We start from the raw sequence: 57,671 nt of genomic DNA, 5'->3' as shown, positions 1-57,671 counted from the left end.
ATCTTGAACGCTTACTTCTAGACCTAATTGTGATAAGGTGGTTGTTGCTTTTTCAGCAAGTGTTTTATCTACTTTATGCAATAATACCGAAGGCGCTCCATAAATAAGTTTTGTTATAAGTTCTTGCGGAATTTCAAAGGCATCTGAGAGTATTTTTGAAGCTACGGGTTTTGCAGTACCTATAGAGTCAATAATTACTGAACTGGTCATCATATTCTTTTTGTTTTAGAAATCAGAATCCCAAAATTCACATAATTATTATGGACTTATAAGGGGTAATAGATGTTATTAATAAAGTCAAATACCCCTTTTTTTTATAGGTAAAGTACTTGTACTTTTTAAATATTTATGTGTATAGGCTTTAACGCTTCACTCTTCCTATGGTTTTGAGTCTCACAGGTTCGCTTTCGCGAAAGCGTATAAAAAAGAATAAGAATTCGCTCATAGTATATTTTAGTAAAGCAAAGACTATTCAAATATTTTGTCTCTGATCTTTTTAAAACAGAAGTTCTAATTTGAGCTCAGGAACAAAAGGTGTTAAACCAAGATCTCGCTTTTTCAGCAGGATTTGTTCAACTATCTATTTTATATGCGCCTTACAGACTTTACAGAATAGTGTTTTACTAATACATGTTCAGATGAATCCAATAGATAAGAAGTGTAGCCTTCCCCTTAAAAACTATTATATTTGCTCATATGATAAAATCTATGACAGGTTTCGGGAAAAGTGTTATACAACTGCCCGGAAAGAAAATTACCATTGAGGTTAAATCTCTGAATAGTAAGAGCCTTGATTTAAATGCACGTATCCCATCTACGTATAGAGAAAAAGAACTTGCAATGCGTAATCGTGTAGCAAAATCATTAGAACGTGGAAAAGTAGATTTTGCTTTATATGTAGAAAGCACAGGCGAAAACACAAACACCAAGGTGAATGAAGGGATCGTAAAAGAATATATGCGACAGTTAAGTAATGTGGCTAATAGTGATGAGGTGGAGTTGCTAAAGATGGCAGTACGTCTTCCAGATGCTTTAAAGACAGAGCGTGAAGAGATGGATGAAAATGAGTACAAAAGTATCTTAACTACATTAGATAAAGCACTAGAAGAAATCAATGTGTATCGATCTGATGAAGGTGCTTCTCTAAAAAGTGAATTTGAATTACGTGTTAAAAATTTACAAGAATTATTAGAGAAGGTCATTGTTATGGATGTAGACCGTCTAGATACTGTAAAAGTACGCTTGGAAAGAGCGGTAGCAGATCTTAAAGTAGAACTTGATGAAAATCGTTTTGAACAAGAACTTGTCTACTATCTAGAAAAATATGATATCACAGAAGAAAAAGTACGTCTTAAAAACCATTTAGAATATTTTACGGAGGCGCTAAATTCTGACAATTCTAATGGAAAAAAATTAGGTTTTATCAGTCAGGAGATAGGTCGTGAGATCAATACCATTGGCTCTAAGTCTAATTATGCACCTATGCAACAGCTCGTGGTACAGATGAAAGACGAGTTAGAGAAAATAAAAGAACAAATGCTTAACGTACTTTAAGAAATAAGACGTGACAGAAATAAAAGAACACTCCGGTAAACTTATTGTTTTTTCAGCTCCTTCAGGAAGTGGAAAAACCACTATTGTACGTCATTTATTGGCTCAAGAAGCGTTTAGTCTAGAATTTAGTATCTCTGCAACAAGCCGTGAGGCTAGAGGAGAAGAGCAAGATGGGAAGGATTACTATTTTATTTCTTTAAAGGAATTTAAGCAGCATATCAAAGACGAAAACTTTCTAGAATGGGAAGAAGTGTATAGAGATAACTTTTACGGAACACTGAAAGAAGAAGTGCATCGTATTTGGGCTATGGGCAAACATGTGATTTTTGATATTGATGTGGTAGGAGGATTACGTATTAAAAAGAAATTTCCAGAACGAACACTTGCTGTCTTTGTAAAGCCTCCTAGTGTAGACGAGCTTAAAATACGTCTTAAGAAACGTAAAACAGAAAGTGAAGACAAGATCAATATGCGTATTGCAAAAGCTTCTGTAGAACTTGCAACAGCACCTCAGTTTGACCATATCATTCTTAATGATAATTTAGATAAAGCTTTGGAGGAAGCTGATAAACTTGTTGAAGAGTTTATAAAGATTCCATTACCTAGAGACGAAGAGGAAGAAGAATAAATAAGCCTATAATTAATTATGAAAATAGGACTGTACTTTGGCACATTTAATCCTATACACGTAGGACATCTAGCCATTGCAAATCATATGGCAGAGTATAGTGATTTGGATAAAATCTGGATGGTCATTACTCCACATAATCCTTTTAAAAAGAAAAGTAGCTTGCTAGACAACCATCATAGATATCAAATGGTGCAACTGGCTTTAGATACGTATTCAAAAATTGAAGCTAGCAAGATAGAATTTACACTTCCGCAACCTAACTATACAGTAAATACACTTGCGTACTTACAAGAAAAATATCCAGACTATGAGTTTTGTCTTATTATGGGAGAAGACAATTTAAAAAGCTTTCATAAATGGAAAAACTATGAAGTAATCTTAGAAAATCATGAGTTGTACGTATACCCTCGTATCTCTGAAGGTGTTATAGAAACGCGATTTGATAATCATCCTAAAATACATCGCGTAGCAGCTCCTATTATGGAAGTCTCGTCTACAGCGATACGTAATGGGATTAAGGAAAAGAAGAATGTGCGACCACTACTTCCTTATGAGGTGTTTCAATATCTTGACGAAATGAATTTTTATAAGTCTTAGCTATATGCCTAAACTTGATCCAGAACAGAGATATACCAAAAGAGCGTATTACTTCGGGGTTCTTGCGTTGATTTCCTTTTTAGTGACACGAGGACTCATTAGTGTGCAAAGGCTCACAGCAACATCATTACCTGCTATTTTAATTGTACTTATAATAATCGTTTGTATTTTTTGTGGTATTGCGTGTGTATATAGTATTTATATGGGAAGGAAAGAACAGGGTTCTCCTAAGAAAGCAATCTCCACTTTTTTAGGTCTTGGATCTGTTATTTATATTATACTCTTGATTAAAGATTTATTCTCAGTTAGTTATTAAAAATAAAGGCCAATTATAAAATAATTAGCCTTTATGTAGAATGTCATTTTGTTGTTTAGAAAATAATTGGAGGAGTGCCTCCATCGTCAGTATCACAATCTGATAACAATGCACTTACGTACATTGCCCAGTTATTGCCTTCAAACTCTTGACCTTCTGCCCAAGCAGTTTCTCCACCTGTAGGACCAGAAACTTCTGCGTGTGCAGCAAAACAATAGTTGTCATCTAAAACAGATGTGTCGAGTATGTAAACTACTTGATTTGTTCCATCACTATGTGTTGAAGAATGTTCAAAATGCCCTACTTTAGGGTTTCCAGAACCTGTAGTAGGAATTGTTTGTTCAGCACAATTACCAATACTTAAATGTGTAGCTCCTATGGTCCAGTCTTCATTTGTAGTATACGTAATGATAATATCACTACCATCTACATCTACTGTAACACTACCAGCTATATGATGCTGACCAGCAATAAGATTTGTAGATAAGCAAGGTTCATTTCCTCCATCTGGTAAGGAAATCCTGTTGTTGTGCTGGGTTACATCATTAATAATAGCTTCAGTAACTCTAAAATTAGGGTCTAATGAAAGATTTAAAGAATCGTCTTCAATTTGTTCGGGGGAACAACTTTGCATTAGCAGTGTAACTAATGCAAATAGTTGCAAGGTAATTTTCTTCATAATTATATTGATTTGGGGTTAATCGGGCTAAATCTAAAAATTAAGAACCACATAATCGATAAAAAACATAACTATTCGATATAATACACAAAAACTTATTAAATCTATGGGAAAAATGTTAAAATATTACGGATAAACAGTACTGTTTCTACTATTTGTTATGAATAATATTTTACACAAAAAGAAACCGCCCACACTATAAATTAACACTAGGTGAGCGGTTTCAAACTAAATAACCAACCAAAATTTTTATAGCGCTGTTAGCTTTTGAAGCTTTTTTGTTTTAAGCGCTTGTATGTCTTTTTTAATGTCCTCCGTTTTCTTTCTATATTTTGGAGTACTCTTATCTTTATTTTCTTCAGAAGTTCTATACTGTATGTATCCTCTTCCTTTAAATTCATAGGTTGTTCCAGAACTTACTTGAAACAATTCTATGGTTTCGTCATCTATAACGATGAGTTCAAAAAATTCATTGTCTGGAAAGTTATAATCTAATGTTAAAGTTTTTTGATACAAATTTCCAGGTACATCATCTACATCATAGATGCCGTCATAATCCCAAAATATAGTATCAATAGCCGTGCCATTTATATCTTCTGAACTTCTAAAATTACCATTTTGTCCAGCTGGAAGGAATTGTAAGAAATTTTCATTATCAAAAGGGTTTACGTTTCCTTCTTCACTTGTATAGGTTTTTTCCCAAGCTTCAAACTCTTGTAAGAAATAATGAATATTTTCATAAAACACAAGGTCATAATCAAAAGTACTTCTCTGATATCCTTCTAAAATATAGGTTGCTCCAGTATTAGGATGAAATAATTCTATTTCATTTACAGACAGCTGGCGCACATCAAAACTATACGATCCATCTAAATCATGAAATGCATCTAATTCAAAATTTACCGTATTATAGTATCCTACATCTATTCCAAAACCACCACCGTTACTACCAATACCAGAAAGATTATTATTTGCAAAGATATTTCCGTTTCTAAAAGAGACTGTAAACGCTTTTTGTAAAAAAGGAATCACTGTATTACCTGATGAACGATTAATATCTACATACCAGATTTCATAATCATTTAATACATCATGTAATGTAATAACTGGTGCGTCTACTACTACAATATCATCTTCTACAATTACTTCTGTATAACACGAAGTACATAAAATTGCTACTAGTGCAAATGCCGAAAGGAGTTTGATCGTCTTCATAATCTTACCGTTTTTTGATTTGCTTATATAAAACCAAATGGCGTGCCAAAAATATAAATAACTAATAATCATTAATTTAAGTGTTGTTTGTGCGCTTTCGCGAAAGCGTACTCAGCCTTACATCTATAGGAGAAATGATAAAAAATGTCTTATTTTTACAAAAAGCGTATACTCATAAGTGCATGAAACGAACATTCATAAATTTTAAAAGTAAGTTCATAGAATACAACTTGTAAAATTTTTAATGTGAGAACGTAATGATGACACACGTTCTTAATTTTATGAATACATTATTGAGTGATTATTAAAATGTAAACGTGTGAAAGAAAAACCAACATTTGGGGTTATTGGCGGAGGAAGTTGGGCAACAGCTATTGTAAAAATGCTCTGCGAAAACTTAGACCAAGTAGGGTGGTATATGCGAAGTGTGTATGCTATAGAACATCTAAAAAGAGAACAACACAACCCGAGTTATTTAAGCGCTGTAGAGTTTGATCCTAATCAGTTATTATTAAGTAATGAGATTAATGAGATTATAAACTATGCAGATATTATTGTTTTTGCTGTACCATCTGCTTTTATAGGTGGTGAGCTTAAAAATATGACAGCTTCTTTAGAAGGGAAAATTATATTTTCTGCTATTAAGGGAATCATGCCTGAAAGTGGAAAATTAGTGGGGGCCCATTTTCATGATATTTATAACATTCCTTTTGAAAATATAGGAGTTATCTCTGGGCCTTGTCATGCAGAAGAAGTAGCGCTTGAGCGATTATCCTATTTAACGATTGCTTGTGCAAATAATGAGATTGCTCAAACGGTAGCAGATCACGTGTCTTGTCATTATATAAAATGTACTACGAGTGATGATATTATCGGAATAGAATATGCAGCAACACTTAAAAATATTTATGCTATTGCTGCTGGAATTGCTCATGGTTTAGGGTATGGAGATAATTTTCAGAGTGTTTTGATGAGTAATGCTATACGAGAGATTAAACGTTATGTAAAACGTGCTCATAAGATGAAACGTGATATCAATGGATCTGCTTATCTAGGAGATTTATTAGTGACTGGATATTCTGTTTTTAGTAGAAATAGAATGTTTGGAAATATGATAGGTAAGGGGTATACGGTGAAGAGTGCACAAATGGAAATGTCTATGGTTGCTGAAGGGTATTATGCTGCAAAAAGTGCTTTAGATCTTAATAATACACGAGATAAAAAAGCACGTATTCCTATTATAGAAGCGGTGCATAGTATTTTATATAAAGGGAAAGAGCCTAAAAAAGTTTTTAAGAAGCTCGCAGATAGATTGGATTAAAAATAATAATGGGTAAGAATTTATAGATTTTAGAACTACTTACAAATAGTACTATAAATTTCTAATAAAATATACCACATTATGCATAAGTTCAATAAAAATAACCTTTGTTTCATACTATTTCTATGCTCATTTTTCTGTTATTCTCAGGATAAAATAGATTGGCAAAATGCGCTTGGAGGAGAGGTGTTTGAGACATTAGAAGACATTGTACAGACAGAAAATGGATACTTTCTTGCTGGATGTACTCTTCTTTCAGGAATGACAGGCGATATCACAGAACCTCCAATTGGAGATGAAGGATCTGATTTTTGGTTTGTCAGATTAGACAATCAAGGAGAAATTATATGGGATCGTGTTATTGGAACGAGCGATTTTGATTTTGTCAAGAGTGTAGATTACACTAATGATGATGGATTTATAGTCATTGCCAATAATGTAGCTACTTCATTATCCGGCGATCTAACAGAAGTGACGAATGGGTCTACAGACGCTTGGGTTTTTAAATTAGATGCTCAGGGAATTATAGAATGGCAAAATAGTTTTGGAGGAACAGACCTTGATGCACCTGTATATATCGAACAAACAACAGATGGCGGTTATATAACGCTCATCAGATCTCGATCTAATATATCTGGAGATAAAACCGAAAATTCGCAAGGAGGCTTTGATTACTGGGTTGTAAAACTAGATGAATCAGGGGTTATAGACTGGCAAAATACGATCGGAGGAAATGGGTTTGATAATCCTAATACAATATTGCAAACTCCAGATGGTGGTTATGTTGTAGGAGGAACATCAGGATCAAGTGTTTCAGGTGATAAAACAGAACCTAATGTTGGATCCATAGATTTATGGGTATTAAAATTAGATAATCAAGGTGCTATAGAATGGCAAAATACTATTGGAGGACCTGATTCTGATTCTCTCAATTCTTTAACATTAACTCAAGATGGAGGTTATATTCTAAACTCAACCTCTCTTTCTGGAATAGGTGGGGATAAAACAGAAGATTCAAGAGGAGAACAAGATTATTGGGTCGTTAAACTAAGTGAATCTGGAGAAATTGAATGGGATAAAACATTAGGTGGTAGTGATGGAGATTTTGGACAATCTGCTGTTGAATTTACGAATGGTAATTTTGTTATAGGAGGGTTTAGTGAATCTGATATTTCAGGAGATAAAATTGACGCTACAAATGGAGGTAGAGATTATTGGGTGTTAACGTTAAGTCCTGGTGGTGAATTGCTTAGGCAAGTGGCTGTTGGAGGAGATGATACGGACCAATTTATAGAGCTTTTAGAAGAAACAGATGGTACTGCTGTCTTAGCTGGATATTCTAGATCATCACTGTCTGGTGATAAGGATGAAGAACAAGAAGGTTATTGGATAGTAAAGCTCACAGAAGAAGCTTTAGGTATAGAAGATACCCAAGAAACAATTTCATTAAACATATATCCAAACCCTGCAGAAGCGTTTCTTTCTGTAGCTACTCCTAAAAAGATTTTGAAGTATGAAATCACAAATAATGTAGGACAAATACTTATTACAAAAGAATTTGATAATACCACAATAAATGTAGATGAATTATCTAGAGGGATCTACTATATAAGGCTATATATGGATAATAATGAGCAAGAGGTAAAACGTTTTGTAAAAAGTTAATCTCATTTAGCTAAAACACCCTTTTTATTTATTACAGGTACTGTTACAAGATTTGATTCCTTAATACTATTTGCTGGAAACTCCCAACGTTTTTCATACATCTTATTGTTAAGGAAGTAGGTAACTGAGTAAAAATTATCTAGTTTAAAGACGCTTTCTTCCATAAATTCAATTTTGGCAAATCCTTTAGCAGGTAAGATCTCAATTTTATGACGCATATGCGTTGTCATTTGCGTGTCATTATAGCCTTGAACTGTGATAAGAACAATTTCTAGAGGTTCATTACCGTCATTAACGATATATGCATTCCAATCTTCTGTTTTAAACTCTTCATGAAGCTCTTTTACAGCAGTGATGTATACATCTTTTACTTCAGGAATCTCAATATCTTTACGCATGATTTATGGCATTAGAATAAAACAATAAGGGTTGGAGGTCATCGGGCAGTGTGATGGTTTTAATATACTTGAGGCCTAATTTTTCTAGTAATCGTTGTGAGCCTACATTTTCTTTTACAGTAATTCCGTTTACGTGGGTAATTCCGTGTGCTTCTTTCCCGTATTCCATGAGTTTAGAAGTACTTTCATACCCATACCCTTTTCGTTCATAGGAGGGTAAAAAGGCAAAACCAACATCAATTCCCTCTAAGCTTTCTCTATCATAAAGACCACAACACCCTATTTTATGATGATCTTCTTTTCGTATGACGGTATAATTGCCAAACTGCTTTGCTTCAAATTGAGGAAGCATTTTTACTTTGATATAATTTATGGCATCTTCTTCAGTACGTACTTTTCGATCTCCTATATACAGGAGCCATTTAGGAGTATTGAGTAATTCTAATACAAAAGAAGCGTCTTCTATAGACGTAGGTCGCATATATAGACGTTCAGTTTCAAAAGTATACTCTTTCATAACTCTTAACTCTGGATATTAGGCTTTCTTATTTTGCTTTAACGCTTCGCTCTTCCTTAGGTCTTGAATCTGCCTGCCTGCCGGTCTCAAAAATTCGATTTCACGAAAGCAAAAACTTATAATGCACTTTTAAATTGCTCCAAGAAACGAATATCATTTTCACTGAGCATGCGAATATCAGAAATTTGATGGAGTAATAGTGCGATACGGTCTATTCCCATACCAAATGCAAAACCACTATATTCTTTACTATCAATACCACAATTTTCAAGTACGTTAGGATCTACCATTCCGCAACCCATAATTTCTAACCAACCTGTTCCTTTGGTCATCTTATAATCGGTTTCTGTTTCTAGGCCCCAATACACATCAACCTCAGCACTAGGCTCTGTAAATGGAAAATAAGAAGGGCGTAATCTAATTTTACTCTTTCCAAACATTTCTGTTGTAAAGTATTGAAGTGTTTGTTTTAAATCAGCAAAAGAAACATCCTTGTCTATATAAAGTCCTTCTACTTGGTGGAAGAAACAATGAGAGCGACCACTTATAGCTTCATTACGATATACACGTCCTGGAGATATCGTACGTATAGGAGGCTTATTATTTTCCATATAACGTACCTGTACAGATGAGGTATGCGTACGTAATAACACATCTGGATCTGTCTGAATAAAGAATGTATCTTGCATATCACGAGCTGGGTGATATTCAGGTAAATTTAATGCCGTAAAGTTATGCCAGTCGTCTTCAATTTCTGGACCTTCAGATACATTAAATCCAATACGAGAAAATATATCGATGATTTGATTTTTTACAATAGATATAGGATGACGCGCTCCTATCTCTATCGCCTCACCTGGTCTAGAAGTATCATTAATACTACTTGAAGTAGCATCATTTGTATCTTCTAAAGCTTCTTTAAGAGTGTTTACTTTTTCTAAAGCTACAGTTTTGAGCTTATTAACAACCTGACCGTAGTCTTTTTTAAGTTCATTAGGAACATTACGAAACTCAGCCATAAAATCATTTACAAGCCCGTTTCTTCCGGAATATTTAATTCTGAAAGCTTCTACCTCTTCTATTGTAGATGCTTTAAATGCTTCTACTTTTTCTATATGTTCTTTGATCTTGTCTAGCATAGCTATTGTTTTGCTCCTTTAAAAAAAGGGAAGTGCAAATTTAGTAAAAAACGTGTATTTGTGACTGATATCTAAAGAATAATACTTTTTAGTACTTGATTAAAAATAAAAGGGTTGATTCTTCTATAGCAGATCAATGTTTTTATTGTAAATAAGTCTCCGTGTAGAAGTAGTTAGAGTGTTGTTTTTATCTGAAAAACAAATAGTTAAAAAAATAAATTAACAGTATTGAGCCCCATTTTTAATTATCTTTATAAGGAATCAAAAATTTATATTATGTTAAAAAAAATGTTAGAATTTAAGGGAGCTAAGGAGATTAGTTCAAATGATCAAAAAGCGGTAAGTGGAGGTTATGTACCTTATCCATGTAGTGGGCCAAATGGTTCAAATTGTTACAGAGGAGGTAAGCATTGTCCAGGTTCATGCTTAAATGGAGAGTGTATTCCTTGGTAGATAAGGATTAAAACAGATTATATACTAAAATACACCTTTATTTCTAAGAACTTGTTTATTCTGATCTCTCTATAGAATAAAGTCCCTCAAGTAGAAATAAATTCCCATAAAATAATAGTGTGTTTTAGTGTATTAAAAATTAACCACCTTTAAGGATATTCTCCTTAACTTTTATCAGGTCAACTCTATTGAAGTAATCGTCTATATCCTTCATCCCTTCTATAGACACTGAGATAAGACTTTCGTTTACTTCTCCATCACTTAATAAATATTCTTCTATAATTATTTTTTTATCGATTCCTAAAATGAGCAATATTGCTGCTATGACAATACCTGTTCTATCTTTTCCTGAAAGACAGTGCACTAATACAGGATACTTTAAATTTGGATTTTCAAAAGCACCTATAATTTTATTTAACCAAACGCGAACTTCTTTTTGTGAGGTATCATACTTTTCAACTTTATTTGACATAGGGAAGTGTAGATAATCTATATCAAAATCATGAGGGTCTGAGCCATTTCTAAGATTAATAACTGACTTTACATGATCAATTTCTTCATGCGCAGTTACATAATCAACACTACCTCCTCTATAGATGCGATTTTCAGGGAGTGTTTGTTTTCCAGAAATTAGATGTACAAAAACGCCAACATCTCTAAAATTTACACAGCCATCTGTATAATCTAAGCCCATATTATTTTAAGAAATTAACTCCTTTTCCATAAAATATTGGACAATAGCTTCTTTCATTAAAATTTGTTGCTCTCCAGCTTTTAATGGAGGTAGGGGTTCTATAATTTTATAATGAGGCCACCCGTCAGGATCTTCAAAATCAAACTGATAATACCCAAAAGGTTCCAGTAGTCTACATATTGCAATATGCATTAGATTGACTTTGTCATCTTTTTTAAAGGTAGTTCCTAGTTGTCCTAATTCTTGAATGCCTATTAAGTATATAATACTATCAAGATCTAGTGTGTCTCCTTCAGCAAAACGTTCTGAAAGTAGATTTACAACAGTTTCCCATCGTTCTTTTAATTGTGTGTCTCTTGCCATAGATAGTCGCAAAGATAACTTTACAAAGGTTAAATTACTATATTTATGCTATGAATACGATCGATATTGTTTTTGGGATTATTCTCATTTTGGGAGCTATACAAGGTTATAAAAAAGGCTTATTTGTAGAGTTAGCATCACTTATTGGACTTATAGCAGGTATTTTTGGAGCTATTTATTTCTCGCATTTTGTGGGAGATTGGCTTGCGGAAAAAACATCTTGGAGTGAGCAAGTGATTAACCTCACAGCCTTTGCTATTACATTTATTATTATTGTTATTGCCATTTCTATGGCTGGAAAACTCCTCACTAAAATAGCAGACTTTGCTATGCTTGGGATTGTTAACAAACTTGCAGGAGCTGCTTTTTCAATACTTAAATATGCTTTTTTATTAAGCGTAGTGATTATGTTTTTAAATGCGGCAAATGATCGGATAGGATTTGTAAGTGAAGAGGCAATGGAAGAATCTGTTCTTTTTAACCCTGTAAAGTCAGTGGCACCGCTTATCCTTCCTTCTATTTTAGCCAAAGCCAAAGAAGAAAACATCTATAATCCTGATAAAGAAGAAGAGGAACCCGAATAGATTCCCCTTTTAATTTTTTCTGGGTACGCTTTCGCGAAAGCGAATTTTTGAGACCTGCCTGCCGGTTCACGACCTAAAGCGTATAAAGATTAATTTTTATCTTTTACAAAAGTCTGTAAGTGATCCATACATTCATCAAATGTTTTAAAAATATATTCCTTTGGAATTAAATCAGGAATAATATCAATACGTTCCATCATGTATAGCGGTTGTTTTTGAACACCTACGATGTATACACTTATTCCTTTTAACTGTAATGCCAATACAGTATCTTCTACAGCATATACCCCTGATTGGTCCATATATGGTACTTTATCCATACGTAAAATCACGTGAGAGGCAGTGTCAGAAATTTGTTGTGATAGCTCTTGAAACTCATTGGTATATCCAAAAAATAACGGCCCACTTAGGTGTTTTATAAAAATCTCTTCTTTTAATGTTTCTGGGAAAGAGGTTTCATCACTCCATAGAATTTCATTTTCCCGAGTATCTATATAATTTAAGACCTTAGATTGTCTAGCAGTAAAGTCTCCCATCTTTTTCATAAACATTAATGAAGAAAGAACAAGTCCAATACCTACTGCATTAATTAAATTCCAAAAAACAGAAAGAATTAAAACAATAAACATAATAAGTACTTCAGAGCTTAATTTTAATCCAAATAGATTAATGTCTCTAGGAAGGTTAGGTATAGCTTTTAATCCTTTGTAATCCATCACACCAATGCCTACGGTTAATAAAATTCCTGCAAGAACTGCTGCTGGAATTTTTGATGCTACAGGGCCTAATGCTAATAGAACAACTAATAGAAGCACTGCAGCAATCATCCCAGAAAGTTTTGTTTTACCACCTGCATTAATATTTACTACGGTACGTATGGTAGCACCAGCACCTGGAATTCCTCCAAATATAGAAGCTATAGCGTTTCCAATTCCTTGACCGACTAATTCTCTATTAGGTTTATGTTTGGTTTTGGTCATATTGTCTGCAATCACAGAGGTAAGCAATGAATCTATAGTTCCTAAAAAAGCTAGCGAAACAGAAGCTAGTATATAAGGTGTAATAGCACTCAGGCTAAAACTAGTAAAGATATCTGTATTAGGTAACGGAAAACCAAAAGGGATTTCTTGAATAGAACGATACTCTAGTTTTGCAAAATAAGCAATACCAGAAACAACAATTAATGCAACCAACGTACTAGGAACTGCTTTAGTAATCCTTTTAAAACCATAAATGATTAGAATAGTTGCTAATGCTAGAATGAGTTCTAGGAAGTCAATATTTTTTAAAGCTTTAGGCATTAATTTTACAGCACCAACCACTCCAGAAGCATTAGAAGCAGCAAGTGATTGAGCTTCTGTATTAACTTGGTCTGGAGTTATATTTTTAGCTGTTTTAATAGCGTCTTCAAAATCGGCAATTGCTAGAATATCTTCTCCTTTTTCTTCTTTAAGAATATTGTCCAGTATGACTTCTTTAGCTTGTGGCTTAAAAGTATCTACATAAGTTGTATCTTCTTTAGGGTAGTATCCTATAGCTGGTAAAATTTGTGTAATGATGATCATAACTCCAATAGCAGTCATAAATCCTGATACGACTGGATAGGGGATATATTTAATATATTTTCCAATGCCCAAAAGACCAAGCCCTATTTGTATAAGTCCCGCTAAAAGGAAAACAGTTAGTATAATAGGCAATGCTTTAGATACGTCTCCATCATTAGTAGAGACAATACTTCCTATTACAACCATACTTACAGCTGTCATAGGAGCTGTAGGTCCTGATATTTGTGTTGAAGTACCTCCAAAAAGCGCAGCAAAAAAAGCAATAAATATAGCACCATAAAGTCCGGCACTGGGTCCTAAACCAGAAGATACTCCAAAAGCTAATGCCAAAGGCAATGCAACAATACCTGCTGTGATACCCCCAAAGGCATCTCCTTTTAAATGTTTAAAAAAATCTTTCACTGAATTACTGATTATGGTTAGTTAATTAGATAAAGAGATAAAAAATAAAAGGCTGATTATTTTAATTTTAAAAAATCAGCCTTTTAAAAATACTACATTTTATGAAATTAATCCATAAAAGTTACCTTTCCATCGCTTACACTATACACAGCGCCTACGATTTTTATCTCTTTATTGTCTTCCATTTCTTTTAATACTGGAGAATCATTTCTGAGATTATCTATAGTAAGAGCAACATTTTTATAGACAACTGCGTCAAAAAAATCCTTATTCTCGTACGTGCGTTCACTAATTTTATCTGGAGTTTGCACTGCATGTACAGAAGGTTTGATACCATCTAATAAAGACCTAATGCTTCCTAATTGTAATGGACTTGCTGAATTAGCATCTTGAATAGCAGTTTTTACAGCGCCACAACCTGTATGACCAAGTACAACAACTGTTCTTGATCCAGCAACTTTACATCCATATTCGATACTTGCTGTAATATCAGGACTGACTACATTACCGGCAACTCGTGCACTAAAAACATCTCCAATACCTTGATCAAAAATAGTTTCTACAGGGACACGAGAATCTATACAGCTTAAAACAACTGCATGAGGCCACTGACCTCCAGAAGTATCACTTACTTGTTGTAGAAGATCGCGTTGCGCTGGAGACGTTGATGTAAATCTTGTATTACCATCCTTTAGTCTTTGTAATGAATCTAAAGGTGTAATGGCTGCTTGTGTATCTTTGTTTAATGCTTTCATAATTATATGTTTATGATGTTTTTGGTCTAAGTTTAAAAAATTCAATATAACTAGGTGGATTCTCTACAACGCCACGTTCTGAAACGAGTTTAATATCTATATTACGTTGTTTTGCCTTATCTGCAAAGTCTTCTAGAATTTCAATAATATCATTGTCAAGATATCTGGTTTTACGCACGTCTAGTTCAAGATGTGAGTTCTCAGGAAGAGCGTCTAGTTCTTTAAGGATAGCTCCCTTATTAAAAAACGTTACTTCCTCAGCTAAGGTCATTTTAATTTTTCCATCTGTAGGATCATTGTTCTCTTTGTGTAAAAAATGAGAATTTTGGAAACTCTTGAAAAGCACAATAATGATACCTACTACAAGACCAATACCAATACCCCAAAGTAAATCTTTAAATACAATAATGAGTACTGTCACAATAAAAGGTATAAATTGCATCCAACCTGCATTCCACATAGCTTTAAATGTTGAAGGTTTAGCTAGTTTATATCCTACTATAAATAAGATTGCTGCAAGTACGGAAAGTGGGATGTAATTAAGTATCTGAGGAATTGTATATACGGATATCAGGAGTAAGAAACCATGGATAATAGCCGATGCTTTTGTTTTTCCTCCCGATTGAATGTTTGCAGAACTACGAACAATCACTTGCGTGATTGGCAGACCACCTATAAGACCTGATATCATGTTTCCAATACCTTGAGCAAAGAGTTCACGATTCGTTGGTGTGACACGTTTTTCTGGATCTAATTTGTCTGTGGCTTCTACACAAAGTAATGTTTCTAATGATGCTACTAGTGCAATAGTGAATGCGGTAATCCAAATTTCAGATTTATTTATTGCAGAAAAATTCGGAGTACTAAACTGCCCAATAAAACTTTGGAAATCATCAGGTACTGGTACCGAAACAAGATGCTTTTGAGCAAGTTCAAAAGAAGAACCTTGAGTTACAAAGTAAAACAGAATTCCTATAGCAACTACAACTAATGGTCCTTGGATAAGTTGGAATATTCTACCTTTTTTGCTCAAAACACTGCTCCAAAATATTAAAAGAGCAATGGCAATGAGGGCAATTAGTGTTGCTCCAGAATCAAAATTTCCACTTATCAGAGCATTGATTGCTTTTAACAATTCAGAAAAAGTATTTTCTCCATCTATTTGAAGAAAAGCAAAGTCACCTTCAGGATTCTTGTCCAATCCAAAGAAATACGGTATTTGCTTGAGAATAATGATTATTCCTATACCTGTAAGCATTCCCTTGATAACAGAAGAGGGGAAGAAATATCCTATGATTCCAAGTCGTAATAAACCAAAGATAATTTGAATAGCACCGGCAAGAACTACAGCAACTAAAAAATCTTGAAAACCTAATGAAGCAACAGCTGCCGCAACAATGGCTGCAAGCCCTGCTGCTGGGCCACTCACACCTATGTGAGAACCACTAATTAGCCCGACTATTATTCCTCCAATAATTCCGGCAATAAGACCTGCAAACAAATTGGCAGCGCCTACACCACTGGCAAGAGCAATTCCTAAACATAGCGGAAGTGCTACAAAAAATACAACGACACTAGCGGGTAGATCGTTCTTTAAATATTTGAACATGGTAATAAATATAATGCTATGCTAAAAGACACATAGCTTGTTTAGTTTAAAATAATAATGGGTATTTCACTCGAAAAGGAACTTATGAATGGTACTTCTTTTCCTTAATGAAGTGTATACAGATTTAAATATAAATAGTATATTTTGGAGGAGGGGATTGTACATCAATAACATGATTTCTATATTGATGTAATATGTGTTTATTTTGAGATATTTGATGACATTTTTTAGCTATAACTGGTGTTATATATATTTGAAAAAAACTGTCTTTTTCTGTAAGTTCTTTTTTAGAGTCCTTATTTTCTTCTTCTCCTATGTCTAAGGTAACTTCAATATCGCAGTGATTATCAATTAGCATCAAAAAAGAAGGTCCCAATATAGAAAGGGATAACATGCAGGATAGTGATATGATGGCGATACTTTTCAAAGAAACTAAGTTAAAGAAATTTATGGTAAATCTGGTTACGGAGTTTTAAAAATTGTTTAATAGTTTGATGTCTCCTTTTGGAATCCAACCCGTTTTCCCATCTATAAGTTTGATTTTATTCCAGTCGTTAACTTCTTCTAATACAAATACTTTAGTGCCTTCGTGTAAGGTGAAAGCTAAAGTACTTGATAAGTTGGGTTCACTCTTTACTTCTACTTTTGGTGTAAAAACAATAGCTGGATTGTCTTGTTGCGCTTTCGCGAAAGCGGTATACGCAAAACTCACACTCATAATAGCAATAATTAATACAATTAAAGATGTTATAAAAAAAGCACGTTTTTTGATACTTGTATATGTAAAATAATACCCCAGAAAAAAGAGTACAAAAAGAATAACACAAATGATGGCTATTTTTGCCCATCCATCTATTGTAAAGAGACTAATGATACTATTTGTCCATTCCTGAAGTGTATTTACTGGTAGAGGCTCTATAGCATCTATTTTCATGTTTTCTGCAAAAGCGGCATTATTACGTATATCTGGATCTGCAGGAGCAAGTTGTAACGCCTTTTCATAATAATATACAGTAGGCGCTACATTATTTAATTTATAGTGTGCATTTGCAAGGTTATAATAGACCTCTGCAGATGCTACTTTTTGATCTAATATTCTTTTATATGCATCTATAGCTTCTTGGTACCTTCCTTGCGCATAATGATCATTACCTGCTTTAAAAAGAAGTTCTGTTTGTTGTGCATGAGTTATGCAACTTAAAAGAAAAGCTACGATAACAAGAAGAAATTTTGAAATTTTTGCCATCTTATAACTGTTTGTCTATAGTTGATATTACACGTGCCGCCTTATCATAATCTTGTTGCATTGCTACATTACTAGAAGGTGTATATCTTGCAAATTCACAACTTTCTAAAAGTCCAATAAATTCAATTGTTGTTGATGCATCTACTTCACGTTCTTTTAGGAGTCTTGTAATGCGATCTTTACTCATCTCACTTGTTTGGATATTGAGTTTTGCTTTTAAGTAATTATGAAGCGCTCGCTCCATAGCGATATAAAATTCTTTCTGGCTTCCTAAATTCTTTTTTGCTTCGCTTAAAAATTTACGCGCCAACTTATCTGCTTTTCTAATACGATTTCCTTGTACATCACTTGTATATGCTTGTCGTTTTTTACGCACAAACATTGCGATAGGAATCAATAAAAACGGTGTGCCCAATAGTGTCCAGAATAGTCCAGATTTGAAAAACTGTTTTTTGATGATAGGTTGAAGGCTTGTTGTAGATCTTATATAGGCAAACTGTTTATCGGCTGCAATTACTTGTTGTTTGTTATTCCCATTAGTCGTAACAGTGGTATTATCTGGAGTTGAATCTACAGGGCCATTCATTACTTCTATTACAATTTCATCAGAAGTTTTGCGCTCATAACGTTCTGTTTTTGGGTTGAAGTACGTAAATGATATAGGAGGAATAGGATATTTCCCTTTGTATGCAGGAACTACCGTATAGGTGCTTCTTTTAAGGCCACTCATACCACTTAAATTTGTACGTACCTTATCTGCGTTTTCTGGTTCATATACTTCTAATTTACTTGGTAAATTAGGCTTAGGGAGATCAAATAATTTTAAGTTTCCATTTCCTTTTGCTTCTACACTTAATTGAAAAGCTTCAGACGCATCAAGTGAGTTTTTATCTGTTTTTACCGTAAAATCAAACTCACCAACAGCTCCTGTAAAATCATCTGGCCTTCCATCTAATGGAAGTGGTTTTACATTAACAGTTCTGTTTTTTGCAGCGACTGTAATACTTGCGTTTTGGGTTAAAAAACGACCAAAAATATCTCGTTTATTGGTAGGTACTGCAACAGAAACATTAAGACTTAAGGGTTCAATATTAAGTTTTCCAGTTTTTTGAGGATACAATACAGTACGTCTTAAAATAACATATCTATAGGGTTCACCTTGATATTCCCCTTCATATATCTTAAACTGTTTTTCATCTATATTTTGACTCCAAAAATCGGCAAATTTAGGAGAGTCAATTTCTCTCCAATTGCTTACACTTGTTTCTGGAGACACATATAGCTTGTAAACAACAGTGAATGCTTGATTTAAATAAGGGCTGTTTTTTGAAACCTCTGCTACAAGATGAATTTTTTCTGAAGCTATATATGCAGCGTCATTCCCATCTTTTGGTCTATCTACGGCTGCAGTAACAGTTACCTCTATAGGAGGTGATTTATATACTTCACCTTTAATTGTAATTTCAGCTTGTTTTATGGTAAATTTTCCTCTTTTAGTAGGAACCAGGGTATAACTAAATGTTTTAGAATAGGTTCCTTTTCCGTTTACCCAGCTTCTACTTACTGCCTGATTAGGTCCTGAATATATAGTGAATCCTTTAAAATCAGGTCTTTTAAAATTATCTCCATCTTGATTTACTTCAAAATCAATACGCAATCGCTCATTAATACCTAGCTTTTTTTTATTGACCTTGGCATTAAAAGACACATCCTGTGCAGATACCGATACTATAGAAAGTAAGGTGATAGCGAATATGTACAGTTTTAATTTCATAGTAATATTACGAATTTATCAATCTTTAATGGTTTTTCTTTTTAGTACTTATTTTTCCTTGTGCTTTTTCTCCTTCACGGCTTATTACTTCTATGACAAACTCATCTGAAGTCTTACGCTCGTAACGTTCAGTTTTTGGATTAAAATAATTAAAAGATATAGGAGCAATAGTATATTTTTTATTGTAAGCAGGGACAGCAATGGAATATGCATTTCTTTTGAAAGCACTTATATCATTTATACTTACGGTATTTTCTGGTTCATACAATGTCTTTACGTTATTTGGTAAATTAAGATTTGGGAGGTCAAAAAGTGATACATTCCCAATTCCTTCTACTTCTATAATTACTTCAAATAGTTTAGGTAAATTTGGTGCTATACCTTTATTTGCTTTTACTGTAAAGTCAAAAATTCCTACTGCTCCAGTAAAATCATCTGGTTTTCCCTGTAATGGAAGAGGTTTGACATCTATAGTTGTACTTTTTGAAGTAATGATAACGTTTACGTCTTCTGGAATAAAACGACCGAAAATATCACGTCTTTTCGTAGGCACTGCAGAAGACACATTAAGACTTAAGGGTTCAATATTAAGCTTTCCAGTTTTTTGAGGATACAATACAGTACGTTTTAAAATTACATATCTGTAGGGCTCTCCTTGATACGTTCCTTCATGAACTTTAAATTCTTTTTCATCCATGTCCTCACTCCAAAAATTGATAAACTTTGGAGAGTCTAACATTTTCCAGTTTTTTACACTAATATCTTGCGATACATATAATTTATGAGTAACATTAAAACCTTCATTAAGATATAAACTGTTTTTAGAAACCTCAGTTATGAGATGGATTTTTTCTGAAGCAATCTCATTTATAGGTTTTGCTGTAGCTACAGAGTCAGTTACGGTAATTTTTAAAAGAGGTGATTTGTATACTTTTTCATTGAAGGTTGCTTCTGCCTCTCCTATCTTAATTTCTCCTTTTTTTATAGGAGTAAGAGCATATTTAAATGATTTAGAATATGTTTTTTTTCCATTTGCCAAGCTTGCACTTGTTGACTTATTAGGTCCCGAATGTATTACGAATCCTTCAAAATCTGGAGCTTTGAAATCATTATAGTCTTGATTGATTTTAAATTCAATATATAGCAACTCGTTAATACCTATTTTTTTATTTTCAACTATTGTATTAAAAGACACATCTTGTGCGGATGCTGTTGCTATAGATAGCAACATAATAGTGAATATGTACAGTTTTAGTTTCATAGAAATATTACGAATTTACCAATCTTTCTCGGTTTTTACTTTTGCTCCTTTTTGCTTTTTAGCATTTATTTTTTCTTGTGTTTTTTGTTCTTCATTACGCATTGCTTCTAATAGACTACGTACTTGTTGAGGAGATAATTGACCAGGTTGTGGAGCTTGTTGTTTAGGCTTTTCTTTCTTTTCTTCTCCTTTGTCGCTAGATTCTTCTTTTTCTTTATCCTCAGGCTTTCCATTTTCATCTTCTTTCTGTTCTCCTTTTTCTTCTTTTTCTTCTCCTTCATCATCAGTCTCTTTCTTTTCACCGTCGTCACTCTCTTTTTCGTCTCCTTCTCCGTCTTTATCCTTTTCGTTCTGATCTTTATCTTGATTTTGATCTTTATCTTGATTTTCATTTTCATCATCACCTCCTCCGCCGCCGCCGCCGTTTTTATCTTTTTCTTTTTTGGCTAACATGAGATTGTAACGTGTTTCTTCATCTGTAGGGTCATTACGCAATGCATTTTTATAAGCTTCTACCGCCCCTTCCCAATTTTCTTGTTGGTATAATGCATTTCCTAGGTTATGAAAAGCTTTATGTTTCTCTTTTTTAGTTTGAGCGACTTCTGTTGCTTTTACTAAAGAAGCGGTGCTTTCTTCATATTTTTCATTGCGATAATAGTTATTTCCTGCATTGTATTTTGCAGGTACACTGGAAGGGTCTAATGAGATAGCCTCTCTGTAGGCTACTTCCGCTTTCGCGAAAGCGTTATCAGAAAGGTGTTCATTACCGTCCAATACGAGTTCTCGCGCCGTATCTGCATACGGATTTATAGGCGCTTGTTTCTTGTTTTGAGCAATTATTGTCAAAGAGAAGCTTATCACGTATATGTAAAGAAGGTGTTTCATGACGCTCTTTTAATTTTCATTGAATAGATTTAATTTCTTTAGCCAGCTGGTTTTGCGATCTAATAAAAAGATATCTAAGAATAGAAGTAGTAATCCAGCCCCTAAAAACCATTGGAATTGGTCTTTAAAGTCTGCAAACTGTTTCGCTTCAAACTCTTTTTTATTCATCCCATTAAGGATTTCTTTTACTTTATCAGTGACATCTGCGGTATTTTTCCCAAAAATATATTCTCCATTGGCTTCTGAAGCAATATCTTGTAAAGTCTGTTCGTCTAGTTTTGTAATAACGGTTTCTCCGTTTTGATCTTTTTTATAAGATTGTACAATACCATTACGCTTTAAAGGAATAGGACCTCCTGTAGTCTCACCCACACCTATTGTGAAAATTCGAATTCCTTCCTGATTAGCTTGCTCTGCAATATTTGATGATTCTCCTACATGGTCTTCTCCGTCAGAAACGATAAAGAGAACTCTATTGGTTTGCTCTTCATCATTATAATAAGTTTTAGCAAGCTCTATAGCTTCACTAATAGCAGTTCCTTGACTAGAAAGCATATTGGTGTTCATCTGACTCAAAAACAATTTGGCACTACTATAATCTGTAGTAATAGGTAATTGAGGATACGCACTTCCAGCATAAGCAATAATCCCTATACGATCACTTCCTAGATTATTAATAATTTGAGTAACCAATTGTTTGGATTTCTCCATACGGTTAGGAGCAATGTCTTCTGCAAGCATACTTTTTGAAACATCTATAGCAAATACAACATCAACTCCTTCACGTTTTATTGTTTCCAGTTTTGTTCCCATTTTAGGATTTACCAAAGCAATTACTAAGAAAAGCATTGCAAGACTTATTACAAATATTTTAAGTACAGGTTTAAATAATGAACGTTCAGGACTTAGTTTTTTAAGTAAGGCACTATCTGCAAAGCGTTTTTGTGCAGTGCGTTGCCAGAAAAGAACACCCAAAAATAATACGATTATTACTGGGATTGCCAGTAATAACCAAAACCATATTTTTTCTTCTAGTAGATACATTTATTTATTGTTCCGACGTAAGTAGGAATCTTTTTTATTAAACAAAACTTCTAAACACTGTAAACTTAAGGAGGAGTTCTAATAGCAATAATATACCTGCTAATAGGATAAGAGGGCGATACTTCTCTTCATAATTTGTGTATTTGAACTCTTCAACTTCTGTTTTTTCTAATTTATCTATTTCGTCGTAAATTTCTTTTAATTTTTTGTTATTTGTTGCTCGGAAGTATTTTCCGCCTGTAACTTCTGCAATTTCTTTTAATAAATCTTCGTCTATTTCTACAGGGACATTATCATAGACAAAAGATCCATTATTGTTTAATGCAACAGGCGATAGTGCTGTCCCATTAGTTCCTACACCAATAGTATAGGTTTTAATGCCAAATTCTAAAGCAAGTTCACTTGCAATTTTAGGGTCTATAAAACCTGCATTATTAACCCCATCAGTCATTAAAATAATTACTTTACTTAATGCCTTGCTATCTTTTAATCTATTTACAGAAGTAGATAGTCCCATTCCTATGGCGGTACCACCTTCTATAATATTATTGTATCGTATGCTATTGAGCGAACTTAGCACAATGCTTTTGTCACTTGTAATAGGTGTTTTTGTGTAGCTTTCGCCTGCGTATTCTACTAGTCCAATACGATCATTAGGTCTCCCTTTGATAAAATCTGCTGCTACTAATTTTAAAGCTTCCAGACGATTAGGACGTAAATCTTTTGCAAGCATACTTGCAGAAACATCTATTGCAATAATAATATCGATACCTCTCGTACTTTTGGTACGTGTAGAAACATCTGTAGTCTGTGGACGTGCCATCGCTGTAATAAGTACTGCTAATGCTAGTAGCCTTAATAGGAACAAGAAAGGGCGTAATTTAGGTAAAATGCTATTTGTTGCTTTAAAGCCCTTAATACTTGAAAGCTTTACTGATGGCGTTTGTTTTTTACGCTTCCATATATACCAAGCAATGGCTACTGGTAATGCTAAAAACAACCAGAAAAACTGCGGATTAGAAAACTCAATATTATCAAACATTATTTTGTTTCGGCTTTTTGAAGTTCAACACTATTGATAACACGTTCTGCTATTTCGACACTGTAAGTATCGTCTTTATCCCAAGTAATAATTACTTGCTGGATAATATTTTCTGCAACAAAATTTAGCATGGCATATTCTCCAGATATAGAAATATTTTTTTCTTTATCAATCATAAATTTTCCAGTACCAAACGTTTTAATACCTTCTGCCCCATTAGGGGTTTTAAACTTTTCTTGCTTAACAAGATCTGCTATAAGCCCTTTCTTTTCTAATTCGGCGATTTGTCCGTCTATAATTTCTTTTACAGGGGGCTCTGTACCCTTAGGAAGAATTATTTGTATTACAGAAATAGTAACAGCTGGAGGCTCTGTTTGCCAACCAAAAGCATTAGCTTGCATTTTACCTTTAAGATCATCTGGAATTGGAGTTTCTAGTCGTTCTAGTACTTTAGGTGTACTAATAACAATACTAGGAAATCCATATTCACTCGTAACCCAATTTCCTTCTACAAGTTCTCTTGTTTGGTTTCCTAATAGATAATCTTTAACCTCGTCATATCCTTTTATCGCAATTCCTGTAATGAGTCCTATTAATAAGATTCCTAGGACACCAGCAATTCCAGTAAGCCATAATTTTCGGGTGCGTTTACGTTCCATAGATTCACGAAAGTCTTGATCTTTCATGAGTTCTTCTATCGTTGGTTCAGGAAGTGCTTCTTTGGTTTCTTTTACAATCTGCTCAATCGCTAAGCGGTCTGCTTCTGCTTTCCCGGAAGGGGGATTAATACGTGCAAACTTCACTAAATCTGCCCGTTTAAAAATGTCTTTGAGCTGTTGTATGGTTTCTGGATTGAAATCAATATGACCACTGTCTTTCTCTACTTCTAATCGTGCTATAAGCTCATCTGTAGTGCTTTCTAGTGCTTTGTCATATACTTTTTCTTCATAGTAACGACGTACCGTGTCTGTAAGTGTAGAGTAGTATTCTTTATATTTTGCAGCAACAATAAAGTCTGTTTGATCAAGTTGACGTAAAGATGCTAATGCTTGCTCAAAAGGAGGGATGTATTTTTCTGCTTCAATACGTTTTTTATGTCTGCGTAATAACCAAAATAAAAAGAGGGCAATTGCTACTAAAATTGGAAGTATCCATAAGAGGTATTTCCAGAATTTACTATAGTCTGTAGGGAGTTCTATAGCAGGTTTTATATCGTATAGTCCCTGTGTTAAGGTGTCTAACTTTACATTTGCAACATCTACTTGAAAAGAGTCTGTTTGTAGGGTGCGATCTCCTATGATAACACGTTGCCTTGGGATTTTATAAGACCCACTATCAAACTGTGTAAGACCATACTTTTTTATTAATGTCATTTTCGCTTCCGCGAAAGAAGTATCTACTTTGTAACTCTCAATCATTTCTAAAGGAGAGAAGGTTTGTCCTTCTGGGAAAACAACAGTAGCTAGTTGATCTGCTTCTACAGTAAGCGTATAATTTATTTGTTCACCAAGACGAATTTTGGTGGTATCAATCTTTGATGTTACAGTAGGCTCCATCTGAGCGTTTACTGATAAAAAAGAGAAAAGAATAAAAAATATAGCCATGCCATATGCATAGATTGTATTCTTTGCTCTTCCTATGTGATTATGGGGGTGTGTCATCTCTTTTTCTATTATCCTCTTCGTTTAAAATAACCTAATAATTTTTTTACATAACTCTCATCTGTACGAACATTTATAACACCAGAGCCACTTCTTCTAAAGCTTTCTTCATAATAAGAAACGCGTTCTTTATAATAAGCTTCGTAGTTTCTACGCACTTTTTTTGAAGATGTATTTATAAGTACTAATTCTCCAGTTTCTTCATCTTCCATTTGTACCATTCCTAAGCTAGGGATCGCTTCTTCGCGTTGGTCATAGATGCGAATTCCTGTAATGTCATGTTTATTACCAGCAATTTTGAGTGTTTGTTCATATCCATCGGCAATAAAATCAGAAAGGATAAACGTAATTGCTTTTTTCTTCATGACGCTACTCAAGAATTTAATAGCTTGCGCAATATCTGTTTTTTTAGATTTAGGCTTAAACTCTAAAAGTTCGCGTATAATTCTTAATACGTGTGACTTTCCTTTTTTAGGAGGGATAAATAATTCTATCTCATCTGTAAATAAGATCAGCCCTATTTTATCATTATTTTGCATTGCACTAAATGCTAATGTAGCGGCTACTTCGGTAACAATTTCGTTTTTAAACTGCTTGTCTGTTCCAAAAAACTCAGAGCCACTTACATCAGCTACTAGCATCATAGTAAGTTCTCGTTCTTCTTCAAAAACTTTGATAAATGGTTCGTTATAACGAGCTGTAACATTCCAATCAATATTACGCACATCATCTCCAAACTGATATTGACGTACTTCACTAAAAGTCATACCACGACCTTTGAAGGTTGAGTGATACTCTCCTCCAAAAATATGATCAGACAAGCGTCGTGTCTTGATCTCGATCTTGCGTACTTTTTTAAGTAATTCCTTTGTATCCATGTATTCAGTGTTCAGTTTTTAGTAATCAGTATTAGTAATAACAATGTAATTGCCTTACTGTGACTGTGACTGCCTACTGGCTTTTATGGTACTTCAATTTGATTTACAATCTTGTTAATGATATCTACAGAGGTAATGTTTTCTGCTTCTGCTTCGTAGGTAATACCAATACGATGACGTAAGATATCATGTACAACTGCTCTTACATCTTCAGGAATAACGTATCCGCGACGTTTGATAAAAGCATAACATTTTGCAGCAGTAGCAAGATTGATACTTCCACGAGGAGAAGCTCCAAAATTGATAAGAGGTTTTAAGTCTGCTAATTTGTAATTTTCTGGATAACGTGTTGCAAAGATGATGTCTAGAATGTATTTCTCAATTTTTTCATCCATGTACACTTCTTTTACTGCTTCCTGTGCACGAAGTATTTGTTCTACAGAAACAACCGCGTTTACTTTTTCAAAACCACCTTTTAAGTTTTGGCGAATAATCATTTGCTCGTCTTCGATTTTAGGATAATCGATGACTGTTTTAAGCATAAAACGGTCTACCTGTGCTTCTGGTAATGGGTACGTTCCTTCTTGCTCAACTGGGTTTTGTGTTGCCATTACTAAAAATGGTTTATCTAAGATAAACGTCTCGTCACCAATGGTAACTTGTTTTTCTTGCATGGCCTCTAGCAGTGCAGACTGTACTTTTGCAGGAGCACGGTTGATCTCATCTGCCAGTACAAAGTTGGCAAAAATGGGACCTTTCTTAATACTAAAGTCATTGACTTTCATATTATATATCATAGTTCCTACCACGTCGGCAGGAAGTAAATCAGGTGTAAATTGTATACGACTAAAAGAGCCTTGTACTGCTTGTGCTAGTGTATTAATAGCAAGTGTTTTTGCAAGACCAGGTACTCCTTCAAGTAAGATGTGACCGCGACCTAAAAGTCCAATAAGTAATCGTTCTATCATATGCTTTTGACCTACAATTACCTTGTTCATCTCCATGGTCAGGATATCAATAAAAGCACTTTCTTTTTCTATTTTTTCATTGATAGCGCTTATATCTATCGTCGTCATATTTTCTTCCATACTTTAAAATTAAATTTAGTGGGATTTTAAAACATTGCAAAGTGGGGTTTTATTCCCAAACTTCTTGTTAACAATTGGTTAAAAATTCTATTAAATAAAGGGCTTCACACGTATTTTTCTATCTTGGTAACTCGTATTTTTAATGAGAACGCAAAATATAAAATGAATAAAAAATTTTCAAAAATAATTCAAGGGTGTATGACCTGGGGTGCTTGGGGGAAACAACTTGATGACACTCAAATGATTGATATGATGCATCACTGCATGTCACAAGGTATCACAACGTTTGACCATGCTGATATTTACGGTGATTACAGCACTGAGGGTGATTTTGGATCCGCTTTCGCGAAAGCAAATATAGACAGATCCACCATTCAATTAATCTCAAAATGTGGTATTCAATACCTCGAAAAAGCACGCCCAGAAAATCGGGTGAAGCATTATGAGTATACGGCAAAATATATTATTTGGAGCGCAGAAAGATCACTTCAATTATTACAAACAGACTATTTAGATCTCTTATTATTGCACCGACCTAGTCCTTTAATGCAAGCAGATGAAATTCAAAAAGCTATAGAACAATTAAAAGGAGAGGGTAAAATACTTGATTTTGGCGTCTCTAATTTCACACCTTTTCAAACAGATTTAATTAGTGCAAAGGCTCCTATTGCTGTAAATCAAATTGAATTTAGCTTAACGCAACATACGGCAATGCACAACGGTAGTCTAGATCATATGCAAACAAATGGTATTGTACCTATGAGTTGGAGTCCTTTGGGAAGTGTATTTAGAGAAGATACTTCACAAACACAACGTATTAAAAAACTACTGGAATCATTGACTGAGAAATACAATGCAACAGAAGATCAGTTATTACTTGCCTGGGTTATGCAACACCCATCGGGAGTACATCCTGTAATAGGAACCACTAATAAAGAACGTATTACAAATGCTGTGAAAGCGGCAGATATTACATTGGAATTACAAGATTGGTTTGCATTATTAATAGAAAGTCAAGGGCATAAAGTCCCTTAAGAGATAACATATTGAATAATTTTAAACTAAAATATAAAGACCATTTTAAATTATATATTCCAATTGAGAATCATATGATTTTTGAATCTGAATTAAATAGGTTACAACTTCCGTTTTATTCTAATATAGACGAACAACCATCTGCGGGAGAACAAATACGTTATTTTTTAAGAGACAAAGACCGAGTAGACATAGATCTGTTACTAAAAAATAATGGCATTATTGCAGTTATAGAAACTATAAATATTGTTGATTTTCAAAAACAAAAGAAAATAGTATTACTTGTTATATTGATCATCGTTATTTTGATAATAAGTATAATTATTTCAGGCTATATAGAAAAAATAATGTCTTAAAAAACAAATAAAATTGCTACTTGAAAAATATATGAAAACAGCATTAATAACAGGAGCCACTAGTGGCATAGGGAAGGCAACTGCAGAGCGTTTTGCTAAAGAAGGAATTAACTTAATCCTTTGTGGAAGAAGGCAAGAGCGTCTGGACGACTTACAGCAAGCTTTTCAGGATCAAGTAAAGGTACATACCCTTACTTTTGACGTACGTGATAAAGAAAAGGTAGCACAAGCAATAGACGAATTACCGGATGATTTTAAACAAATAGATATCTTGATTAATAATGCGGGAAACGCACATGGTTTAGATCCTATTCAATCAGGGAGCACCGATGATTGGGATGCTATGTTAGACATAAATGTAAAGGGGTTATTGTATGTAAGTAAAGCGATTATCCCACAAATGACAGACAGAAAGCAAGGTCATATTATTAATATAGGATCTACAGCTGGGAAAGAAGTATATCCTAATGGTAATGTGTATTGTGCCAGTAAACATGCAGTAGATGCTATCAATCAAGGTATGCGCATAGATCTCAATAAACATAATATTAGAGTAGGTGCTGTCAACCCAGGGATGGTTCATACAGAGTTTAGCGAGGTACGTTTTAAAGGAGATACAGATCGTGCAGATAAGGTATATCAAGGATTTGATGTGCTAAAACCAGAAGACATTGCAGATATTATTTATTTTGTAGTATCAAGACCGTATCACGTAAATATTGCAGATCTTGTGGTAATGTCTACTGCGCAGGCTAGTTCTACTATTATTAATAAAAATTAAAGACTCTCTCTTGTATTTTGATTAATAAACGCCTTCTTATTAAAAATTTGTTATCTCATAATGATGAGAATAGCTTTTATGATAAGAAGCGTAAAATAGATATTGGAAGTAAAGAAGGAAAGGCTAAGTTTTTAAAACATATTTGTGCACTTTCCAATTCCAATCCAAAAAACAATTCTTTTATTGTTATTGGAGTAGATGATAGTGAAAATACCATTATAGGTGTTCCTTTTTTTGATGATAGTAAGTTGCAAAATCTTGTAAACGCTTATTTGGACAATCCGCCTATTATATCCTATGAAAATATTCCTTTTCCACATTTACCAGAAGATAGAGTAGTAGGGCTTGTCACTATTAGAGCACAGGATAAGCTTACTGCTTTAAGAAAGAATATTTGGAAATATTGGGGAGGTACTGTCTTTTTTAGGGATGGGAGTATGTCTATGCCTAAGGTTTTTAAATCTGATGTAGAAGATGTAAATAGTGCCATTGTTGCGGCTATAGAAAATCATGCAAAAAACAGTATTGAGCTAACATTAGATGGGGTGATCGATTTTATAAATCATCGTCATAATGATATGGAAAGTCAGTACAAAGTGTTTAAAGAGCAATTTGTGCTTTGTTGGGCAGGACATAAAAAAGTAGTAAAGGGAGATACCTATTATTCGAGAGTGGATATTGAACTTATCAATGAGCAGGTACGATTATTTTATTCGGCGTTAGATGAGGTGTCTATTCGTTATGATGAAGATTCATTTTCTATACTGGAGTATGTACATCTAGGGGTTCAAGAGCAGTTTAAATATTACCCATTGGAAGAAGTGGTTATACGCTTTCGCGAAAGCGGAACCTACACCATTGACACTACATTGATTTTTGATCCTCCTAAAGTAGATAAACGTACATTATATCATATTTATAATAATAATAATGTGATTTTTTATAAACTGAAACGTAAAATACCGCTGAATCAAGGAGAATATGATGATTTATATGAATTACCAAATACCTATCTAATCTGTTATCTCAATGGATTTGATGGTGCCATTCATAAGTTAGAAGAAGTAAAACCGTTTCTTAAGAAATACAAAGGACCTATTTATAGCCGTTATAAAGAGACAATGCGTATTTTGCGTAAAGTAAGGTATAATTAATATGAAATGAGCATACGTAAAATTAATTTTTTGAATGATAAACAATAATTAAATTTTTATGCGAAAGCGTAGCGATTGATCTGCGCGTAAAATTTTTATTTATTTCATTTCTTATGAAATAAAAATTTTAAAATAGATGAAAAGAACATTAGTTGTAGGAGATATTCATGGAGGATTAATCGCTCTTAAGCAGGTCTTACAAAGAGCTGCGGTAACAAGGGATGATCATTTGATTTTTTTAGGAGATTATGTAGATGGATGGAGTGATAGTGTTGGGGTAATTGATTTTCTTACAGAAATGTCATTACATCAAGAAATCACCTTGATTCGTGGTAACCATGATGTCTTAGTATATCAATGGTTAAAAGGTAAAGAAATGAGTGCTAAGTGGATACAACATGGAGGGCAGAGTACAAAAGATGCATATGCAAAGTTGTCAAGTGAAGAGCGCTATGAACACCTTCCTTTTTATGAGAGTTTAAAAGATTATTATATAGATGATCAAAATAGAATGTTCTGTCATGCAGGCTTTCAGAATCTTAATGGGCCTAATCATGAATGGCATAGCACAGCCTTTTATTGGGATCGTACGTTATGGGAAATGGTATGTGCTATGAAGGAAGATTTATCTCCATTAGATATAATGTATCCGAAACGGTTACAGCTTTTTAAAGAAATATATATTGGCCATACACCCGTAACTCGTGTGGGAGCAACGACTCCTTTACAAAAAGCAAATGTTTGGAATATAGATACAGGAGCTGCCTTTATGGGAAGTATTTCTATGCTAGACGTAGATACTAAAGAATTTTGGCAAAGTGACCCTGTTTGGGAGTTGTATGAAGAAGAAAAAGGACGTAATACGCATTCATTTCTAGGGTCAAAAGCGCTTATATAATTAAAAATAGATAAAAAAAGGGGCATTTACCCCTTGCTATACTTCTATAGCTATAAGATATTTGCAACGTATTAACCATTCAAAATAGTAGGCTTTATTTATAATCCTATTCACAAGTTATAGACATTGTTTATAAATAATGATTTGAATACTAGCATTATGTTAGTATTGATAGTTTAAAAGGGGAAATAGCTTTATGTGAATTGTATAAAAACGCTTATGTGACTACATGCACCACAGTAGTCATTTTGAATATAGAAAACGTCCAATACTTGGGGGAGTAGCGGACGTTTTTTTATACCTATTTAATTATTTATTCTAAACCTATAATCATAATAAATAAAAAGAATTGATTTTCTTCTTTTGAAGAATTAAGAACTCACCCTAAGTGCATAAATTATCATATATACACTTAGGACATAAAAATTCCTACCTTATTTAGAAAAACAAGGAAAATTGAGTGTTCAAAAGCGAATTAATCTTAGTCTTTAAATTAATCTACTTATTTCAGTTTCTTTAATATTTTAAAAAGTAAAACTATAACCCCAACTAAAAGTATAAAGTTGAAAATTTGCCAAAGAAGCATCGGAATGTTCCATGCTTCTAATGTTTTTTCTTGTAGTGCTAATAAAATTATCATCATAAATTTTGTTTAATCTTCAATATCAAATATTGAAATAGGTTGTCCTGTATTAATATCTATATGTAATTCAAAAATCTTTACGTCTGTATATATTGTTCCAACAGATTCAAGGAATAAATTATATTTTAGATTTCCAAATACTGTAATAATTGCTTCATTTCCTTCAATAATATATTCTATGGCTGTTTGATCCCAAGTAAACCCTAGCGTTATGCCAGTTACTTCTGAACTTACTTCTATAAGTTCATATTCTTGATTTATTGATGGGTCATTTAAAATTTGATTTACAAATAAATCAACATTGGTCAATCCGTAATCAACTCTAAATGTGGTTATTCTATTCCCATTTTGCTGTTCAGTTACTGGTAAGGTTAAATCAAATTCAGCACCCTGAAGAAATTCAGCAAACTCTTCAACACTATCAAAATGTATAGCATTATCAGGATCAACATCAGCAGGATATTGGAAAGAATCATTTCCCCCCAATAAAGATTCTAAAGCAAAAAATGTTTCTACATCTATTAACACTTCTGCATTCTCTGCATTATCAGGATTTTCTAAACAATTACAATTTGCATCAAATCCAAATTCGCAATCATTTTGTGCATTACAATCATCAGTGCAAGGATTACGGACGGCACTTTTTTGACCGTTACAAGCACTTACAATAACAACTGTTCCGGGTCCATCTGAGCAATTACAGTCTTCTATCGTAATGATAACACATTCTATATCTTGACCGCCATTTCCGTTATCTGTAACATCGCCATTGCCACCAAACCCACCATCACCTGACGAAGGATTTCCTCCTGTGCTTCCACCGTTACCATCTGAAGTTTCGTTATCGCCATTTACTGGATCACAAGATTGTCTGCCAGTTTGTGCGATACTTTGACCATCTACAAAAGTATCATTAGTGACATAACTTCCATTTCTATCATATACTTTAATTTCTCCTGTGTATTGTGAGAGATCGTTAGGGTTTGTAGTTTGGTGCAACCAATTAGCATCGGGAACAAATTCTAGAAAATAACTATAATAACTGTCCCCATTTTCTTTGACTACATAGTTGATTATTGAGGCTTCTTGAGAAGGGCTTTCCTTTTCCATAGTAAAAGTATAGTTTGTTCTATTTTCACTATTAGTAATCTGTTGTATTCGTTCTGTATTGAGTGACCCTATTATTAAATTTTCTTCGGAACGGTTTTGACCGTTTACCGAATTATTTAGTGTAAAAGATAAATTTTTATTTGATTGTGTCTCTACAAATGAAATAATATCAGGAATTTGATCAGCAGTAACGGTTTTTGAGGTTTGACGTTCTAATATGGTTTGTGTATCTAATAATTCATCACTTTCAGTATGACAACTAAAAAAGAGTGTGAGAAGGATAAGTAATACGATATATGGTTTGAAATGTATTTTCATAATAATGTAATATTTTAAACTGAATTAATGTTATCAAATAAGCTCGTCAGCTTCTTGTTTTAAAACAGTTCAAAATTTCATATTTATCGTAAACTATACAACTAGGCTATACCCCATTTCTAGAATTGAGACTTCCTTTTCGAGAAAAAGGGTATTTTTAGTTGATCTTAGTGCTTATTTTTTTGATATTTTGCTGCATATAAAAAAGCATTATACGCATTGATTAATTTTCCAGACTTTGAGAGTTCATTAAAGGGTTTTTGCACTGTTTCTTCTCCTCTGTTTTTAGGAAGATTGACCAAATGATTGAAGCTAAGACCAGATTCAAGAAGAATCTTTTTTACATCGCTCGCATCTAGGTTGGGATAATGTGAGAACAGTAAAGCTGAAATACCCGATACGATTGGGGTAGCATAGGAGGTTCCATTTCTGCCATATACTATTCCATTATGTGGATACAGAGTGGTAATATGTTGCCCAGGTGCAAAAATATCTACCGTTTCTTCTCCATAATTGGTTGAGTAGTAGAGGAGTTTTTCATTTAACTTATGTGATGTTCCACCTACCGTAATAACATTATTACTAAATTCTATCCCATCATTATAATCATTAGGATATTTGGTGTTTTCTTCTTTATCCGTATTTGAGCGTTCATTACCAGCTGACTTAACAATAAGTACACCCTTATCTTCTGCGTATTTAATAGCTTCATCTACCCAATGTTTATCTATCGAGAATAGTTTTCCAAAACTCATATTAATCACTCGAGCACCATTATCTACGGCGTATCTAATAGCAAGTGCAATATCTTTATCGTATTCATCTCCATAGGCGGAGATACGTAAGGGCATGATCTTAATGTTTTTAAAAACATTAATACTATCGGTATTAATATACTTTGTAGTTAACATACCAGACACTAAGGTGCCGTGATTTAAAAAATTAGGACTAACACTTACATTATTATTGCCATATCTATTATTCAATTTGTGTAGCAGTGAATCACCTATAATATCTCTTTCGGGATAATTCTCATTAAGCATGATGTTTTTATAATTTTCATAATGCTTTTTTAGGGAATCATTTCTTTTAGGGGTGAAATTATAGTTAATGAAATTTGTCATTTTAAGAACCTCTAATTGGAGTATGGAATCTTTAGGGTGCACTTTTTTTAAGCTGTCTAAGTCTTTAACTTTAAACTCTTTTCCTTTAAATATGCTATCCAAATAATGATAGGCATTTTTTCTATTTAAGATAACAGTATTGATATTCTCGCTACGTTCACTGATATATTTAGTATGCGAGATATATGCTTTATTAGCTCTTTGTAAAATAAGGCTATCAGATGGATTTAGAACTGAGATCGTTCGACGGTATCTCTTAATAATGCGTGTAAATTCAAACTGCTCATAACTTAAGTTTTCGCCCTGTTGGTTTCCTAAAAAATTCCATCCATGTATATCATCTATATACCCATTAGCATCATCGTCAATGTTATTGCCTGCAATTTCTTTAACGTTTGTCCAAATATGATCTTGTAAATAGGTATGGTTAATATCAACACTCATATCTAATATAGCAACAATAACCTCTTGTCCTTTTATATTTTTCAGGCGTTCGTTGTAAACTCTAAATAAACTTGTGCCCGGAAAAGAATCTTGAATAATGTCCTTATGAAACCAATCTGAAGCTAAAAATTGCTTTTTAACCTCAGAGTAGTTATTTAAATTAGGTGTCTCTATTTGCATTATTCCTTTACAGGAGATTAGCCCAAATAAAAAAAGTAATACAATACATCTATACGTCATATTAGTGATTTGGATTTTCTGGATCTTGGCGGATAATTATTGCAGAACCCAATACACATTTTTCTACTTCACCATTGTTTGGATCATCTGTTCCTCCACCAGGGTCACAATTATCAATTGTAGTACCTCCTCCTTGTATTTTATTAAGATTTTGAAGTTTTGAAATTTGCAATTTTTTTAATTGAAGTTTTTCTTTACTTTTTTTCATTCTATTTTATTTTAAGTTTATAACACTAAAAATATAGACGGTAGTTTTAAAAACCTATATAAATTATTGACTTGTTACCCTAATTCTCGAAATGGGGTGTCAAATTTTATCGTTTTTCAGCATTCAGTTGCTTAATAAATTGAGAAAATGCTATTCCTGTATTTTTTTTAAACACTCTTGTAAAAGAATCAGCTTTGAGAAATCCTATTTCTTGAGCAATGGCTTTAATAGTGTATTGTCTAAACTTTGCATCTTGATCCAATCTTCTTATCACATAATTAACACGTAAATCATTGAGATAATTGGTAAAACTACAATTGTATATTTGTTTAACCATTTGCGCCAAATATTTTGAATTGGTATTAAGTTCTTTGGCGAGAGTGTTTGACGTAATATCATTTCGTAAAAAACCGTTCCTTGCTTCAAAGTCTTGCAATCCTTCAATGATGTTTTGTTGAATTTCAGATGATAATTTAAGTTCTTTTTTTTCTACTGATTTTTTGAAAGTATTAATACTCGTTTGTTCTTTCTCTTTTGTAAATGCTAACAATGCTTTGATTTTTTTCTTCGTTTTCTTTTTATCCCATAGATAGTATGATAAGAATACAAGTAAACAGATTGAAAATACACATAAAATAGTATTTTTTCTGTTATTGGTATTAGATAGCTTTTTTATTAAAAGCTCTTTTTTCTCTAAGAGTTGAGGTACATCATATTTTTTTGAAAAGTTTTTGTTGATATATAAGGTATTAGATGCAACAATGCTATCTAACTTTAAAAGTTGTTTGACGTAGTAAAATGCTATGGAATCATTCTTTGAGCCCCCTTCGCTATAATTCGTAATAAGATGTTCATAAGCGGGGCGTAATTCTGGTAATAAGTCATTGGTTATAGCAAAAATACTATCCACTTTTGAAAAATATGATATTGCTTCTTCGTCTTGGTCTAGTTGCAAATTTGTTTCTCCTTTATAGTAGTACGCTACTGCTATATTAGGTAGGTCTTTTCGTTCTATAATAGCAGGGATAGATTGAGAGATATGATACTCTGCTAATTCAAAGTCTCCTTGCGAATAGTTATTAATTCCTTTCGTCAAAGAAAAAAGATCGTGCATATACGTATTTTCTTGAACGATGGACTCTTTAAATCCCTTATCAATATAGTAGAACGAAGAATCTATCTTGCCTAGATCGCGATAGCAATTGGCTAAGCCAAAGTAGTGATAAAGTAAATATGATGAATTACTTAAGTTGCTATATAAATAATCTAAATTATTCAAATAGATCGTTTTTGCTTCTTCGTTTTCACTAATACGTTTTTTTAACAAGGCGAGATTGTAATTTGCACTGAATTGTAAGTTTTTATTAGCATATTCTTTTGTATACCTATCTGCTGTGATGAAAGCATCGAGCGATTTTTTAAACTTTCTTTTTTTAAAATGATGTCTTCCTTTTACGATGTATGAACTAGCAGGTTGATATATGGTCGGCTGTTTTTCAAACAGTTTTATGATACTATCTGAATATTGTATTACTCGATCATCAGTATAGATTGATGATTTAAGATAATACCCTGTCATTATATGTAAGGTGTCACCGTCGTTTTTTGCAATTTTTAAAATAGTATCAGATATTCCTATTTTATTATCAAAATCTTTAGAAGCGTAAAACTGATTGACAAGATCAACAAAGATATCATCTTCGGCAGTCTCTTTTTCTTGAGAAAATATACTTGCATAGGTACTTAAAAAGAAGAGTAATAGATGATATTTTTTTATTTGCATCTGTAATATTATATTTTTTAAATATAGGATGAATAATTATAAATGGCATTGAGTGATTATCATTTTTTTGTAATCTAAAAGCACTATTTATATTCAGGAATTTTCTTTTTCCCATATGCGTGGTATTTTGTAGCTTTAGTACTCCAATTATAAACCAATCAACTATGGGACTTTTTGATAAAATAAAAGAGAAACTTACCAATGAATTTATAGACATTGTTGAGTGGCTCGATTATACAGATGATACAATAGCGCATCGTTTTGAGCGCTATCAGAATGAGATTAAGAATGGCGCAAAATTAATTGTTCGTGAAGGACAAGCGGCTGTTTTTGTGAATGAAGGGCAATTAGCAGATGTATTTACACCGGGTACGTATGATCTTACTACGCAGAATTTACCGATTCTAACAACTCTTAAAGGGTGGAAATATGGATTTAATTCTCCCTTTAAAGCTGAGGTGTATTTTGTAAATACACATCTTTTTACTGACGAAAAATGGGGAACTAAAAACCCTATTACATTAAGTGACGAGCGTTTTGGTCTTGTTGAAATACGTGCTTTTGGAACCTATGCTTTTAAAGTGTCAAATCCAGGCAAGTTTATTGTAGACATTGTAGGAACAGATAGTAATTTTACCAACTTTGAAATTAATGAGCACTTAAAAAGTTTAATAGCGACTCGTTTTACAGACACGGTTGGAGAAGCAAACCTTCCTATTGAGTTATATGCAGCAAATACTTCAGAATTATCAGAAACATGTCAGGAAGTAATGCAACCTGAGTTTACGTCTGTAGGAATCTCACTAGAGAAATTCTATATAGAGAATGTCTCTATGCCAGAAGAGCTTAAAAAGGAGATTTTTGAATATAGTCGTATTGATAAATTAGACCTTGATAAGTTAACCAAGTTTAAAACAGCTAAAGCTATTGAAGCTGCAGCGGCTAATGAAGGTGGAACCGCAGGAGCTGGAATGGGAATGGGAATGGGCTTTGTATTAGCACAGCAAATGGGCGGTATGATGAGTCCTCAAATGGGAGGACAACAACCTATGCAACAACAAGCCCCTGGAATGCCACCTCCAATACCTGTACAGGTACAGTATTTTTATGCGGCTAATGGAGCACAGCAAGGACCTGTATCTTTTGAGCAATTGAAAGTGCTCTTTGCAAGTAGAACTGTAAATCGTGATAGTTTGGTCTGGAAGCAAGGAATGGCTAATTGGACAGCACTAAAAGATGTTGAAGAGTTGAAATCATTCTTGGGAGGAAATACACCACCACCATTACCACAACAATAAATAACGATTACTAAATTCCTAATAAGTTGCGCTTTTTTTAAAGGCGCAACTATCTCAATGTATGGCAACATCAGAATCTACTGTACAACAACACACAGAACTTAAAAAGTCATGTATCAATTGTGGCGCAGAGCTTACTTATAAGCCCGGCACCTCAACGGTTACGTGTGAGTATTGTGGGCATAAAGAAGAAATTACAGTAGACCCTAATGGCTTTGAAGAATTAGAACTCTCTCTGTATCTTAAAGAAATGGGAGCGCAATCGCATAGTGAGAAAATCTCTATGTTGAATTGTAAAAATTGTGGTGCAAATCAACATGTTGAAGAGAATTACAAATCACTGCATTGTGTCTATTGTAGTATGCCTTTGATTGTAGAGGACATGTATACAGAAGATTGGATATTGCCAGGTGCTGTGTTACCTTTTCAAATAAACCAGAAACAATCATTTCAGACATTTAAAAAATGGGTGAATGGTCTTTGGTGGGCACCTAACAATCTTAAAAAAGCATCTTTAGATCCTCAATTTACAAAAGGATTGTACTTGCCTTATTGGACATTTGATGCACAGTTAAGAGCTACCTATACTGGACAAAGAGGAGTCTATTATTATGAAACACAACGTTACAGAGACAGTAAAGGAAATTCACGTACGCGTCAAGTGCGCAAAACTCGATGGTATCCTGCATCAGGTAGAATTTCAGGCTTTATAGATGATACCCTTATCAAAGCTTCACAACAGAAAGCTGGACGTATTCCTAAGAAAATTGCACGTTGGAATTTACAAAAACTACAACCGTTTAATAGTAGTTTTCTAAGAGGTTTTATCACAGAAAAATATACGATTCCGTTACAAGAAGGACATCTAGAATCCAAAGAAGAAGCGCGTCGTATTGCAGATCGATGGTGTAGAAGAGATATAGGAGGTGATACGCAGCGTGTAAATAGTATAGACATGAAACTTTCTGAAGAAACATTTAAACATATATTACTCCCTGTGTATGTGAGTTCGTATAGGTATAATGGAAAAGAATATAACTTCTTTGTAAATGGAGAAACTGGGATTGTTTCTGGAAGTAGACCTTATTCTTTTTGGAAAATCTTTTTCGCTGTTGTTTTTGCTATCCTATTGATTGTAGCTATTGTCTTTATAACTCAATCCTCAGAAGGTGCTTCTTACTGATTTTATATCTATTCTTATTTTAACAAATGATCAAAAAGGAAGTAATAAGTGTAAAATCTCTTTTATAAATGAGGTGTAAACCCTTCAAAAATAATATTATCAGCCAAGGTTTTATGAGTTTCAATTTGCGACTGACTACGAGCTGTCCACAATAGAATTGGGACTCCTTTCTCTTTAAAATAGGAGACTCTTTTATTGGGTAAATCATCTATATCATACGCTACAAAATCAGGAGACATATTTTTATTAAGCTGTAAATAATCGTAGATGTAATTTAAAGGTTTAATAGCATGAGAGGGTTCTGCTAGTTGCCCTACGGGATAGCTATGGTGTTGTTTACAAAGCCATTTTACAGAAGATCTGTTAAATGATTGTAATGCGATCGCTCCTTTATATTCTTTAAGTAACGATAATGTATTTTGCTCTAGTTTTTTTGAAAGACTATTCGTTTTAAATTCTATAAGTAAAGGTACTTGGCCTTTTACAATGTCTAGTACTTCTTGAAGTGTAGGAATTGTTTCAGAGGTATTAAAAAGGGTATGTTCTTTTAATGTGGCTTTGGTTAATGATCTTGTTTTTTTTGAATTATTACAAATACGTTTTAAATCTGTGTCGTGAAAAACAATAACGGTTCCATCCTGTATAATTTGGATGTCGAGTTCTATGGGGTAGTTTTCTTTTATTGCTTTCGCGAAAGCGGATAAAGAATTTTCAGGAGTTTTAAGATTGCCATCATGTAAACCACGATGTGCAATGGGTATAGTCGTAAGCCATGTAGCAATCTTTTTCACTTCAATGGATTGTTATTCTGCTTTTGCAAGTTCTTTTTCTGTAAAAGCTCTAAAAGCAAATTTGTATCCTTCATATCCAGCAATGGCATAAAAGAATAAATCCATTCCACTAAAATTTTCTTTCATTGCAGGTATAATTAAAGAGATATCTATCATGCTTAACATTTCTAAATAACCAACACCTTCTGCATTTGCGCTATAACCTACAAGGCTAAAAAAGTTACCTGCAAGGCAGCTAATAATAGCAATGATAGCTCCAGAGATTCCAAAAATTTGATCCATTCCTTTCCCAAACATACGCATAGAGATTCCTACTCCTGCACCTATAGCAATGGCCATATATCCTATTTGATATCCTGTAGCTACTGTGATTGCAGCCCATAATAAAGCGCCAATAAAACCTACCAAAACCCCTGTACCTATAGCGGCAGGAAGATTTTGTTCTGATCTGTATCTTTCTAATGCTTTTTCAGACACTCTAGCTAAGGCAACTTGTCTATCTAGTGCTTCTGTATCATCCATTTGCTCTAATACGGTTTCATCATGGTTATAATCACGGCATTCCCCTTCAAAATCGGCTTTTCTTTTTGTAAGGCTACATAGAAGTCCTTGTTCCATATCTAATTCTCGGTTAGTACATTTTTTGCAAAATTGAAGATGTTCTTCTCTTGTCATACTGTCGACGGTTATTTTATTATTTAATAATTAGATAGGAGGGTTTTGTGTCGTGAATATACATTAATTTTATAGAGCAATAAAAAGCCCCTTCTATAGAAGAGGCTTTTGTATATTGTATAGAATAGAAGTTTTATTCTTTTCCATAATCGTGTTCGTCTTGCCATTTTTTAAGTTCCTCCCATTTTCCTTGAGCCGCTAACTTAGCTTGCATTGGCCATGTTTTAGGACGATGTATTTCAAAACGTTTTCCTCCACTGTTAAGTACTTCTTGGCATTTTTCTACTGTTGTATCTCCTAAAGAAGCCCATGTTTTGATATCAAAATTGTGAAATAATTCTCTGATTTTTGGACCAATTCCTTCTACAACAGTTAAATCATCTTCATTGATTTTTTTTCCAAAAGCTGCTTTTGCAGCTGCTGCGTCAAAAGGAATCATAGTGATTGTAGGTTCTGGAGTAACTACGGTTTCAGCAGCAAATGAAGATGACATGCTAGCACTACTACTAGCAGCAACAGGAGCTGCAGAAGCTGTTTTAAGCTGAGAACGACATGCATCTAAATCGGCTTTTAAGGAAGCATTTTTGCGCTTCCATAAATCAAGATCGTCGCTAGTGTCATCACCTTTTCCAGCAAGACGTCCTAATAAGTATCCTAAAATGGCACAGATAAGCCCAACAAGTAGGGGTATAAGCCAACATGGTATATTTGATAAGTCTATTAATAATAAATTCATTTCTTTAATTTTTTAGTTAGTTTATTCTGACGATAGAGCGTCTGTTTTTTGCTTTACCTTCTTCGGTTTCATTAGAAGCTATAGGTTCGTCTGGCCCTTTTGAGGTAGTAATGATTTTGGATTCAGGTATTCCATTACCTTTAAAATATCCTTTTACATAATCGGCTCTTTTTTTACCTAAAGGCATGTTTGTAGCACGACTACCACTATTATCTGTATGCCCTTCTATAGTTATAGAAGAACCTTCTACTTTGTCTAAATAACGACTAATATCTGCTATTTTTTGACGCTGTTCTGTCGTAAGGTTTATGGATGCTTGCGCATTACCGAAATGAAGAATTAACGGATCGTCATTAATACGTTTTTTGAGATTTTCTAATTCTTTTAAATCACTGGCTTCATCAGTATTTGCGGCTCTATTATGTATTAAATAATTTATAGGTCCTTTAAATATAGAATCATTTGCTATTAAAGAATTGTCTTCTTTTCCAAAAATATTTAGTTGCCTAGAAGATATTCCTTTTGAACTTAAGTAATTCTTTACAGCATTTGCTCTAGCAACTCCCAAATTAGGAAATGCAGAGGGGTTATTTTCAGTAGAGGTATAAAGTCCTGTAATATCTAAATATTTCTCATTATTCTCATCAAGATATCTTTGCAACTCATCTATTCCTATGTTTATTTTATCAGAGATAGGGGTTAATAGGTTAAAGTCAGAAATAGTAAAGTTAAAATTATCATTGCTTGAATATGCAAAGTTTCCGTCGGGGTCTTTAAAAGTAAAGCCCATGTTTGTAGCAGTTGGAGGCGTTGTTTCAACTACTGCTTCTTTTTGATCATTTTGAGGTAGATCTTCTGTAGCGTCTTTCTTGTGTGTTGCATTTTTACAACAGAAAAACCACATTAAAATCATTCCAATAATAATCGTAAGCAAAATACCAAACAGGTATCTCGTTTTCTTACTCATTTTGGTTAGTTTTTGGTTAATAGTGTTTTAAAGTTACTAAAAAAGTGTTAAAGAAACACGTTTATGGTTTTTAGATAGGTGTTTTGTAAATAATCGATAGAGATACTACCGTTGTCGATAAAATAGAAGTAACTGTCTTGTTGTAAGTGAAATAAATTGTTTTTTGACATATAGTAATCCTAAGAAGTCAAGTGTTTTGTTTATTTAATAAAGTCTAATAGTAGCGTAGTACAAATACTATTACGTTTTTTTTAAGATAGAAATTACACCAAATAAAGGCCCTATTGCTAGGATTATAAATAGATATGGGGTGTCGATATAATTTTGTAAAAGAAGAAGAAGTTGGATGCTAACTATTGTAATGGCAAAGCCAATACAGTTTACAATGGTAAGTGCTGTGCCTTTATAGGTAGATTCTGCATTTTGAGCTACGAGTGTTGAAAATAAAGGCGAATCTGCAATAACAGCCATACCCCAAAAAGATAATAATCCTAGAAATAAATTTTGAGAAGGAATTATAAATAATAAAGGAGAAGCCACGCAAAAAAGACCAGAGATCATGAGAGCGATAATGGCTGTTTTTTTGACTCCTTTATATAAAGATATATACCCACTTATAATGCATGCAACAGCCCCTATTCCTATCACAATAAAAGAAGAAATAGCATTGTTTAAAGTGCTTTCTGGATATAATGTATTGTAGAAAGAAATAATTATTGGAACAAATGCCCAGAATGCATAGAGCTCCCACATATGCCCAAAATATCCAAACGCAGCAGCTTTAAATTTTTTGTTTTTAAAGATTTTGATGATCATAGAAAAATCTAAAGAAGCACTTTTTTTTCTGTGAGGACCATCTGGCACTAAAAAGTATAAAAGAAATCCTCCTGAAGTAGCAATGATTGATGTAATCACTACGATTGTTTTCCAAGGGAGTTGTTCTGTAAAACCTTTTAATATATGTGGGAAAGCAGTGCCTAAGACCAGAGCTCCTACTAGGAAACCTAAAGATTTTCCTAATCCTTTATGATAATAATCGGCAGCAATTTTCATGCCTACAGGATAAATGCCTGCTAAGAAAAAACCCGTTAGAAATCGAAAAAAAAGAATACCCATGAGGGAGTTTTGATCCCAAATAATAGCTGCGTTAAAAAGGGCAGCCACTAGTGCACTTAGTGTAAATACTTTTGAAGGAGAAAACCTATCAGCAATACTAAGTATAGCAAATAGAAGTGTACCTATTATAAATCCAAATTGTACAGAAGAGGTTATATGTGCAAGCGTGTTTTCAGGTAATGAATAATGAATAATAAGATCTTCTAATATGGCATTACTAGAAAACCATAGTGATGTACCACAAAATTGAGAAACTACAATTATAGGTAGTATCCATTTAGAAACAGGTCTATTATTAGTCAAAGTCAGAATAGATTATAGATACTAACATATGTCTGTAAAATAGAGAAATACTATCATTTTAAAGAAGCAATTTTATTTTTTTTAATAAAATTATAATAGATGGGTAGGAATTATGCTCTTACTGTTGTTTAATAAGCAAACGTATTAATCCTACTGATTAGAATTAAGTTTTTTGACTGGAAATCATAACAAGACTACTAGATCTTAATCCTACTTATGCTATCTCTGTTTAGATAGTACGGTTTAAAATCTTAATTGAAACTACAAAACTACACAAAAGAAGCCCCTACATAATTAATTATGTGGGGGCTTTAATTTATTAGGGAATGAGTATGTCTTATAAGTCAAATTTGATTCCTTGTGCTAATGGTAATTGTGTAGTATAGTTTATCGTATTTGTTTGACGACGCATATATACTTTCCATGCATCAGAACCAGACTCACGTCCTCCTCCTGTATCTTTTTCTCCTCCAAAAGCACCTCCTATTTCAGCACCAGAAGTTCCAATATTTACATTTGCAATTCCGCAATCAGATCCAGCAACACTTAAGAAGCGTTCTGCCTCACGAAGATTATTAGTCATAATAGCACTAGATAACCCTTGTGCAACACCATTTTGAAGATCAATAGCATCTTCTACGCTTCCAGAATATTTAAGAAGATATAATACAGGAGCAAATGTTTCGTGTTGTACGATTGGGAAACTATTATCTGCTTCAGCAATAGCAGGTTTTACATAACATCCACTTTCATATCCTTCGCCTGATAAAACACCACCTTCTACGATTATTTTACCACCTTGCGCAACTACTTGCTCTAAGGCATTATTATAATTTGTTACAGCGTCTGTATCAATTAACGGACCTACATGATTATTTTCATCAAGTGGATTTCCTATGCGTAATTGACCATAAGCAGCGACTACAGCATCTTTTACTTTATCATAAATGCTTTCATGAATAATAAGACGTCTTGTAGAAGTACAACGCTGTCCACAAGTACCAACAGCTCCAAACACACCTCCAATAACTGTCATTTTGATATCTGCATCTGGAGTTACAATAATAGCATTGTTTCCTCCTAATTCTAATAAAGATGTACCTAGGCGTTCTCCTACTGTACGAGAAACAATTTTACCCATACGTGTACTACCTGTTGCAGAAACTAAAGGAATACGAGTATCTGTAGTTAGGTATTCACCTACTTGATAATCTCCATTAATAAGGCAAGAAATACCTTCTGGAAGGTTATTTTCTTTTAAAACTTCTGCAATAATATTTTGGCAAGCAACACCACATAAAGGTGTTTTTTCTGATGGTTTCCAAACACATACATCTCCACATATCCAAGCTAAAGCTGTATTCCAAGCCCATACCGCTACTGGAAAGTTAAATGCAGAGATAATACCAACAACACCTAGTGGATGATATTGTTCATACATACGGTGTCCTGGACGCTCTGAGTGCATCGTAAGACCATGTAACTGACGTGAAAGACCCACTGCAAAATCACAGATATCTATCATTTCTTGTACTTCACCAAGACCTTCTTGATATGATTTTCCCATTTCGTAAGAAACAAGCTTTCCTAAAGGCTCTTTAAGTTCGCGTAGTTTTTGTCCAAACTGGCGTACTATTTCTCCTCTTAAGGGAGCTGGTTTTGTTCTCCATGTTTTAAATGCAGCAGTAGCTGCATTCATTACTTTGTCATAATCTTCTCTTGTCGAGCCTGTTACTTTTCCTATAAGTTGTCCGTCAACTGGAGAGTGTGACTCAATAATGTCTCCATTGGAAAACCAATTATTTCCAGTAGAAGTTCCATCATTTATATCTTTTAAACCAAGCTGTTTTAATGCTTGATCCATTCCAAAATCTGTAGCGACTGTACTCATTTTGTTTTGTTTTTTATATTAAAGAAATCGTTTGCGAAGATACAGATAATACTATGCCTGAAAAAGAATACCGTATCTTTATTATGGTTGCAACTGTGTGATGTTCCAACTGTCTTCAGATTGTGTATATAATACTCTATTGTGAAATCGAGAAGTGTTAAATTCCAAAAACTCTATGCGATAAGGTTTGATTTTCCAACCACTCCAATGTGTTGGTTTTTCAATGGGTCGCTGACTTTTTATGCTTTCGCGAAAGCGTACCCTTAAAGATTCCAACTTTTTTAAGGGCATTCCTTGTTTACTTATAGAACTTACAATTTGAGATTCATAACTTCGATCTTTAAAGAAGAAATGTGCGTCTTTTTCAGAAATTTGAGAAGCAGTTCCTTGGATGCGAACTTGGCGTTTGGTTTCTTCCCACCAAAATGTAAGCGCTACTTTAGGATGTGTTTCAATTTCCTTTCCTTTTCTGGAGAGGGTAGAGCCTGTGATGATGAAATAAGGTTTTTCAATGCATTTTAGAGATACATTGCGAGCATTTGGAAATCCATCTAGTCCTTGAGTAGATAAAATACATGCAGATGAATAGCTGCTTTTTGTTATTGTGACATGCTCGTGTAGCCAGCGTACAAATGTATCTATAGGTTCTGGATACTCAGCAATATTCATAATGGATTACTCTTGTGGCACAAAGCGTTTGTCTGTAGGCATGATTTCTCCACAATTAGAGCAGGTGCGTTTTTTCTCATCTCCATAAAAATCTATAAAATGACCTAAGAAATCTTTTTCTACATCTTCTAAAAGAAAACGAACTTCATATAATTTGGTGTTGCAATTGTCACAAAACCAAAGTAACCCGTCTTCTCCATTTAAATGAATACGTTTACGTTCTATAACAAGACCGATAGAATTTTCATGTCGTACAGGAGAGTGCGGCACCCCTGCTGGATGCAAATACATATCCCCAGGTCCTAACTTCATTGTTTTTTTCTGTCCGTCTTCTTGAATATGTACTTCAATGTGCCCTTCAAGTTGGTAAAACAATTCTTCCGTTTCGTTATAATGATAATCTTTTCTGGCATTTGGACCACCTACGACCATGACAATATAATCTCCAGCATCTTTGTATAGGTTTTTGTTTCCTACAGGGGGTTTAAGAAGATCTCTATTTTCTTCTATCCATTGATTTAGGTTGAAAGGTTTTGCTATAGCCATGATCTTAAAAGAATTTGTATAAAAATACAACAATCTCTCTTACTTGACTTCATAAGGATTCTAATTGATTTGTAAAAAACAACCCCGCTAGTAAAATACTAACGGGGCTGTAAACCAATTATGGTTTGGGGTTCTTATTTAACAAAAATGTGTGTAAAGAAATTAACACCACTTTCTGTTTGTGCGACACTGATCCCTGAATGGGTAAAATCGCTTTCTATTGCTTCTTTATGATCTGGACTATTCAACCATCCATCTACTACAGCTTGAGCTGTACGGTACCCAAAGGCAACATTTTCACTCACGGCATTTGCGCCATTTGCTCTTAAGTAGTCTGAACGTTGAAAGAAATTATCATGACTCACTTTATTGTTTACAATCATGTAGGATGTATGATCTAAAGCTTCTTCTTTAGCTAAATTGTGTGCGGAAAAAGGAGGAAGATTCAGCGTTGCTCTATAGTCGTTAATGATAGTCAAAATTTCATTAGACATAGCGTCATTATTTTCAACTACAAATTCGCTTTCAAAATTTACTGTTGCAGATGGGTCATCTATTTCATCTGTACTGCAAGACGCAAATAGACATACGAATCCCATGACAAATAGGGCATTTGTAAGTAACTTCATGATTTGGGGTATTATGATTTGGGATTACTAATATAGAATAAAAATGTATTTAAACGTCATAATAATGCGTTTAATCGATGAAATACACAAATTCTTACAACATATCTATTGAAACTATTGAAATTCTTACACCAAAAGGGTGGCTTTAGGAAAATAACTAGTAATTAATTTATTACTTTTAAGCTTATGAGCTTTGTTATATGTTTATGATGTGTAAAAAGTTTTGATATTTAAATTTATTTAGAGACTATACAGATTAAAAGGGAGTAGTATTTATGGAAAAAAGTTGTCTTGAGTGTGGAACACGTATCATAGGTCGTGCAGACAAGAAGTTTTGCAATGATTCCTGTCGGAATAGTTATAATAATAAATTTAATAAAGACTCTAAAAATCTAGTACGTAATATTAATAATAGGCTACGTAAAAATTATCGTATTCTAGAAATGCTTAATCCTGGAGAAAAAACAAAGACCACCAAAGTAAAGCTTACTTCTGCCGATTTTGATTTTAACTACTTTACAAGTATATATACTACCAAGGCAGGAACAGTTTATTACTTTGTGTATGATCAGGGATATTTACCAATAGAAGGTGGTGAATATTATGCACTAGTAAAACGAAAAGTAAAATAATAATGATGGTATTTGTGTAATGTTTATTTTATGGCTTAATTTTTGTGATACGTTTAACTCGTATTTATTATGAATTTGTAAAAAGATTTTTTAAGTTTGAAAATACGAAAAGGGGATTGTATGATAATGAGTATAAAACTCAAATTATATACTATAATTCGTATTTATCCGTTATTAATAATGCACCCTAAATCAAAAACAATAGATGCCTTTTAGGCATCAGTTCGCTTTTAAGCACCACTTTAGAGAAGCGTTTTGTTTTAACAAATAAAACATGGTATAATTTAATTTTTAAAGTATTGAAAAAGCAACTAAACTCCTTTTTGTTTTTACATGCAAGGCATGATTTAAAAACAGTAGAATGACCTTCTTTATGGAGTAAAAGAAACTACTATTTCTTTTCTCTAAACCACACTCTAAGGAAAGTATATATAAGTACTTGCTCTTATGTATGAGAGCACTAAAATCGATGATATAATAGAGGTCGTTGGGGGACGACAACTTTTAGATGAATCGTAAGTTATATTATTAGGTAACCATTTATATAATATAGCTTGATATAATGATGTCTTGTAGAGGGATATCAATGCTATGACTTTTTTACGCACCACATCAAAAAAGCATATTAGTGCTCTCCCTAAGAGCAATTACAACATTAATTTAAAAAGAGATTCACATGAAGAAGTATTCTTCAAAGGCAGATGTGGCCTTAATTGACCCAGTATTAAATAATAAGAGCAGTAATAATGAATATCTTATATATCCTCCAGCAAATAAGACAAGTCATTTTGTAAAAATTACACGAATAAAAGACAAAGAAAAAAGAGCAGCTGCGATGCAAAAAGCAGTGAGGATGTATAATATTTTTGAAAAAAGTTTAGAAGTGCGTAGTGCATTGCCATTATTGTATGATTTTTCTATATGGCTTTCAGAACATAGAACAGATTTTTCCTATAGTACTATTAAAAGAAATATAAAACGCGCAACATTATTGACAGAAACGCAAGAGATTTTTTTATGGGAGAATTTAATATATCAAATTGTAGAAAAGCAATCACTAGTTGTAAAGGAAACCCTTATAAAAGTATTAGTTGCAAATGAATTTATCAAAGAGTTTCTTGATTTTAATCAGGAAAATGATATGTATTATGAAGATATTCTATTTACAGAAGAACAGCATCAAAAGTTTACAGCAATAGCAGATGCTACAGTTGTGATTACAAAAGAGCTTCTTAATGTAGAGACAAGTACTTCTGTAATAGATATCAAAGATCAAAAGAAGCAATTATTTATAGAAAAGTGTATTCTTTTACAGAATAAAATAGAATTGTATAAAGAAGTTCTTACTGACCTCAAGGCGATAAATACGGTATATGATAAAGGATATACTAGCGAGTTTGATAAAGCATTAAAACAGCAAACAGAAACAATTACACTTGTTGCAGATGATATGCTAGAAAGACACGAGACCATTATAGATGTATATACAGGTGATGAGGTTGATGCACAAATTCATATTCCATCATTTTCATTTGAGGTTAAAAAACCTTTGCAATTACAATCTATACTTCATAAAGTAAAAGAAGTATCAAAAGAGATTATAGAAAAAGAATTAATCCCAGTTTGTAAAACAATATTAGAAGGACTCAACTTATTAAGACAAACGATTTTATATTATCAAAAATGTATTGATATATTTTCATCTAAAGCGATATAATAGCTAATACATTTTTAAAGAAAAGCCTTGATTTATTATAAATCAAGGCTTTTAAATTATTATAAGAAATAAAATGATTTTATCATTTTTATTAATTTAGTTACAACATACAGTCTGTTCTGATGCGGTTTGAACTTCACATTGAGTACCACATGTTGCATACCCACAAAATGACTGAGCAGTATCCCCTCCATTTCCTTCACAACCTGCTTGTCTTGATTTTTTACCCATTCCACCTTGTATGGTAATATGGTTAAAACTAGAAATAACTTCTTTGTTAAGCGTTAAGCTTTTGATACTCTTTTTTTTCATAATGATAAAGTTTTAAAATTAATATCTTGAAGTTAGTCTAACTATATACTGCATACAATAGTAAATGTATATGCGTATATAGAATCTGTAAAACTGTTACAGTAAACTTAATAAGAGCGTATAAAAAGAATAGCGAACTTATGTTCGCTATATCTAATAAATAATATAAAATGTGTTTAGTAACAAATATAACAGGCCCCATATTCCCAAGAATATCCATAGCCGAAACACTGTTCTTGTGAGTAATTTGTTCTTTTCCCTCCTGTACCTCCACATACGGTAGGGATAAGTGGAGGTAAAACTCCTCCTGTAATTTTTTTCTGATCTGCCTTTTCTAAAACAATACCTAAATTTGAAATGTTTTCTAACATATTAATTGATTTATGAGGTTAATAATAGTTTCAATATAATTAAAATTAACTGAAAATCAATATTTTACGGTTTTCACGCAATACTAGTAAATCTGTTTGAAGTTTCTTATATACGCTTTCGCGAAAGCGTTGAAATTATATTACCACAATTCTATTCACCATCGTTTCTACAGGAAGTAAGTGTAATATGAAGATCACTCTTTAAGCTGATAATCAGGATGACCTGTTTGCCAGAGTGCAAATGCATCCATATTTGCAACAATTTGATACGAATCGTGCGCTGTGCCTCCTCCTCCATGACCGCCATCTTCATCCACTTCGAGTAGGACAGGACCTTTGGTGATAGCATCATTTTGAAGACGTGCTACAAATTTCCCTGAATCCCAAGCAGCAACCTGACCATCTTCCAATCCTACAAAAGCATAGATAGCTGGATAGCTAACATTCTCTTTGATTTTAAGATACGCATCCATTTCTACAAGCCCTTTAGCTTCTTCTTCAATTGCTAATGCTCCAAACTCTTTTTTACTATTAGCTCCATTAGGTTGAAATTCGGATCTAGTTGCATTTACAAATCCAGAAAATAGAAGTCCCACTTGATATAAATCAGGGCGTTCTACTAAGGCATTCCCTATAGTAATTCCTCCAGCGCTTACACCAAAAGCAATAGTACGTTCAGGATTAGTATATTTATTGTCTATAAGGTATTCAGTACAAGCAATAAAGTCTTTCCAACTATTGGATTTTGTCGTTTTAAACCCTGCTTTATGCCAGGCATCTCCCTTTTCTCCTCCACCCCTTACATGGGCTACTGCATAAATATTACCAGATTTTACCCAATTCAAACTACTTATCTCTAAGTATGGGGATGATGAACTTCCATAGGCACCATAGGCATTAATTTTCACTCTATTACTACCATCTAATTTGGTATCTGGATGCCTAATAATTGAAAGTGGTATTTTTTCTCCATCATGAGAGATTACTTCTACCTCTTCAACAATGAAATCTTTAAATTCAGGATATAATGACTTGTTTAAATCTACAAATAAAAACTCTTTATTATCCGTTTTATATAAATAATTTTCAGTAGGCTTTACCCAACCCGTAACTGAGACCATCAAATTATTATTAACTGCTCTTACGTAGCAAGAACCTGCCGAAAATGGCAATGCAATCTCTTCTTCTTTTTTATTAATAACTTTAATCAAGTGGGCTTCTACACCATTTTTAATTGTGGAATAATAAAGTGTATTATTTACTAAATCAAAATCTACAATTACTAATGATTCCTTTTCCTTTACAAGATTTTCTCCTTTACTATAATCACTACCAATAAGTGCCTTGCAAATCTTAAAATTTGATGCATTTTTTGATGTAAGATAATAGATACTATCACCTTTTATAATATATTGACTTATCTGATCAGATTGCTTGAAAAGAGGAATCCATTTTGGGTTTTCAATAGATTGAGCATTGATAATTTCAGAATAATACATATCCTTATAAGAACTTGTTCCACTTATTCTTCCTAATAAAATAGTAGGATTATCCTTTCGGGTTTGAACCATTGGAAAATCTGCTACCGTCATGTTTAATTCTGGATTTGTTTGCATTGAAAAAATCTCTCTGTCCTTAGTATAAGGTTCATCTATGTAGTGTATATAAGACATAGAAGACTCTAGATACGTAATTTTTTTAGGATCTAAATGCGGAAACTTTGAGTAGAAAAAACCAGAATCATCTGGTAGCCAATTAATACCTCCTGCCATTCTGGGCATTACCTCAGGAAGGTGATGTGTTAATATTTCTTTAGATTTAGTATCTAATACATAAATAGTACTGTTTTCACTCCCTTTTAAAGCAATGGCAAATGCAATCTTATTTTGAGTGGGAGAAATTTTTATGTAATTGATAGATGCTCCTTTTTGTAATGTTTCTGGATCAATAAGTAGCTCCTCTTCTGAGTTTATTAAAGACCTGTAGTATAATTTAGCAATCTTTTCTTCTTTGTGACGCTTTAAGATATAATAGGCTCCATTATCTGCATAAATGTATCGCTCTATAATGATATCTTTTGACGCTTTGCTTTCTATGGTTAGAATGCTTTTATAAATATCATTTTCTTGATTAATTTCCTTGACAATACTATTTGTAAGTTTACCTTGATTTTGAAACCACTTGATTACTGTACTATCTTTTAGTTGTTCCATGTTTCGATAATAATCCGTCATTATTGTATTCCCTGTCGAATCAACTACAACCATTTTTTCAATTTCGAAATAAGATATTGTTTCTTTTGATTGCTTTTTACAAGAAAAAGCAATCAAAAGAAACATGAGTAAAAGTATATTGGAAATATTTTTCATTCAAATGTTTTATAAAGAGTCTATTTATTTAATTGCCAAATTATCATTAATCATTGCCATTAGTAGTTATTGTAGGTAATTTTGGACATAATATCGCAGGACGACTTTTTGGAAGAGGGTCATCTCCATTATCGATACCTGTACCTCCATAAATATATGATGTGTTTGTAAGTTTTGCTATTTTTAATTTGTTCAGTTTAATTTTTTCACTTCTTTTTTTCATGTTTTAATTTTTTAATTATTGTCTGTGTAAATTTAATTAAAACTATATTTAATGCACAATTAAAAAGTTACTATGTTATCGATATTCTATGAATGTCGATAACATTTTTTTAATTTAAAATTCTGTCTTTTAGGTTTTTAATGAAATATGATGGTTTCATTCCTGTATGTTTAAAAAAAGCTTTTGAAAAGGATTCTGCATTATTAAAACCTACCTCTTCTGCAATACTTTGAATGGTATAATTTAATATTTTGTTATTTGATTGTAATAAATTGATAGCTTCATTAATACGTAAATCATTTATATAGTTAGTAAGTGTTTTTTCTTTATAATGATTAACAATTTGAGATAAATATTTACTATTGGTTTCTGTTTTTTTTGCAACTGAAGCTGCTGTTAGATTTTTGTTGAGATACCCCTTGTCTTTTTCAAATTTTTTCAAATTTAAAAGTACTCCTTCAATTATTTTTTTGGAAATAGTAAGCTCCTTTCTTTTAATAGTCTCAGGAATTACTTTATTTATCGTTTCTGTAGTTTTTCTATTATCAGTCGAAGTTACTATATTGTCAAACAAGATTTTAAGCTTTCTGTTCCTTCTGAATACATAAATTCCAAAGAAAGATAGTAAGATAACAAATGCTAATAAAACTCCTGCACTATAACTTAGTGTTATGTTTTTTTCGTCAAGATTTTTAATAAGTTGTTCTTTTTGACTTAGTAATACAGGTGTATCATATTTAGTATAGATTGCACCACCCAAAGTGTTTTTTTGTATGCTATATATACTATCAAACTTTAAAAGGTTTTCGACATGTTTTAATTGTTCTTTTGGGGCTTTCTTTACTTTATAATGTTTGATAAGGTTTTCTAAGGAATAGCGAACTTCTGGGATATAAGTCTTATTATTAAGGTATAGTGTAATTACCTTTTCAAAATGAGTATATGAGCTATCTATCTTAAGTCTTTTACTTATTAAACCAGCATGATAATTCCCAATGATTAACTCCCGACTAAAATTATTACTCTGATTATTTATTTTATTTAGTGAATAAATTAGTTTTTTATAATTTTTAATACTGTTTCGATTATAATCACTTATATTTTTATAAATGGTTATTTTTTCAAATAAGTCTGGATAATTCTCATGATTTTTATTAGATATTTTTTGTAAATAGAAATTTGCAGAATCCATTTTTTTATTCCTTATCAAAGATTCAGAGAGATATAAGCAAGAACTTATATAATCATACAAATAACTCTTACTTCCAACTTTTACTTCACGGTCATAACATTCTTTAAAAAGCTTTAAGGATTGCCTATTATTGCCAATATCACCTTTAATTAATGCAATATTATGTTTACTAATATAAATGTAATCTTCATTTTGAAACTCTTCGGCAATTGCTAAAGATTTTAAATAAAAATCTAAAGCTTTATCATATAAGGATTCTATTAAATAATATTCTCCAACTAGAGTGTATAAAATCATCAAATAATCTCTGTTATTTGACTTTTCTGTATAATGTATAGCAAGATTTACAACTTCAACTTTTGTCTTATGTCCCTCCAGATAATAAGAAATGTTACTTAACGCAATTGCTTTTTTAATATCATCATCATCAAGGATTGCTCTCTTATAGTATGTATTTAGGTAAATTTTAGATTTTATAGTATCAAGATAAACTTTAGCATATTTATCCAATAACGCATCATATGATACCGACTTAAGAGAATCAGGAATAATAAATGTTGCATCTTGGGCTTTTCCGACAAAAGAATACAGTAAAAGGATGAATAAAACACTATAAAAGTGTTTTTTAGGGGGTAATTGATTCAAAATTTTATTACTTATTGATTATCTGAATCTTACAGATAAATATATTTCTTCTTCTTCTTAGAATATCGACTCGTTTTTCATAGAATATCGACTTCAAGCCCTTTTTTTAACAGGAATCTTCATGCATCTTTGAATCAACAAATCAAACAAACATAACATTCCTTAATTGCTTTAACAAAATTTTTAGATATAATATATAAGACGATAATTTTTAGTAATCCTAACAAAAACCTTTCAATCACCTTAAAAATTTAGTTAAAAGCAAGCAAATCATAATAATAACTCACAAAAAGCAAATAGAATGAATTCAATTAAAACACTCGCTCGCCTTGAAAAATTACATAGACTCATTCATCAAGAAAAAACAGGAACTCCTAAAGAGCTCGCCACAAGAATGCATTTAAGTGAGCGACTTGTGTATAATCTTATTGATAGATTGAAAGATTATGATGCGGTAATAGTATATGATCGTAGCAGGAAAACATATTATTACACCGAAGAATTTGTCTTTTGTGTAAACTTATCACTTTCTATTAATGGTAGTGACCGTTCTGTAAGTTTGCTACAAAAGTATAGTGCTTAATCATCATTAGTCAATTCTAGTTCTTCATCAATGTTAGCAAGTACGTCTTCTATTTTAACCTTAAGCTTATCATATTCTAAAATTTTTATATATCGATTCTTTATCATACTGTAGAGGTAACTATTAAAATCACTTTTCTCTCTCTTAGATAATTGTAATGAGGTATCAATAGATATTAATTGAGCATTATCATTATAAATAAGATGTTCCGATAAAATTTCGTGAACAGGCGTATAAAAATTTTGATATATTTCTACTTCAGAGGTACCCTCTTCATATTTTTTAATTCTTTGATAATTAATTTCATAAAGGGAAATGATATGTGAGCGTAGAGAATCTTTCTTAATAATTTCTAACCCTCTTGACTTTAAAGATTCATATCCAGAAATATTCATAATAGAGAAATTCCCTCCTGTTAATTGAGAATACTTATTAGCAAAAGAATCTAATATTACTTCTTTGTTTTCTATGATTTTCTTAAAATAAAAACTTCTTTTAATACCGTCCAAATGTCCTTTTCTATTTGCTGCGACATCTATTAAATCTTGTTGTAATCCATTCCTTATTTCAATTAATATTTTCTCCTCTGCAATAGCGTCTCGTCTATTGTCATTCCAATTGTTTAATGCAAACGCAGAAATAACGGCTACAAATACAGACAAAAATTCAAAAAAGTAACGTCCAAATTTTATTTTTCGACTCTTCATAATAACTATTATAAGTATTGCTGTAAATATATTTTAAAAAAAGAAGTAATACGGCTCTTCTTTTCCGTTTATTCAGTCTTTTTGGCATTTCCATCTTTACTTTCTCAAATACATTTACCACAAATTAAATACACACAGGTTACGATACTAAAAAATTGTGTAATTGTTTTCAATCTAAAAAATACTATTATGATGAAACCAGCAAAGCATACTTGTAATGTTGCAAAGGGTACCAAATGTGTATCATGTCAACGAAAATCATTAAAGTCTAATATGTACGATTTTACTTTATGTGAGGATGATCTTGATCTTATTGTTGGAGGGATGGATTCTGATGATTTACAGAAAGTGATGGAACTTGCAGCAGCCGATATGGATTTAGAAACACTCACACCTACTTCTTATTTCAAAGATTAAGAGTAACCCTATTTATATTATAAAAAATATCGCCTATTAAATAGATAGTCGTAAATATAAAATCAAAACGTATGGAATTAACAAGAGAACAAAAATTATTACAAACGCTTATTCAAAAAGCATGGGAAGATGTAGATTTTAAAGAATACCTAAAAAGAAGTCCGCTAGAGGCAATACAGACATTAACAGGAGAACAACTTAATCTTCCAGAAGATAAGACTATTCTTGTAACAGATCAGTCGTCTCAAGATGTTATATACATCAATATT

At 32.9% G+C, this 57,671-nt stretch carries 60 protein-coding genes (2 of these 60 running past the window's edge); 20 read left to right on the top strand and 40 right to left on the bottom strand.

Annotated elements, in window-relative coordinates:
* Positions 1-213 carry the 5' end (the start) of a hypothetical protein gene (locus tag Q1A01_RS01775; RefSeq protein ID WP_299675046.1) on the bottom strand. It extends 828 nt beyond the left edge of the window, so the window shows 213 of its 1,041 coding nt (coding positions 1-213); its start codon is at positions 211-213; the stop codon falls past the left edge of the window.
* Between the two features lie 483 nt (positions 214-696).
* On the opposite strand from Q1A01_RS01775, the gene Q1A01_RS01770 reads away from it, so the two are divergent.
* The 4 genes from Q1A01_RS01770 to Q1A01_RS01755 are packed head-to-tail and all read left to right on the top strand — an operon-like array spanning position 697 to position 3,098.
* Positions 697-1,554, top strand: a complete 858-nt coding sequence (locus tag Q1A01_RS01770; protein ID WP_299675043.1) for a YicC/YloC family endoribonuclease — start codon at positions 697-699, stop codon at positions 1,552-1,554.
* A 19-nt stretch (positions 1,555-1,573) separates the two neighbouring features.
* Complete coding sequence (gene gmk, locus Q1A01_RS01765) at positions 1,574-2,182, top strand: guanylate kinase (protein WP_299675589.1); 609 nt, start codon at positions 1,574-1,576, stop codon at positions 2,180-2,182.
* A gap of 18 nt (positions 2,183-2,200) precedes the next feature.
* Entirely contained in the window at positions 2,201-2,782 is a 582-nt protein-coding gene (nadD, locus tag Q1A01_RS01760; RefSeq protein WP_299675040.1) for a nicotinate (nicotinamide) nucleotide adenylyltransferase, read from the top strand.
* 4 nt (positions 2,783-2,786) lie between these two features.
* Complete coding sequence (locus tag Q1A01_RS01755) at positions 2,787-3,098, top strand: hypothetical protein (protein WP_299675037.1); 312 nt, start codon at positions 2,787-2,789, stop codon at positions 3,096-3,098.
* 55 nt (positions 3,099-3,153) lie between these two features.
* Here Q1A01_RS01755 and Q1A01_RS01750 read toward each other — a convergent pair whose 3' ends face one another.
* Positions 3,154-3,777 carry a hypothetical protein gene (locus Q1A01_RS01750; RefSeq protein WP_299675033.1) on the bottom strand — a complete coding sequence of 208 codons (624 nt, stop codon included), beginning with the start codon at positions 3,775-3,777 and terminating at the stop codon, positions 3,154-3,156.
* Between the two features lie 249 nt (positions 3,778-4,026).
* Positions 4,027-4,992: a nicotinic acid mononucleotide adenyltransferase gene (locus tag Q1A01_RS01745; protein WP_299675030.1), complete on the bottom strand. Its 966-nt coding sequence runs from the start codon at positions 4,990-4,992 to the stop codon at positions 4,027-4,029.
* Positions 4,993-5,311: 319 nt separating this feature from the next.
* Between Q1A01_RS01745 and Q1A01_RS01740 the strand changes: the two genes are divergently transcribed.
* Together Q1A01_RS01740 and Q1A01_RS01735 are read left to right on the top strand one after the other, a co-directional pair.
* Positions 5,312-6,313: an NAD(P)H-dependent glycerol-3-phosphate dehydrogenase gene (locus Q1A01_RS01740; RefSeq protein ID WP_299675027.1), complete on the top strand. Its 1,002-nt coding sequence runs from the start codon at positions 5,312-5,314 to the stop codon at positions 6,311-6,313.
* A gap of 81 nt (positions 6,314-6,394) precedes the next feature.
* Positions 6,395-7,978, top strand: coding sequence for a T9SS type A sorting domain-containing protein (locus tag Q1A01_RS01735; RefSeq protein ID WP_299675024.1), 1,584 nt, complete (start codon positions 6,395-6,397; stop codon positions 7,976-7,978).
* Positions 7,979-7,980: 2 nt separating this feature from the next.
* Here Q1A01_RS01735 and Q1A01_RS01730 read toward each other — a convergent pair whose 3' ends face one another.
* The 3 genes from Q1A01_RS01730 to pheS form a co-directional block, all read right to left on the bottom strand.
* Positions 7,981-8,376, bottom strand: a complete 396-nt coding sequence (locus Q1A01_RS01730; RefSeq protein ID WP_299675021.1) for a hypothetical protein — start codon at positions 8,374-8,376, stop codon at positions 7,981-7,983.
* Positions 8,369-8,893, bottom strand: coding sequence for a GNAT family N-acetyltransferase (locus Q1A01_RS01725; protein ID WP_299675018.1), 525 nt, complete (start codon positions 8,891-8,893; stop codon positions 8,369-8,371). Before Q1A01_RS01725 ends, Q1A01_RS01730 begins: the two co-directional genes overlap by 8 nt.
* Before the next feature lie 116 nt (positions 8,894-9,009).
* Entirely contained in the window at positions 9,010-10,032 is a 1,023-nt protein-coding gene (pheS, locus tag Q1A01_RS01720) for a phenylalanine--tRNA ligase subunit alpha (RefSeq protein ID WP_299675015.1), read from the bottom strand.
* 288 nt (positions 10,033-10,320) lie between these two features.
* On the opposite strand from pheS, the gene Q1A01_RS01715 reads away from it, so the two are divergent.
* Positions 10,321-10,485 (top strand): hypothetical protein, encoded by a 165-nt coding sequence (locus Q1A01_RS01715; protein WP_299675012.1) that lies wholly within the window; start codon positions 10,321-10,323, stop codon positions 10,483-10,485.
* A gap of 139 nt (positions 10,486-10,624) precedes the next feature.
* Here the strand turns inward: Q1A01_RS01715 and Q1A01_RS01710 are convergent, their stop codons facing one another.
* Both Q1A01_RS01710 and Q1A01_RS01705 read right to left on the bottom strand, forming a co-directional pair.
* Complete coding sequence (locus tag Q1A01_RS01710) at positions 10,625-11,179, bottom strand: tyrosine-protein phosphatase (RefSeq protein ID WP_299675009.1); 555 nt, start codon at positions 11,177-11,179, stop codon at positions 10,625-10,627.
* A gap of 6 nt (positions 11,180-11,185) precedes the next feature.
* Entirely contained in the window at positions 11,186-11,542 is a 357-nt protein-coding gene (locus tag Q1A01_RS01705) for a hypothetical protein (RefSeq protein WP_299675006.1), read from the bottom strand.
* A gap of 50 nt (positions 11,543-11,592) precedes the next feature.
* On the opposite strand from Q1A01_RS01705, the gene Q1A01_RS01700 reads away from it, so the two are divergent.
* Entirely contained in the window at positions 11,593-12,126 is a 534-nt protein-coding gene (locus Q1A01_RS01700; RefSeq protein WP_299675003.1) for a CvpA family protein, read from the top strand.
* An 89-nt stretch (positions 12,127-12,215) separates the two neighbouring features.
* On the opposite strand, the gene Q1A01_RS01695 is transcribed toward Q1A01_RS01700, so the two are convergent.
* From Q1A01_RS01695 to Q1A01_RS01635, 13 genes are all read right to left on the bottom strand, one after another.
* The gene (locus Q1A01_RS01695) at positions 12,216-14,093 is read right to left on the bottom strand and encodes a SulP family inorganic anion transporter (protein ID WP_299675000.1); all 1,878 of its coding nucleotides are present in this window, start codon (positions 14,091-14,093) and stop codon (positions 12,216-12,218) included.
* A gap of 107 nt (positions 14,094-14,200) precedes the next feature.
* Entirely contained in the window at positions 14,201-14,848 is a 648-nt protein-coding gene (locus Q1A01_RS01690) for a carbonic anhydrase family protein (RefSeq protein ID WP_299674997.1), read from the bottom strand.
* A gap of 10 nt (positions 14,849-14,858) precedes the next feature.
* The gene (locus Q1A01_RS01685) at positions 14,859-16,457 is read right to left on the bottom strand and encodes a SulP family inorganic anion transporter (RefSeq protein ID WP_299674994.1); all 1,599 of its coding nucleotides are present in this window, start codon (positions 16,455-16,457) and stop codon (positions 14,859-14,861) included.
* A gap of 124 nt (positions 16,458-16,581) precedes the next feature.
* On the bottom strand, positions 16,582-16,884 hold the full coding sequence (locus Q1A01_RS01680; protein ID WP_299674991.1) for a hypothetical protein: 303 nt from the start codon (positions 16,882-16,884) through the stop codon (positions 16,582-16,584).
* A 45-nt stretch (positions 16,885-16,929) separates the two neighbouring features.
* A complete protein-coding gene (locus tag Q1A01_RS01675; RefSeq protein ID WP_299674988.1) occupies positions 16,930-17,703 on the bottom strand; it encodes a tetratricopeptide repeat protein in 774 nt (257 codons plus the stop codon).
* A gap of 1 nt (position 17,704) precedes the next feature.
* Positions 17,705-19,477, bottom strand: coding sequence for a BatD family protein (locus tag Q1A01_RS01670; protein ID WP_299674985.1), 1,773 nt, complete (start codon positions 19,475-19,477; stop codon positions 17,705-17,707).
* Between the two features lie 25 nt (positions 19,478-19,502).
* Positions 19,503-20,738, bottom strand: coding sequence for a BatD family protein (locus Q1A01_RS01665; protein ID WP_299674982.1), 1,236 nt, complete (start codon positions 20,736-20,738; stop codon positions 19,503-19,505).
* Between the two features lie 15 nt (positions 20,739-20,753).
* Positions 20,754-21,623, bottom strand: coding sequence for a tetratricopeptide repeat protein (locus tag Q1A01_RS01660; protein ID WP_299674979.1), 870 nt, complete (start codon positions 21,621-21,623; stop codon positions 20,754-20,756).
* Between the two features lie 9 nt (positions 21,624-21,632).
* Positions 21,633-22,667, bottom strand: coding sequence for a VWA domain-containing protein (locus tag Q1A01_RS01655; RefSeq protein WP_299674976.1), 1,035 nt, complete (start codon positions 22,665-22,667; stop codon positions 21,633-21,635).
* A 37-nt stretch (positions 22,668-22,704) separates the two neighbouring features.
* Positions 22,705-23,709 carry a VWA domain-containing protein gene (locus tag Q1A01_RS01650; RefSeq protein ID WP_299674973.1) on the bottom strand — a complete coding sequence of 335 codons (1,005 nt, stop codon included), beginning with the start codon at positions 23,707-23,709 and terminating at the stop codon, positions 22,705-22,707.
* Positions 23,709-25,370, bottom strand: coding sequence for a hypothetical protein (locus tag Q1A01_RS01645; RefSeq protein WP_299674970.1), 1,662 nt, complete (start codon positions 25,368-25,370; stop codon positions 23,709-23,711). Before Q1A01_RS01645 ends, Q1A01_RS01650 begins: the two co-directional genes overlap by 1 nt.
* 11 nt (positions 25,371-25,381) lie before the next feature.
* Positions 25,382-26,248 (bottom strand): DUF58 domain-containing protein, encoded by an 867-nt coding sequence (locus Q1A01_RS01640; RefSeq protein WP_299674967.1) that lies wholly within the window; start codon positions 26,246-26,248, stop codon positions 25,382-25,384.
* An 83-nt stretch (positions 26,249-26,331) separates the two neighbouring features.
* Entirely contained in the window at positions 26,332-27,336 is a 1,005-nt protein-coding gene (locus tag Q1A01_RS01635; protein WP_299674964.1) for a MoxR family ATPase, read from the bottom strand.
* Between the two features lie 162 nt (positions 27,337-27,498).
* On the opposite strand from Q1A01_RS01635, the gene Q1A01_RS01630 reads away from it, so the two are divergent.
* The 5 genes from Q1A01_RS01630 to Q1A01_RS01610 all read left to right on the top strand — a co-directional run bounded on the left by Q1A01_RS01630 (position 27,499) and on the right by Q1A01_RS01610 (position 31,560).
* Positions 27,499-28,371, top strand: coding sequence for an aldo/keto reductase (locus Q1A01_RS01630; protein ID WP_299674962.1), 873 nt, complete (start codon positions 27,499-27,501; stop codon positions 28,369-28,371).
* Positions 28,372-28,382: 11 nt separating this feature from the next.
* Complete coding sequence (locus Q1A01_RS01625; protein WP_299674960.1) at positions 28,383-28,727, top strand: hypothetical protein; 345 nt, start codon at positions 28,383-28,385, stop codon at positions 28,725-28,727.
* 31 nt (positions 28,728-28,758) lie between these two features.
* Positions 28,759-29,508, top strand: a complete 750-nt coding sequence (locus Q1A01_RS01620; protein ID WP_299674957.1) for an SDR family NAD(P)-dependent oxidoreductase — start codon at positions 28,759-28,761, stop codon at positions 29,506-29,508.
* 17 nt (positions 29,509-29,525) lie between these two features.
* Positions 29,526-30,662: an ATP-binding protein gene (locus Q1A01_RS01615; RefSeq protein ID WP_299674953.1), complete on the top strand. Its 1,137-nt coding sequence runs from the start codon at positions 29,526-29,528 to the stop codon at positions 30,660-30,662.
* A 136-nt stretch (positions 30,663-30,798) separates the two neighbouring features.
* Positions 30,799-31,560 carry a metallophosphoesterase gene (locus Q1A01_RS01610; protein ID WP_299674950.1) on the top strand — a complete coding sequence of 254 codons (762 nt, stop codon included), beginning with the start codon at positions 30,799-30,801 and terminating at the stop codon, positions 31,558-31,560.
* A gap of 652 nt (positions 31,561-32,212) precedes the next feature.
* On the opposite strand, the gene Q1A01_RS01605 is transcribed toward Q1A01_RS01610, so the two are convergent.
* From Q1A01_RS01605 to Q1A01_RS01590, 4 genes are all read right to left on the bottom strand, one after another.
* Entirely contained in the window at positions 32,213-33,631 is a 1,419-nt protein-coding gene (locus Q1A01_RS01605; RefSeq protein ID WP_299674947.1) for a hypothetical protein, read from the bottom strand.
* Positions 33,632-33,798: 167 nt separating this feature from the next.
* Complete coding sequence (locus Q1A01_RS01600) at positions 33,799-35,379, bottom strand: S8 family serine peptidase (RefSeq protein WP_299674944.1); 1,581 nt, start codon at positions 35,377-35,379, stop codon at positions 33,799-33,801.
* A 61-nt stretch (positions 35,380-35,440) separates the two neighbouring features.
* A complete protein-coding gene (locus tag Q1A01_RS01595) occupies positions 35,441-35,647 on the bottom strand; it encodes a hypothetical protein (RefSeq protein ID WP_299674941.1) in 207 nt (68 codons plus the stop codon).
* Between the two features lie 106 nt (positions 35,648-35,753).
* Positions 35,754-37,430, bottom strand: a complete 1,677-nt coding sequence (locus Q1A01_RS01590) for a helix-turn-helix domain-containing protein (protein ID WP_299674938.1) — start codon at positions 37,428-37,430, stop codon at positions 35,754-35,756.
* Between the two features lie 164 nt (positions 37,431-37,594).
* On the opposite strand from Q1A01_RS01590, the gene Q1A01_RS01585 reads away from it, so the two are divergent.
* Together Q1A01_RS01585 and Q1A01_RS01580 are read left to right on the top strand one after the other, a co-directional pair.
* The gene (locus tag Q1A01_RS01585) at positions 37,595-38,728 is read left to right on the top strand and encodes an SPFH domain-containing protein (RefSeq protein WP_299674935.1); all 1,134 of its coding nucleotides are present in this window, start codon (positions 37,595-37,597) and stop codon (positions 38,726-38,728) included.
* A gap of 61 nt (positions 38,729-38,789) precedes the next feature.
* A complete protein-coding gene (locus Q1A01_RS01580; RefSeq protein WP_299674932.1) occupies positions 38,790-39,911 on the top strand; it encodes a DNA helicase PriA in 1,122 nt (373 codons plus the stop codon).
* Between the two features lie 62 nt (positions 39,912-39,973).
* Here the strand turns inward: Q1A01_RS01580 and Q1A01_RS01575 are convergent, their stop codons facing one another.
* The 9 genes from Q1A01_RS01575 to Q1A01_RS01535 form a co-directional block, all read right to left on the bottom strand.
* Positions 39,974-40,702: a glycerophosphodiester phosphodiesterase family protein gene (locus tag Q1A01_RS01575; RefSeq protein WP_299674929.1), complete on the bottom strand. Its 729-nt coding sequence runs from the start codon at positions 40,700-40,702 to the stop codon at positions 39,974-39,976.
* Between the two features lie 12 nt (positions 40,703-40,714).
* Positions 40,715-41,377, bottom strand: a complete 663-nt coding sequence (locus Q1A01_RS01570; protein ID WP_299674926.1) for a hypothetical protein — start codon at positions 41,375-41,377, stop codon at positions 40,715-40,717.
* Positions 41,378-41,510: 133 nt separating this feature from the next.
* The gene (locus Q1A01_RS01565; RefSeq protein WP_299674923.1) at positions 41,511-42,113 is read right to left on the bottom strand and encodes a hypothetical protein; all 603 of its coding nucleotides are present in this window, start codon (positions 42,111-42,113) and stop codon (positions 41,511-41,513) included.
* 16 nt (positions 42,114-42,129) lie between these two features.
* Positions 42,130-43,080, bottom strand: a complete 951-nt coding sequence (locus Q1A01_RS01560) for an OmpA family protein (RefSeq protein WP_299674920.1) — start codon at positions 43,078-43,080, stop codon at positions 42,130-42,132.
* Positions 43,081-43,320: 240 nt separating this feature from the next.
* Entirely contained in the window at positions 43,321-44,499 is a 1,179-nt protein-coding gene (locus Q1A01_RS01555) for an MFS transporter (RefSeq protein WP_299674917.1), read from the bottom strand.
* 337 nt (positions 44,500-44,836) lie between these two features.
* A complete protein-coding gene (locus tag Q1A01_RS01550) occupies positions 44,837-46,390 on the bottom strand; it encodes an aldehyde dehydrogenase family protein (protein WP_299674914.1) in 1,554 nt (517 codons plus the stop codon).
* A gap of 81 nt (positions 46,391-46,471) precedes the next feature.
* Complete coding sequence (locus Q1A01_RS01545; protein ID WP_299674911.1) at positions 46,472-47,059, bottom strand: pyridoxal 5'-phosphate synthase; 588 nt, start codon at positions 47,057-47,059, stop codon at positions 46,472-46,474.
* Positions 47,060-47,065: 6 nt separating this feature from the next.
* Positions 47,066-47,605 carry a 3-hydroxyanthranilate 3,4-dioxygenase gene (locus Q1A01_RS01540; RefSeq protein ID WP_299674908.1) on the bottom strand — a complete coding sequence of 180 codons (540 nt, stop codon included), beginning with the start codon at positions 47,603-47,605 and terminating at the stop codon, positions 47,066-47,068.
* Positions 47,606-47,739: 134 nt separating this feature from the next.
* Positions 47,740-48,234: a CAP domain-containing protein gene (locus Q1A01_RS01535; RefSeq protein WP_299674905.1), complete on the bottom strand. Its 495-nt coding sequence runs from the start codon at positions 48,232-48,234 to the stop codon at positions 47,740-47,742.
* Between the two features lie 275 nt (positions 48,235-48,509).
* Between Q1A01_RS01535 and Q1A01_RS01530 the strand changes: the two genes are divergently transcribed.
* Both Q1A01_RS01530 and Q1A01_RS01525 read left to right on the top strand, forming a co-directional pair.
* Positions 48,510-48,866 carry a hypothetical protein gene (locus Q1A01_RS01530; RefSeq protein ID WP_299674904.1) on the top strand — a complete coding sequence of 119 codons (357 nt, stop codon included), beginning with the start codon at positions 48,510-48,512 and terminating at the stop codon, positions 48,864-48,866.
* Positions 48,867-49,542: 676 nt separating this feature from the next.
* On the top strand, positions 49,543-50,583 hold the full coding sequence (locus Q1A01_RS01525; protein WP_299674902.1) for a hypothetical protein: 1,041 nt from the start codon (positions 49,543-49,545) through the stop codon (positions 50,581-50,583).
* Between the two features lie 96 nt (positions 50,584-50,679).
* On the opposite strand, the gene Q1A01_RS01520 is transcribed toward Q1A01_RS01525, so the two are convergent.
* From Q1A01_RS01520 to Q1A01_RS01500, 5 genes are all read right to left on the bottom strand, one after another.
* Complete coding sequence (locus tag Q1A01_RS01520; RefSeq protein WP_299674900.1) at positions 50,680-50,895, bottom strand: hypothetical protein; 216 nt, start codon at positions 50,893-50,895, stop codon at positions 50,680-50,682.
* Positions 50,896-51,071: 176 nt separating this feature from the next.
* Positions 51,072-51,266, bottom strand: a complete 195-nt coding sequence (locus tag Q1A01_RS01515) for a hypothetical protein (protein ID WP_299674897.1) — start codon at positions 51,264-51,266, stop codon at positions 51,072-51,074.
* A 194-nt stretch (positions 51,267-51,460) separates the two neighbouring features.
* On the bottom strand, positions 51,461-53,635 hold the full coding sequence (locus tag Q1A01_RS01510) for a prolyl oligopeptidase family serine peptidase (RefSeq protein WP_299674894.1): 2,175 nt from the start codon (positions 53,633-53,635) through the stop codon (positions 51,461-51,463).
* 46 nt (positions 53,636-53,681) lie between these two features.
* On the bottom strand, positions 53,682-53,858 hold the full coding sequence (locus Q1A01_RS01505; protein WP_299674891.1) for a hypothetical protein: 177 nt from the start codon (positions 53,856-53,858) through the stop codon (positions 53,682-53,684).
* A 109-nt stretch (positions 53,859-53,967) separates the two neighbouring features.
* Positions 53,968-55,695, bottom strand: coding sequence for a helix-turn-helix domain-containing protein (locus tag Q1A01_RS01500; protein WP_299674888.1), 1,728 nt, complete (start codon positions 55,693-55,695; stop codon positions 53,968-53,970).
* Between the two features lie 301 nt (positions 55,696-55,996).
* Between Q1A01_RS01500 and Q1A01_RS01495 the strand changes: the two genes are divergently transcribed.
* Positions 55,997-56,278 carry an HTH domain-containing protein gene (locus Q1A01_RS01495; protein WP_299674885.1) on the top strand — a complete coding sequence of 94 codons (282 nt, stop codon included), beginning with the start codon at positions 55,997-55,999 and terminating at the stop codon, positions 56,276-56,278.
* On the opposite strand, the gene Q1A01_RS01490 is transcribed toward Q1A01_RS01495, so the two are convergent.
* The gene (locus tag Q1A01_RS01490; RefSeq protein ID WP_299674881.1) at positions 56,275-56,985 is read right to left on the bottom strand and encodes a hypothetical protein; all 711 of its coding nucleotides are present in this window, start codon (positions 56,983-56,985) and stop codon (positions 56,275-56,277) included. The genes Q1A01_RS01495 and Q1A01_RS01490 overlap by 4 nt on opposite strands.
* Before the next feature lie 189 nt (positions 56,986-57,174).
* Here Q1A01_RS01490 and Q1A01_RS01485 point away from each other — a divergent pair, with 189 nt between their 5' ends.
* The gene (locus Q1A01_RS01485; RefSeq protein WP_299674878.1) at positions 57,175-57,402 is read left to right on the top strand and encodes a hypothetical protein; all 228 of its coding nucleotides are present in this window, start codon (positions 57,175-57,177) and stop codon (positions 57,400-57,402) included.
* 71 nt (positions 57,403-57,473) lie between these two features.
* Positions 57,474-57,671 carry the 5' portion of an NHLP leader peptide family RiPP precursor gene (locus Q1A01_RS01480; protein ID WP_299674875.1) on the top strand. 126 nt of this gene lie beyond the right edge of the window, so only the first 198 of its 324 coding nucleotides appear in the window; the start codon lies at positions 57,474-57,476; its stop codon lies beyond the right edge, outside the window.

It is taken from the genome of uncultured Dokdonia sp., assembly GCF_947492815.1.
Lineage (GTDB): Bacteria > Bacteroidota > Bacteroidia > Flavobacteriales > Flavobacteriaceae > Dokdonia.
The sequence above is the reverse complement of the archived record's forward strand: the minus strand, read 5'-3'. Positions and strand labels throughout refer to the sequence as shown.

What these genes read in the sequence shown, in the direction of transcription:
- Q1A01_RS01665 (WP_299674982.1), bottom strand. Translation starts at nt 20,738, where the DNA reads ATGAAACTAAAACTGTACATATTCACTATTATGTTGCTATCTATAGCA.
- Q1A01_RS01525 (WP_299674902.1), top strand. Translation starts at nt 49,543, where the DNA reads ATGAAGAAGTATTCTTCAAAGGCAGATGTGGCCTTAATTGACCCAGTA.
- Q1A01_RS01515 (WP_299674897.1), bottom strand. Translation starts at nt 51,266, where the DNA reads ATGTTAGAAAACATTTCAAATTTAGGTATTGTTTTAGAAAAGGCAGAT.
- Q1A01_RS01770 (WP_299675043.1), top strand. Translation starts at nt 697, where the DNA reads ATGATAAAATCTATGACAGGTTTCGGGAAAAGTGTTATACAACTGCCC.
- Q1A01_RS01505 (WP_299674891.1), bottom strand. Translation starts at nt 53,858, where the DNA reads ATGAAAAAAAGAAGTGAAAAAATTAAACTGAACAAATTAAAAATAGCA.
- Q1A01_RS01705 (WP_299675006.1), bottom strand. Translation starts at nt 11,542, where the DNA reads ATGGCAAGAGACACACAATTAAAAGAACGATGGGAAACTGTTGTAAAT.
- Q1A01_RS01605 (WP_299674947.1), bottom strand. Translation starts at nt 33,631, where the DNA reads ATGAAAATACATTTCAAACCATATATCGTATTACTTATCCTTCTCACA.
- Q1A01_RS01495 (WP_299674885.1), top strand. Translation starts at nt 55,997, where the DNA reads ATGAATTCAATTAAAACACTCGCTCGCCTTGAAAAATTACATAGACTC.
- Q1A01_RS01645 (WP_299674970.1), bottom strand. Translation starts at nt 25,370, where the DNA reads ATGACACACCCCCATAATCACATAGGAAGAGCAAAGAATACAATCTAT.
- Q1A01_RS01670 (WP_299674985.1), bottom strand. Translation starts at nt 19,477, where the DNA reads ATGAAATTAAAACTGTACATATTCGCTATCACCTTACTTTCTATAGTA.
- Q1A01_RS01685 (WP_299674994.1), bottom strand. Translation starts at nt 16,457, where the DNA reads ATGTTCAAATATTTAAAGAACGATCTACCCGCTAGTGTCGTTGTATTT.
- Q1A01_RS01530 (WP_299674904.1), top strand. Translation starts at nt 48,510, where the DNA reads ATGGAAAAAAGTTGTCTTGAGTGTGGAACACGTATCATAGGTCGTGCA.
- Q1A01_RS01585 (WP_299674935.1), top strand. Translation starts at nt 37,595, where the DNA reads ATGGGACTTTTTGATAAAATAAAAGAGAAACTTACCAATGAATTTATA.
- Q1A01_RS01700 (WP_299675003.1), top strand. Translation starts at nt 11,593, where the DNA reads ATGAATACGATCGATATTGTTTTTGGGATTATTCTCATTTTGGGAGCT.
- Q1A01_RS01640 (WP_299674967.1), bottom strand. Translation starts at nt 26,248, where the DNA reads ATGGATACAAAGGAATTACTTAAAAAAGTACGCAAGATCGAGATCAAG.
- pheS (WP_299675015.1), bottom strand. Translation starts at nt 10,032, where the DNA reads ATGCTAGACAAGATCAAAGAACATATAGAAAAAGTAGAAGCATTTAAA.
- Q1A01_RS01660 (WP_299674979.1), bottom strand. Translation starts at nt 21,623, where the DNA reads ATGAAACACCTTCTTTACATATACGTGATAAGCTTCTCTTTGACAATA.
- Q1A01_RS01600 (WP_299674944.1), bottom strand. Translation starts at nt 35,379, where the DNA reads ATGCAAATAGAGACACCTAATTTAAATAACTACTCTGAGGTTAAAAAG.
- Q1A01_RS01540 (WP_299674908.1), bottom strand. Translation starts at nt 47,605, where the DNA reads ATGGCTATAGCAAAACCTTTCAACCTAAATCAATGGATAGAAGAAAAT.
- nadD (WP_299675040.1), top strand. Translation starts at nt 2,201, where the DNA reads ATGAAAATAGGACTGTACTTTGGCACATTTAATCCTATACACGTAGGA.
- Q1A01_RS01520 (WP_299674900.1), bottom strand. Translation starts at nt 50,895, where the DNA reads ATGAAAAAAAAGAGTATCAAAAGCTTAACGCTTAACAAAGAAGTTATT.
- Q1A01_RS01745 (WP_299675030.1), bottom strand. Translation starts at nt 4,992, where the DNA reads ATGAAGACGATCAAACTCCTTTCGGCATTTGCACTAGTAGCAATTTTA.
- Q1A01_RS01595 (WP_299674941.1), bottom strand. Translation starts at nt 35,647, where the DNA reads ATGAAAAAAAGTAAAGAAAAACTTCAATTAAAAAAATTGCAAATTTCA.
- Q1A01_RS01510 (WP_299674894.1), bottom strand. Translation starts at nt 53,635, where the DNA reads ATGAAAAATATTTCCAATATACTTTTACTCATGTTTCTTTTGATTGCT.
- Q1A01_RS01590 (WP_299674938.1), bottom strand. Translation starts at nt 37,430, where the DNA reads ATGCAAATAAAAAAATATCATCTATTACTCTTCTTTTTAAGTACCTAT.
- Q1A01_RS01755 (WP_299675037.1), top strand. Translation starts at nt 2,787, where the DNA reads ATGCCTAAACTTGATCCAGAACAGAGATATACCAAAAGAGCGTATTAC.
- Q1A01_RS01650 (WP_299674973.1), bottom strand. Translation starts at nt 23,709, where the DNA reads ATGTTTGATAATATTGAGTTTTCTAATCCGCAGTTTTTCTGGTTGTTT.
- Q1A01_RS01550 (WP_299674914.1), bottom strand. Translation starts at nt 46,390, where the DNA reads ATGAGTACAGTCGCTACAGATTTTGGAATGGATCAAGCATTAAAACAG.
- Q1A01_RS01735 (WP_299675024.1), top strand. Translation starts at nt 6,395, where the DNA reads ATGCATAAGTTCAATAAAAATAACCTTTGTTTCATACTATTTCTATGC.
- Q1A01_RS01620 (WP_299674957.1), top strand. Translation starts at nt 28,759, where the DNA reads ATGAAAACAGCATTAATAACAGGAGCCACTAGTGGCATAGGGAAGGCA.
- Q1A01_RS01750 (WP_299675033.1), bottom strand. Translation starts at nt 3,777, where the DNA reads ATGAAGAAAATTACCTTGCAACTATTTGCATTAGTTACACTGCTAATG.
- Q1A01_RS01610 (WP_299674950.1), top strand. Translation starts at nt 30,799, where the DNA reads ATGAAAAGAACATTAGTTGTAGGAGATATTCATGGAGGATTAATCGCT.
- Q1A01_RS01560 (WP_299674920.1), bottom strand. Translation starts at nt 43,080, where the DNA reads ATGAGTAAGAAAACGAGATACCTGTTTGGTATTTTGCTTACGATTATT.
- Q1A01_RS01655 (WP_299674976.1), bottom strand. Translation starts at nt 22,667, where the DNA reads ATGTATCTACTAGAAGAAAAAATATGGTTTTGGTTATTACTGGCAATC.
- Q1A01_RS01635 (WP_299674964.1), bottom strand. Translation starts at nt 27,336, where the DNA reads ATGGAAGAAAATATGACGACGATAGATATAAGCGCTATCAATGAAAAA.
- Q1A01_RS01675 (WP_299674988.1), bottom strand. Translation starts at nt 17,703, where the DNA reads ATGGCAAAAATTTCAAAATTTCTTCTTGTTATCGTAGCTTTTCTTTTA.
- Q1A01_RS01490 (WP_299674881.1), bottom strand. Translation starts at nt 56,985, where the DNA reads ATGAAGAGTCGAAAAATAAAATTTGGACGTTACTTTTTTGAATTTTTG.
- Q1A01_RS01580 (WP_299674932.1), top strand. Translation starts at nt 38,790, where the DNA reads ATGGCAACATCAGAATCTACTGTACAACAACACACAGAACTTAAAAAG.
- Q1A01_RS01715 (WP_299675012.1), top strand. Translation starts at nt 10,321, where the DNA reads ATGTTAGAATTTAAGGGAGCTAAGGAGATTAGTTCAAATGATCAAAAA.
- Q1A01_RS01630 (WP_299674962.1), top strand. Translation starts at nt 27,499, where the DNA reads ATGAATAAAAAATTTTCAAAAATAATTCAAGGGTGTATGACCTGGGGT.
- Q1A01_RS01545 (WP_299674911.1), bottom strand. Translation starts at nt 47,059, where the DNA reads ATGAATATTGCTGAGTATCCAGAACCTATAGATACATTTGTACGCTGG.
- Q1A01_RS01565 (WP_299674923.1), bottom strand. Translation starts at nt 42,113, where the DNA reads ATGAATTTATTATTAATAGACTTATCAAATATACCATGTTGGCTTATA.
- Q1A01_RS01535 (WP_299674905.1), bottom strand. Translation starts at nt 48,234, where the DNA reads ATGAAGTTACTTACAAATGCCCTATTTGTCATGGGATTCGTATGTCTA.
- Q1A01_RS01485 (WP_299674878.1), top strand. Translation starts at nt 57,175, where the DNA reads ATGATGAAACCAGCAAAGCATACTTGTAATGTTGCAAAGGGTACCAAA.
- Q1A01_RS01690 (WP_299674997.1), bottom strand. Translation starts at nt 14,848, where the DNA reads ATGAAAGCATTAAACAAAGATACACAAGCAGCCATTACACCTTTAGAT.
- Q1A01_RS01710 (WP_299675009.1), bottom strand. Translation starts at nt 11,179, where the DNA reads ATGGGCTTAGATTATACAGATGGCTGTGTAAATTTTAGAGATGTTGGC.
- Q1A01_RS01730 (WP_299675021.1), bottom strand. Translation starts at nt 8,376, where the DNA reads ATGCGTAAAGATATTGAGATTCCTGAAGTAAAAGATGTATACATCACT.
- Q1A01_RS01725 (WP_299675018.1), bottom strand. Translation starts at nt 8,893, where the DNA reads ATGAAAGAGTATACTTTTGAAACTGAACGTCTATATATGCGACCTACG.
- Q1A01_RS01570 (WP_299674926.1), bottom strand. Translation starts at nt 41,377, where the DNA reads ATGACAAGAGAAGAACATCTTCAATTTTGCAAAAAATGTACTAACCGA.